Below are 55,691 nucleotides of genomic sequence, written 5' to 3'. Positions count from 1 at the left end.
GCCTTCAGGACGGTGTACGCGATCCAGGTGGTCTGCGCACCCGCGTCCTGCGGGTCGATGCGGTTGTCGTCGAACGCCTCTTCGCTGATGACCTTCTTCATGTCGTCCCAGCGGGCGTCATTGGCGACCGGGTACCAGCCGGTGATGTACGAGTCCTCGTACGGGCCCGACTTGCCGCCGTTCGCGTTGATCACGGTCTGGTCGACGCTGCCGAGCACGGTGGCGGTGCGCACGTCCGGGTAGTCCTCGCGGTCGCGCCGGAAGGAGTCCATGAAGGTGTTGGTGCGGTCCCCGAGCGCCGGCACCACACACCCCTCCTTCTCGTCCTCACTCTCGTCCTCCGTGTCCGTCGTACGTGTGAGGGCGAGCTTGGTCTGCGTTCCGTACTCGGTGGCGTCCTCGGCGGCCAGCTGGTCCAGCGACTGGGCGTGCCCGCCGGCCTTGAGACCGGAGTCGAGGAGCTGCGGCAGCTGGTCGCCGGCGATGGTGTCGGGGCGGATCAGCGCGACGGGACCGCAGACGGCGGCCAGTTCCTTGCCGAGGCCGGCCAGGAGGGCGGGCGAGCCGCCGTTGACCGGGTAGGACATCGGGTTGGTGAACTCGTCGTTGGTGACGCCGTAGCCACCTATGTACGGGATTCCGGCGGAGGCCAGCGGGCCCAGGAAGTCGTCGCCGAACTGGCTGTAGGAGCCGACGACCGCGACGACGTCCTCGTCGGCGGCCCGCCGGGCGCACTTCGCGGCGGCCACCCGGTCGTTGTGGTCGTTGCAGGTCAGGACCTTGAGCTTGCGCCCGTTCAGACCGCCGTTGGAGTTGATCCAGCGGGCGTACGCCTGCGCCATGGCCGGCATGCCGGGCTTGTTGGTCGCGTTGGTGTCCTCCGGCGCCCAGGTCATGACGGTGATGTCGCCGCTCCCGGAATCGTCCGAGGTGCCCGGGATTACCCCGCAGCCGGCCGCCAGGGCCGCGCACACGGCCAGCGCGCTCAATCTGGAGGGGGCGCGGAGAGTGGTACGGAAGGTGCTGCGGGGGCGTCGCCTGCCGGTCATAGGCACGCACGATTCCGCCACACAGCCAACCCAGGTGTGACCCTTGGTCAATATCCGGTGACGCCGAGGTGAATTACGGGGGTCGTTGTTCTCATTTTCACAGGGAACGTACGATCGGTGACCGTGCAAGGTTCGGAAGACTCTTCCCGTCGCGGCCGTCGCTCCTCCACCATGGGCGGCATGCCACTCAACGACATGCCGTGGTGGCGCTGGCGCAGCAATGTGCGCTCCGCGCTGCACATGCTCTCCGACCCGGTGTTCCAGCGAGACGTCTGGCTGGCCGGCGTCGACGGATACGGGGACGTCACCGACGCCGTGTACCGCCTGGTCGAGGACACCTGGCTGGACAGCTGGTCCGCCGAGAAATACGTCGGCACGATCTTCCGGGACTCCCAGGAGGCCGCCCTCGTCGACACCGCCGTGCTCCGCGTCCTGCGGATCATGCACCAGGTCGGCCCGGACGCCCCCGTCTCGGCCTACCTCGACCACGCCGGCTGGCCGGAGGCGGTCCGGGCGGCCCGGGACGCCCACGTACGCCTGGCGGCGAGCGACGGCGAGGAACCGGACACCCCGCCGCGCACGCTGGAGGTACTGCGGATACTGACGCGCTCGGCGTAGGGGGCGTTGGCTCCGACGGACGGTTCCGACGGACGGTCCTGTCGGGCTGTTCCGGGTGGCGGACGGGAGTCGGCCGGTCGGGACGGATATGGGACCCTGTCCGGCATGAACGAGCAGTCCAGCCAGGCCGCGGCCCCCGCCGAGAAGTACTCCGAGCAGTACGTCCTCACCCTCTCCTGCCCCGACAAGCAGGGCATCGTGCACGCCGTGTCGAGCTATCTCTTCATGACCGGCTGCAACATCGAGGACAGCCAGCAGTTCGGCGACCACGACACGGGACTGTTCTTCATGCGCGTCCACTTCTCGGCGGAGGCGCCGGTGACGGTGGAGAAACTGCGGGCGAGCTTCGCGGCGATCGGTGACGCCTTCCACATGGAGTGGCAGATCCACCGGGCCGAGGACCGTATGCGGGTCGTCCTGATGGTCAGCAAGTTCGGCCACTGCCTGAACGACCTCCTCTTCCGCGCCCGCATCGGCGCGCTGCCGGTGGACATCGCGGCGGTCGTCTCCAACCACACGGACTTCGCCGAACTGGTCGCCTCGTACGACGTCCCCTTCGTCCACATCCCGGTGACGAAGGACACGAAGGCGGAGGCGGAAGCGCGCCTGCTGGACCTCGTACGCACGGAGAACGTGGAGCTGGTGGTCCTGGCCCGCTACATGCAGGTCCTCTCGGACGACCTGTGCAAAAACCTGAACGGCCGGATCATCAACATCCACCACTCCTTCCTCCCGAGCTTCAAGGGCGCGAAGCCGTACCACCAGGCACACGCGCGAGGCGTGAAGCTGATCGGCGCCACGGCCCACTACGTCACCGCCGACCTGGACGAGGGCCCGATCATCGAGCAGGAGGTCGAGCGGGTCGCCCACGACGTCACGCCCGACCAGCTGGTGGCCATCGGCCGCGATGTGGAGTGCCAGGCGCTGGCACGGGCGGTGAAGTGGCATGCGGAGCGGCGAATCCTGCTCAACGGGCGGCGGACGGTGGTGTTCGCGTAAGCCGGTGCGGTGGTTGCGGCGATCGCAGTGGTCGCAGTGGCTGCGGCGGTTGCGGTGGGGCAAGGACGCCAAGGGCAGGTCGTCCTGGACACGCGGTCGGGTGCTGGCGTCGCTGGCGGTACTAACCGCTGCCCTGCTGGCATTCCACGGGGCCGTACCCAATGCCATCGGCAACTTGGGCAGCCTGCTGGAGGCGTTCCTCCCCTGGCTGGGCCTGACGGTCCCCGTGCTCCTGCTCCTGGCCCTGCTGCGCCGCTCGACCACGGCGCTGGTGGCGCTGCTGCTCCCGGCGGCCGTCTGGACGTACCTCTTCGGCGGGCCCCTCTTCCCTCGGGACGGTGAGGAGGCTGACATCACGGCGATCCAGCACAACGTCAGCGACGAGAACCCTGATCCGGCGGGCACGGCGAAAGCGCTGATGGAGGCCGGCCCGGCGCTGATCGCCCTGGAGGAACTGACCCCCTCAGCGCTGCCGCTCTACGAGAGAACCCTGGCCCCGGCGTACCCCCACCACGCGGTCGAAGGCACGGTCGGCCTGTGGTCGAAGTACCCGCTGACGGACGTACGGCTGCTGGACATCAGGCCGAAGGGGATCGGGGAGGGCTGGGACCGTGGACTGCGGGCGGGCGCACGCACGCCATGGGGCGAGATCGCCGTATACGTGGCTCACCTGCCCTCGGTCCGCATAGGGCCGACGGGCTTCGCGTCCGACTACCGGGACGAGAGCGCGGGACTGCTGGGCGAGGCGGTAGCCGCGGAGACGCTGGACGAGGTGATCCTGCTGGGTGACCTCAACGGAACGCTGGACGATCGCGGACTGGACCCGGTCACGTCGCGGATGAAGTCGTCGGAGCGACGCTTCGCGTTCAGCTGGCCCGAGGCGTTCCCCGTCTCCCGGATCGACCACGTGATGGCGCGTGCGGCGACGGTCACCGACGTACGCACCCTGCCGGCCACGGGAAGCGACCACCTTCCGATTGCCGCAGGCATCAGACTCGCCTGACGGCAGGCGATGAGTTTCACGGTGGGCGCCAGTCTGTATCTCCGACACGCGATCAAATCAATCCGCACGTGATGGAGAGCATCATGACCGCGACCTACACCTTCGACGTCTTCTCCAGCCTCGACGGCTTCGGCGCCGCCGGTGGCGACTGGACCGGCTACTGGGGCAAACAGGGCCCCGAACTGCTCGACCACCGCCTCGCCCTGTACGGCGAGGAGCAGCGGATGGTCTTCGGGGCCAACACGTACCGGGCGTTCGCGGGGATGCTGGCCGCGAGTACCGAGGATTCCGAAGTACGTGACCCATGGGTCACCCGGATGGTGAACCTCCCGGCGACGGTGGTGTCGACCACGCTGGAAGGCCCCCTCGACTGGCCGGACGCGACTGTCGCGAGCGGCGATGCCGTGGACGTCGTAGCCCGGCTCAAGAAGGAATCCGAGGTGCCGTTGCGCTCGCACGGCAGCCTGTCGATGAACCGGGCGCTGATGGCCGCGGGTCTGGTCGACCGCGTCCAGGTGACGCTGTTCCCCGTGATCACCGGTCGGACCGGGCTGGACCCGATCTTCCAGGGCGCGGCCGACTTCGACCTGGAACTGCTCGAGAGCCGGACGCTCGACGGTCGCATCCAGGAGCTGGTCTACCGGCCTGCCCTGCATCCGGCGCACTGAGGTTGTGCCGACGGCCACCGGCCGTACTGTCGAACCCAGCTACCGAGGAGGACTTCTGATGCGCAGAGTGACCTATTCGATGAGCATTTCCCTTGACGGCTACATCGTCGACCCGGATGGCGGCATCGACTGGACGGTGCCCGCCCCGGAGGTCTTCCGCTTCTGGATCGACGAGATCCGAGACGTCGACGTCCACCTGATGGGACGGCGGCTGTACGAGACGATGCTGTACTGGGAGACCGCCGACCAGGATCCCTCGCTCGGCGACGCGGAACGCGAGTGGGCCGCGCTCTGGAACCCGCTCCCGAAGGTGGTGTTCTCGACCACGCTGTCGGAGGTACAGGGAAACGCCCGCCTGCTCTCGGGCGGCCTCGCGGAGGAGATCGAGCGGTTGCGGGCCGAGCCGGGCGAGGGCGAGATCGCGATCGGCGGCGCGACTCTCGCCGCCGAGGCGTCCGCGGCAGGCCTGATCGACGAGTACCGGACCATGGTCTACCCGGTCCTGATCGGCGGCGGCATTCCGTACTTCCCCCGGAACGAGCGCCGGGTGGACCTCGAACTGGTCGAGACCCGCACCTATAACTCGAAGGTCGTGTATCTCCGCCACCGGGTGGTGCGTTTGTCCGGGGGCGGACGTTTCTGATCAGGGAGTTCGTTGCGCGGGTGTCCGCGTGCAGGGGTGGCCCGGACTGGCCCTTGGAGCGGTGGACAAGGGACCCGGATACCGACGCCCACACCGATACAGCTCTTGTCTGTCAAAGTTGGCATTCTCCCGGCGGCTGCCTTGCGCCGCGCGGGTAGCGCGTGGCGGCGGGCGGCGGTGATATCTGGGTAGAACGGGGCTCAGCTTGGGGGAGGTACAGCGTGGTGCCGTCCGGGGTGGGCAGGAACTGCATGTTGCCGGAACGCTCAAGCCACATCGGATACTTGATCCCGAAAGCCTGCACTGTGAAGTGGGCGCGATCGGGTGCCCAGGCAGTCCCGTTGAGGCACAGCCGGCACATTTACAGTCCACCCGAGAGTCGGTCCGAGACTGGCTCCGTCCGTCCGCACGTCGTCCGCGGAGGAGGGATGGAGCGGCCTGGTCGGCGTCCCAGGCCTCCGGGCAGGCAGCAGCGTTCCCCATACGCGCTCAGTGAGCTTCTTCAACGTTGCCGCTCCCGTGTGAGGATGGCTTTGGCGATTGACGTCATACGGTTTGGGCTGCATCGGGATCTGCGGAAGATGCGCCAGGACTTCAGGCGCGCGACGCCGCGTTCGACCGGTGCCCGCGCCGCGGCCAGGGCCCGGTTGGCGGTCTTCTCGGTGAGGCTGAGTTTGCAGGGGCCTGCGTTTGATGCCGGTACTCGCCCAGGGGCCGCCGCCCTGGTAGGCGAGGTCGGCCAGGATGGGGACGCCCTGGCGCTCGCAGATGCGGATGATCCGGTGAGTGCGGGCAGCGGTCAGGTCGTGAGCCCGGCCTGGCAATGCGGGCGAGAGTCACAGCAGCCAGCCGCCCGGATCGGTGACCACCTGCACGTTCACCCCGTGTCGGCGGTGCTTGTGGGAGTAGTCGGCCCGCCCGTCGCCGACTCGGTCGCACTCCGCGAGCGTGCCGTCCAACAGGACGAAGTCCGCATCGGCCTCGCGCAGGACCTTGAGCAGACCGGGCGCACGTTCGGCGAGCAGGTGGATTACCAACGAGGCCCCCGAGCAACGTGGTTGAGACGTCAGACATCTCGATCAACAGCTCGGGGGCATCGCTCGTTGCGCTTCGTGGACCGTCACCTGATCGGGGGCCAGCTCGAAGAAGCTCAGTGAGTTCGCCTCAGATTCGAAGTGTCAGTCCGGCCACCCCGACCGACGACTCGCGGCCACAAATATGGCTGACTGCCTGGGTCTAGCTGATCGAACACACCATGATGGTCCGGCAGCCTCCCACGCCGCCACGGCCTGGACCGAGTGGGCGCCTCCGTCCAGCTGAGGCTTGATTGAGGAAGCTCCACACCTGGGGCTATCGTCTGTGTACGCTAGGTGAGCATAGGAGTGTTGGGGGATTAATGGACTACAACTATGAATCGCTTCTGAACCAGCGGTTCCAAATGCTCTGCCAGTCCCTTCTGGTGACCGAGTACGAGAACGTCCAATGCTTTCCAATCGGAATGGCCGATGGAGGAAGGGATGCAACCTCGCGCACTGGCGGGCGACTTGAAACAGTCTTTCAGATCAAGTTCTCGCGTAATCCTTCCACGATCAATAACCCCGCCAGGTGGATTATTGATGCCATTAAAGGAGAAAAAGAGAAGATCGAGAAGCTGGTCGATCGAGGAGCAACTCGTTACATCCTGATCACCAATGCTTTCCCAACCGGGAGTCTTGACAGCGGCACTATTGACAAAGTTGATAAGTATCTAGAAAAAAATGTACCCATCGAAGCGTACTGCTGGTGGCGCGACGACCTCGACAGGAGACTTGATAACCAATTTGACCTGAAGTTGCGGTACCCCTCGCTACTTTCCGGTTCTGATATGATCCGATTCCTTTGGGAGAACCTGGGAACGCGCCAAGATTCAGAGCGCCGACAAATGGCTCTCACTGCATACTTTGCTCACCAAGCAAAAATCGAATCGACTATTCGTTTCAAGCAAGCTGAGCTTCTACCCAGTTCCCTGCTCAATCTTTACATCGACGTTCCGGCAGCGCTACCAAACACGTCAAGCAAGTCAGATTCAGGACAACTGGTCCTTGGCTATATCGAGCACCTGAAGCGTAGATTGACGGGTGCTCGGGACAGTGACGACATTAAAACCCAGAGACGCCTCCAACATCTTGCTGCAATCACACCTGCTTTTACCTATCCCGAAAGAGCACATCACGGCGAGGTAGTCTCTCTAATTCAACATACTAATTCCTTCAGTGGAGCGGCAGAGCTACTCTTGGACGAACAGTTCACGGACCACTGCCCAGATATCGTGTTGGAAGGCGCCCCGGGGCAGGGTAAATCAACCCTGTCGCAGTACTTGGCGCAACTTCACAGGCTGCGTATCCTCGGCCGGGAGGACGAACTGAGGCAGTTGCCACGGGGGCACGCCGAAAGCGCAATCCTCATTCCGTTCAAAATCGAATTGCGAGACCTGGCATCGTGGATGAAGGGACAGGACCCCTGGTCGGGTGCGGGCGGTACACAGCATGACAAGCCTAAGACCCTCGAAGGTGCCCTCGCCGGCCATATCGAGAGGTACTCTGGTGGTCATTCTTTCGACGTGTCCGACGTTGCATTTGTGACACGCGAGCGCCCAGTTCTACTGATCCTTGACGCTTTGGATGAAGTGGCCGACCTAGATGATCGATATCGGGTCATCGAAGAAGTAAACGCTGCCATCACTCGCCTACGACAAGCAAATTCAAGCTTGAAAATTTTGATTACGAGTCGCCCTACCGCAGTAACTGGAGCTCCTTCATTCCCACGCTCCAGGTTCCACTACCTGTCTTTGGCACAGATTCCGCAAGATCTGGCTCTGGAGTATGCGGATAAGTGGGGCACTGCCAGGAATCTCAACAAGTCAGACATCGTCGAAATCAGTCACGTACTGAAGCAGAAAATGTCGGCTCCACACATGGCTGAGCTGGCAAAGAACACAATGCAACTATCCATTTTGTTGAGTCTCATCTACCATCGCGGATCAAGCCTTCCAGATAAGCGGACCGAGCTATACGATGCCTATATCGCCTCCTTTTTCAATCGAGAGGTTGAGAAAAGCCAGGTAGTCCGCAAAAATCGGATGCTCCTGATCAGCTTGCATCAGCATCTCGCATATTACATGCACGCAAGAGCGGAGAGTAACCGAACAACGGGGCGGATCAATTTCGACGAGCTGAAGCGAGTAGTTACGGAATACTTGACAGCTCACAAAGAACCGCCAGACGTGCTGGATGACCTACTAACAGGCGTAGTTGAGCGAGTCGTCGCCCTTGTTTCTCGTGTAGAAGGTACGTACGAATTCGAAGTACAGCCGCTGCGCGAGTACTTCGCTGCGCGCTACCTATACGATACGGCGCCTTACGTGCCAGCAACTAGTGTTGGGCGCGGAACGAAACCCGAGCGCTTTGAGGGAATCGCACGTAATCCCTATTGGATGAATGTTACCCGGTTCTTTGCGGGATGCTTTACGGTCGGCGAGTTGCTTGACCTTGCAGAGAGGGTTTGCGCACTTTGCGATGCACCCGAGATGAAGGGATCGACATATCCACGGTCGTTGGCTCTTGCCCTCCTGCAAGACTGGGTTTTTTCTCAGTCTAAGGTTGCTACCGAAAAGGTGATCAATAAGGTTTTTGATGCCTATGGCATTCGCTCTGTATACCTAGCCAACAGTGAGCATCGGAGATCGCCCTGGAGCGTGTCGTCATCCATTGACCTGAGCCTCTCGCCGACAACTGGCTCCACATATCTGGTGACAGAACGAAGGGATGAATTCTTTAATCTTCCTCCTACCGAACACACACGTGCTGTCGCATACCTGCTTGGAAAGCAGTCAGACAAGGATAGGGAAGGGCTGCAACGTGAGTGGATGGAGCGTTACAAGGTCGGCGGTGAAACTGAGCGACTCGATCTTTTGTGTCTGGCGAAATGGGCCGACTTTGGTCCTCCATCACAACACTTGAGGTCATTCCATCAAGAAGGAAGCCCTCAAGTGTTGCTCCAGCTGTTCCAATCAGGTTGGCCCGATCAAAATACCATTCCTGCCTCGCGTCATCGAGATTTGGTCTTGGCGAAGCTGAATGGGGACGACCAATTCGATATGGGAACTGGGCCGGGCAAGCTTGGCCAAGCCTTGACTTGCACGTTTCCAGGAATGTGGTCCTATAGCGTGCATGAAAATGGCCGGTTGATTTTCGAGCACATTGGCTTTCCCGTGGAAGTCGATAACAGTTCTGAAGTAGTTGCTGTGCTGTCACGTATTGCGAACCCACTATTTGAGGGTGTTGAGTCGCTTGCAGGAGGTCTGGCAAGTTGGCGATATATTGTCAGGGAAGTTGACGAAGCGTTCGGCAGCAACTGGTCCACCTTTCTGATTTCCCTAATTTCCGCTTCAGTGTCTTCACCGAATGACCGAGGGACTGGCGCCGATGAACTCTTTTCAAATGAACACTCCCTCATTGATCGAGTCCGAAGTGCTAGGCGCCGAGGGAATAATATTGACTGGTGGAAGGCGCAATTGCAGGCAGCGAGTACCGACTCGGAGAAGGAGCGCTGGCTAGCTACAGCCTACTGCTGGGCCCATGCCGAGACACTGCGAGCGCTCTGGGGTGAAGTCGATTCATTGCTTAATTCCCTTCCGGAATCTTCCTTTAGGCGTCTCACTGACCTTGCGCACCATGCGTCACTTAAGGTGTCTAGGCGGGCAAGCGAAGATCTTCATGTAACGGCTAGCTGGATTAGAAAGATCGATGTCGGGTCGCGCATGTTGACCCTATTCTTCCATCGGCTTCCAGAAGGTCCGGCAAAAGATCGAGTGCTGGTCAAAAGGACCACAGTTGGTGCTCACCCGTTGCTGGCGCGATCGATCCTCACATACGCTTGGGAACGCCATCTCCAGGGAGCTTTCGGGGAGAAAGAATTCTTGTCAATCGTAGGGAAATTCTATCGCCCTGGGGTTTTCTTTGAAAGCGGTTTTTCGATTCCTTCTTCCGTCACGGAAAAGAGGGCCATTCGGGACATTTCCGAAAAAGTTCTGAAGAATGCCGATGGGATCCCAGATAGTCTTATCGTGGCGGCCGAACAGGTTCTTCGTTCTACATCTCGGAATCCAAAACCAGTACTTCGCACCGCCGAGAAAGATAAGTGGTTTTCTTAATTTGACTGGCGGCCCAAGCCTGTGGAGAACATGATCATTTATCGGCCTATGGTCGACTCGTTGCACGAGATCTTCGTAGGCCACGGCGCTAAAGAGGTCGGTTCACCAACGGACCTCGAAGAGGCGGGACACATCGAGTGGGTGCCGCTGGCCGATGTCCCCGGACTGATGGCGCGCGGTGAACTGATGGGTTCCGGCATCCTCGTTGCCCTGCTCCACATCCTGGTGAGCCGCAGCAAGCCGGGGCACAACCGCACACTGAGCAAGTCGACGCGGCGGCGCTGCCGTACCAAACCGGTGTGGCGTGCTAACAGCCGTGCCTGTCGCAGGCGGGTGTGCGCGCGTCGTCGTACTCGGCCCGTGCGAGGGGCGCTTGCGCAAGGTCGCTGTGGAGACCGGCCTGCGCTCGGACAAAGGTGGGGTCTACCGCGTTAAAGGCGTCGTACAGGCTCGTCATCGCGTGGCCGACGCCAAGCAGGGCAGGCACGTTGCCGTGCCACCGAGCGAGGTGGGCGCCATTGAGGAAGATGCTCAACATGTCCGGGTCGCGATCCTCGGAGCCAGCCGGGATGCTCGCCAGGGCCGCACCAAGAGCGCGTCGCCAGTCGTCGGGCATTCCCACGTGAGCGCACTCTCTGCTTCAGCTGCGTACAGCCATGCTCGGGGGGCGAGGCGACCTCGCTTGGCCAACGGTGCGTTGCGCGTCGCGCACCAGGTCGAAACGCAGGCACGGCCGGCCAGCCTCGCACAGTGTGTATGCCTGTTCCGCCATCGCGTGCGCGAGCTACATCTGAGCCTCAGCATCTCGTGCCGCCCGCTTCGCGAGCTCGTGGTGCCGCAAGGCCCGTGTTTGGCTGCTTCCGAGTCGATCGCCTGCCACGCAGCCAGGACGACGCCCCGCGAGAGTCACAGGTCGGCGTGCAGCGGTCCGAGTGTCTGGTCCGCTCATTCAGCCGTGGAGTGACGTCGACTCCGAGCGTAGGCTCGATTCCCTGCCGTGCAGAGTGCTCAAGTCGTGCTGTTGCCTCTACTCCCCGTTCCCCTCCATCCCGCCGCTCTTCGAGCCAGCAGGCAGCACATACGACCCCTTGCCCGGGACCGTATAGATCAGTCCCCGTTCCCGAAGCTCCCGCATCGTGCGGCGTGCGGTCATCTGTGCGATGCCGTACTCCTCGGCCAGCCGTGCCGGCGTGGGGATCATGCGGTCGGGTGCGTACTCACCGCTCGTGATTCTTGCTTCGAGTACGTCTGCGAGCTGTGCGTAGAGGGGGCGCCCGGATTCCGGATCAAGACTCATGACTCGACATTAGGCAGTCGTACATGTGTCCACATTATTAGCTCTAGCTACATCGGGATGCATCTAGGTACGTCACGCACTACTGTGGGAGCGCAACGAAACAGAGACCCCGGCGGTGCGCGAACACCCCGGGGCACGGCCACCAACCCTCTGGAGGTTGACGACGTGCGTAACCGTATCGCGGCCGCACTGCACCGGGCCTTGTGCCCAGTAGCGCTGCTGATTCTGTGTCTGGCCCTGCCTGCCACCGGTAGGCGGCGCAAGACGGCACTTGAACCACGCCGAACCGTCATGAGCAGCGGGATGAAGGAACAAGACCGCCTCGTCGCGCGCCTGGTTACCCCGCGTTCCCCGTACAGCACCGACCGCGCGCCCCTTGACGGAGCATCGTCGGCACTGTCGCGGCCGTACCTGCCCGAGCACATCTACGTGCGGTCCTCCGCAGTGCACCGTACAGCGAGCGTGCGGCCCCATTGGACGGCGCGCGAACGAGCCGTGCGGTTGCGGCGTCGTGCCGTCGCGGTGTTGGCCGCCGACTTCCGCATCAGCTTCGACACCCGCGACATTCACTCCGTGCTGGACGGGGTGAGGTCCCGATGACCGGCCTTACGGCCGCCGTCAGGTGCGGGAGGGTCCGAGCCTTGATGTTCTACCGGGCCACGACATTCGGCGAAGTCAGGGCATGCGTACGGGACGAGGGGCACAAGGGGCATCACCGGGACGCACGGGGCGGCATGTGGGATGCCCGCCCTCTCCGGTTCGAGTCGAACGCCGAGAACGGAGTGCCCGAATGAGCACTGCCCGTGGGGCTGCCCCGACGCCGGAGTCCCCGTACGTGTCCGGGCGCTGCACCATCGGCATCCACGATCAGTGCCGGGACGCCGAACCTCGTGACAGTGGCGTTCCCGGGCTGCGCTATCTGGTGTGCACCTGTCCATGTCATCGTCCGACGCCGGGCTTGGCGGCGGGAGTGCGTGTATGAACGCCAATGCCCCTGTGCAACAAGGGAGTCGGGGCAGGATGCGGCTGAAGTCCTACGGGCGGACACTCGCCCTCATGACCATGTCCGGGTCCGCCGTTCTGCTCGTCCTCGACGTCCTGGAGATCATCCAGTAGCGCCGGATCAGGCCCGCCCCCTCTGCGCAACACCTGTCGCAGAGGGGGCCTTACGCCTGCCCGTGCCCCCCGTGCCCCCGCGCCCACGATGCCGTCAAGGCAGGTTCAGTGCGCGCCGCGCTCGGCTGATGACGTTGTGGGTGTCCGCTCCGTACACCGCGGACTCCCGCAGCGTGTTCCAGACCCGCAGGTACGTCGCGACGGAGTCGGTGTCATCCAGCCACAGTTCCGCGTGCCAGTCCTCGGCGATCACGAGTCTGTCGTCCAGGATCCAGAAGCCGTTCGCCGTGGGGATCTTGAGGGAGGCGTTCAGCGGGATGATCCCCAGCTCGACGGTGTCCATGCCGATCAGGCCCGTGAGGCGGTCGAGCTGTGCGGCGAGGACGGGCGGAGGGCAGATCAGGGCGTGGAGAGCCGCTTCCCACACCAGGGCGTGGAGAGCCGCTTCCCACACCAGGGCGTGGAACCTGCGGCCGCCGCCCTCGTACAGCCACTCCTGGCGTTTCATCCGGGCGCGGACTGCCGCGTCGGTGTCCCGTGCCGAGCCCAGGAGGTCCGAGTACCGCAGGAACATGTGGCGTGCGTAGTCGGCCGTCTGGAGCAGGCCGGGGATGACGGCTTCCTCCCATGCGTGGATGGTCCTCGACCGCTCGACCTCGATGTTCCAGCTGTCCTGTACGGGACGGTGTCCGGCGGCCAGTTGGCGACGCCAGGAGCGGATGTGGGACTCGAAGCCCTTGAGGCGCGCGTCCAGTTCGGCGAAGGCGTCGGGTCGGCCCACCCCCTCGGCCCAGGCGCGCAGGTCTTTGGAGGTCGCGGTCTGTCGGCCGTTCTCCAGCTTGTAGATCTTGGAGTGCGGCCAGCCGAGCCGCTGAGCGAGGTCGGTGCCGGTGAGCCGACCTCCAGGTGCCGAGAGCCGTAGTTCCCGGAGGCGCACTCCGAGGGTTTCCCGGGCCTGCTGAAAGTCTGTGCTCACCGGCCTCGCTCGCTATCCGTTCGCGCCGAGCCGCGCCGCGAACTGGTCGTACGGTACGGCGTGATGCCTCGCGGCATCGCGGACCTGGCAGTACCGGAGCACCTCCGCAGGCTCCGTGATCACCTCCACGTCGTGGAGGACGTCATCGTCGTCGAAGTTGAGCAGGGCGACCAACCGGCTGTCGAAGATCCAGAAGTCTTCGGCGGGAAGCCGCCGCGCTTCGGCATCGCTGCGCCACAGGTACCGCATGTCCTCCCCGGCCGTTGCGTTGCGCGGTGCGTCGGCGAGCAGGAAGAGCTGGCCGGTGGTCGGCTGTTGGTCGACGATCCGTACGCGGCCGATGGTCTTGCCGGCCTCGGTCTGGGTCCGGATGTTGCGTGACCACTCGTCGTCGTAATCAAGGGTGATGCCGCCGGTCTCGACGAACTCGGCGTACGTGGGGTCCTCGCGGTCCGACGCGTAGCCCCGGCGGGTCTCCAGGCGCCAGGCCGTGTGCTCGAACGTCTCGAAGAGCCGCAGGAACTCGGCCAGGTCGATCAGCTTGGCCACTCGGTCGATCTCCTTGGGGCCGTGGTTGACGAGGAGTTCCCGCGGTACGACGACCGCCGCGTCCGTGGGGCCGAAGTGCTGGAGCTGGGTGAGGTCATCGGGGTCGGTGAGCGGCTCGCCCTGGACGATGATCTGCCCGGAGTCGAGATCCTCGTGAATGGCTGGGCATCCGCCGTTCTTGCTGTCCGTGCCGTTGAAGCGCAGTCGTCGTGCCATGGCCGCCTCCTCTTGGTGTGGATGCTGTCACCACCAGCTTCACCAGGTGTGCTGTGCCGATCTACAGAGTGCACTCCTTTGAGTGAGACCAGGTGAGAACATTCGGCCAGGCTCGGAGAACATTCGAGAACATCGCATGGTGTGTGTCAACTCCGCTTCCCTACCGTCCTGTTCATGGTGAAAGCACTCGGCTCGCAAGACATCGACCCCTTCACAGCCGTGGAGTCCCTGAGAGCGGCGCTCGACCAGGTCGGCATCGTGCTCCCGTCTCTCGGTGTCGACGCGGCCTCGCCCGCCCTCGGCCTTGTGGAACTCGGGCGTGTACGCGCTGACGTGGCCCTGCGGTTGGCGCACACGCTTCGGCACGGGGGTCCGGCGGTATGACGGTGAAGCGGTCGGTCGAAATCCTGGACGTCGAACAGACCACGGCGATGCGCGATATGGCGGTCCGGTTTCTCGGTGAACCGGCGTTGCCGCGGTACGAGACCGTGCAGCACTTCGGGCACGCCTTCCACCGCGACATGTGGCGGCTGATCCCTCGCATCGAGCAGCTCACCGGGTGCCTGCCCGGCGATGACGTGCCGGCGAAGGTGGCGCTGGCCGGTGTCGGTGAAGCCCGGCGACGACTCGACGAGATCGAACGCGCGGGCCTGGCCGGTGAGTTCGAGCGCGTCAAACGGCTCGCCCGTTCCGTCGTGGCCCTGTGCGATCACCACGACAACCTCACCCGGTCCGCATCCGGCTGAGGGACGCCGCAAACACCACGCCCCTGTCGCCCTCCTGTCCCGCTGCGGGCTTCCTTCGGGGGTACGTAGCCTGCCGCCAGTCGGCAGAACTCCACGCCGTCCAGGGCCACATGGGCCACTTGCCGTCACCTCGGCGGCAAGCTTCGCGAAGGGTGCTTCGACCTCGGCGACAGCGCCCAGCGCGTTACCTACTGGCTGGCACCCGACCGACGTGTCGTGCTGCTCACTGTGTTCCGCAAGACCAAGATGCGCGAGCAGTCTGAAGTGGACCGCGCGCACGCGCTCAACGGCTGTGCGAAGCCGAGCACCAGGCAGCCACCGAGCACGACCTCTACAGTCGCGACCTCAAGGAGAACCGATGAGTCACAGCGAATGGAGGACCCGCCGCCACCGTCAGCTGATCGGCGAACACCTCGATGCCGATCCTGAGTACGACCGTGTCTACGAAGAAGCCGGCCTGGCCATGACGCTGGGCAAGGCCGTCTACGACCGGCGCAAGCAACTGGGGCTGAGCGAGGCCGACCTGGCCGAGCGCCTGCACACCACCACCGATGAGATCGAAGGTATTGAGACCGCCACCGAACTGCCGCCCATCGCCGTCATCATGCGCCTGGCCCGAGCTCTGGACCTCACCGTCGACATGCACCTTGCCCCTGGAGACGAGCCCACCGTCACTATCGTCACCCCGGCCGCCTGAGCCTGGGGGGCCATCCGCGACGCCCGCCACAGCATTCGTCCGTGAGCTGGGTCGACTCGTCCACGACCGACGTACCGAACTCGGGCTGTCCCAGGCCGAGCTGGCTGAGCGGTGCGGGATGAAACAGCCACAGATCTCCCGCTTCGAAGCCGGCGGTCGGTTCCCACCCTGCCGCTGCCGCGACGCCTGGCCCGTGCCCCGGACGCCGACCTGACCATCGAACTCACCCCGCACCACGAAGCTGCCTGAGCCCGGATTCACCGGCGCGGTGCCTGCGGCGGCTTGGGGCGCTCGGCGACTCCGGTCAAGCGCCGCCACCCTGTCCGCCGCAGGGCTGCTGGGCGTGCCTACATCCGGCTCAGCGAAGCCGCCGCGAACAGCACATCCCTGATCGCCTCCCTGTCGCCGTCCTGGCCCGCCGCAGCTTCCTCCGGGGATACGTGGCCCGCCGCCAGCTGGCAGAACTCCACGCCGTCCAGGGCCACATGGGCGACCTCGTGGGCGGCTGAGGGGAGGGCGGCGGGGGAGTCCAGGGGGATGAGCCATTCGCCGCCGCCGGAGCCCTCGATCTCCAGGCGGAGGCTTCGGCCGGGTTCGCCCGCCGGTACCAGGTGGCGGGTCGATCGGTTCGGTGTGGCCAGGCCTGCCTGGCGGCGGGCCGCCAGGGCCTCCGGGAGCATGCGGGCCGCCAGGTCGATCATGCCGTGGAGGTGGCGGGGGGCCGGAGGGTCGTACGGGTAGTCCACCGCTTCCGCGATGTCGCCCGCGTGGACCCAGCACTCGAAGGCGCGGTCCAGCATCGCGTCGTGCAGCGGCAGTTCGAAGTCGCCGTACGGCACCGGCAGCTTGCCCGCGCCGCCGCCCGCGAAGGAGACCGTTCGTACGATGTTGTGGCTCTGCTCCCGCCATGGCATCCGTACCGAACGGGTCGGCGGGAAGTACGACGCCCTCCAGTACGCCTCCGTGCGGCCCGCCGGAGTCGGGGTGACCGGCCCGTCCTCCTTGCCCGTCACCGGGTCGTCCAGGCCCAGTGCCACCGCCACCAGGCCGTCCACGCTCAGCAGGTGCGCGATGACCCCGGCGACCGTCGTCCGGCGCGTCGTCTGCTCGTCGCCCTCGAACCAGCGCAGGCGTACGGGCGCGTGCCACTCCGCGTCGCCGAAGTCCTGGAGCAGGGCGTCCAGGCGGGCGGTCTCCGCGTCGTACGGAGTCGCCCACTCCGGGACCGGGATGCGCGGCGGGCGCCGGTCCAGGCAGCCCTCCAGGACTCGGGTGCGCAGGGTCGGGTCCAGGTCGAGGGGCTCGGGGCGTTGGAGCAGTTCGACCGCCTCGCGTAGACGCCTTGCCTCGTCCGCGCAGGCTCCGCACTCTCCGAGGTGGTCCTCCACCGCCAGCGTCTCCTCCGGTGCGCACGCCGCCAGCGCCCATGCCCCCAGCAGCGACCTCAGTACGTCGTGTTCCAGGACCAGGGGTACGGGGGGTACGGGGGGTCCTGGGGGGACGGCAGGCAGGGGGTGGCCTGTGTCCTCCACCGAGGAACGCGGCGTCGGTATACGGGGCGGGCCGGCGCCGGCGTCCGGTGCCTTGCCGTTCCCGTCCTCGCCGCCGGGGTCCTGGGGGCCCTGCCCCTCGTACCCCTCCCAGTCCCCGTCCTCGTGGCCCGCGCCGCTCACACCGCACCCCCGTATTCGGGGGGTGCCCCCGGTGTGCCGGTGTCGTGGGCCGTGGAGAGGAGTTGGAGGCCCAGGCGGAGGCGGCGGCGGGCCTCGGCCTCCGTGACGCCCAGGTCGACGGCGGTCTGGCGGTAGTCGCGGCGGTCGAAGTACGCGAGCTCCAGGGCGGCGCGCAGCGGGGCCGGCATGGACGTGACGATGTAGTCGGCGCGGGCGGCGACGGAGGCCCGGCGGACCCGGCGTTCCAGTTCCTCCAGGGAACTCGTCGAGCCGGTGGTGGCTGTTGCCTCCGGGGCCTCCGGGTCGGTCAGCGCTGCCGTCTCCGTCTGGCGCAGGCGCTGTACCGCGAGGCGGTGGGTCAGGGTGGCCACCCAGGAACGCAGGGGGCCCTGCTTGGGGTCGTACGCGTCGGGGTGCTGCCAGACGTGGGCGAAGACCTCGCGGGTGATGCAGTCGGCGGCCTGTTCGTCGGCCAGGACACGGTGGGCGAGGCCGTGCACGAGCGAGGCGAACCGGTCGTAGAGCTCACCGAGTGCGGCGGCCTCCCCGCGCGCGAGCCGCTGCTGCATCTTGCGGTCCCAGCGGGGCGGTGTGTCCCTCTTCGCCATGCGGTCCCCTCACCCCCTAGAAACTGTCCAGGTCCGGCGGTTGCCCACCCTCTCCTCGAATGTAGTCGGCCCCTCCGACAGCCCACTTCGCTTTGCGGCATTGTGCGCCCTCCGAGGAGCTCTGGATGGTAGAGAACCGACGGAGATCGACCGACGCTGACGTAATAAGCGTCTCTTTCGATCGAACAGGATCGTGCGTGACCGAAACAAGCCCCTTGCAAACCGCTTGCAAGTCTCTTGCGATCTTGGCCGAGTAGATGTGCGGTGTTTGGTGGCACTGCTGCTGGGCAGCCGCGTCGACAGGAAGCGTAGGAAAGGCTTCCGTTTCTGTCACACGAAGTCGCACGAAGTCGGACGAGTTGAACGAGAGGCGTGATGGTGGCGTTCAAAGTGACCGACGGCGAGCGCGGCGGCTGGACCGTGCTTCAGGTGTCCGGAGAGATGGACCTGGTCACCTCGCCGGAGCTGCGCCAGCGGGTGCACGCGGCGGTGGCCGACGGCCGGCGCCGTATCGTCCTCGACCTCTCCGAGGTCGTCTTCTGCGACTCCAGCGGGGTCGGTGTTCTCATCGCCACCCGTCGGCTGCTGCGGTCCTGCCAGGGGCGGCTGCGTCTGATCCTGCCCGCGCAGGGCATCGCGGACAGCGCCCACGCCCACCACGTCAACCGGGTCCTCGGCGCCCTGGGCGTCCGCCGCCTCTTCGACGTCTACGCGGACCTCACCACGGCCGCCGACGAGACGGCGGCCCCGCTCACCGCGCCCACCCACGTGTGACCCTCCTCATGCGCCCCGCGCGCGTGGCCTGCCTCCATGCGCCCCACGCGCGCGTGACGCCGTTGTCGCGGAATTCCCCCAGTCTTGGCACAGGCGTCGTTTTCGTGTCCCGGATGTCACCTGCGCGTCGTACGCTCCGTGCGGGAAAAACTCTCGACGCGACTGCAGGACGCAGCCGCAGAACGCAGACGTAAGGCAGGCCCGACAGACATGGTCAGCTCCGAGTACGGGCGGAAGATCGCAGCCCGGTTCGCCACCTTCGACCAGGACGGCAACGGCTACATCGACCGCGAGGACTTCAGCGTGGCGGCCAAGGCGCTGCTCGCCGAGTTCGGCACTCCCGCCCGGTCCGACAAGGGCCAGGCCCTCTACGGCGGTGCCGAGGCCTTCTGGCAGGGCATGGCGGGGATAGCGGACCGGGACGGCGACCAGCGGATCACCCGCGACGAGTTCGTGAACGGCGCCGTGAAGCGGCTGCGCGACAACCCCGGCCGGTTCGCCGAGATCGCCCGCCCCTTCCTGCACGCGGCCCTGGCAGTCGCGGACCTGGACGGCGACGGCGCTGCCACCGTCGGGGACACCGTGCGCGTCCTCAGGGCGCTCGGCGTGCCCGAGGACATCGCCGCCATGGCCGCCGCGACCCTCGACACCGACGCGGACGGCCGGATCGCCGAGACGGAGATCGTCGACGCGTTCGCCCGCTACTTCACCGTCCCCGACTCGGACACGGGCGCCGACGAGGGCTCCGCGTAGCGTTCACGCAGCTTGTACTTGAGCACCTTCCGCAGGGTCTCGTTGCGCGGAAGGGCGTCCACCACCTCCAGCCGCTCCGGCAGCTTGTGCACGGACAGCCCTTCCGACCGCAGGTACGAGGTCAGCGCGGCCAGCGTCAACTCCCCAGCCCCCGCCGCCCGTTCCGCCTGTTCGACGACCGCACACACCAACTCCCCGCGCTCGGCGTCCGGCAGCCCGATCACCGCCACGTCACCCACCCCCGGATGCGTGTGCAGCAGATCCTCGATCTCCTTCGCCGAGATGTTCTCGCCCTTGCGGATGATGACGTCCTTGAGCCGCCCGGTGAGCACCAAGTGCCCGCTCCCGGTGAGGAATCCGAGGTCGCCGGTGCGCAGAAAGCCGTCCGCGTCGAACGCCTCGGCGGTCTGCACGGGGTCCAGGTACCCCTGGCACACGGCCTCCCCGCGCAGCCGCACCTCGCCGTCCACCACCCGGATCTCCATCCCCTCCGGCGGACGCCCCTCCGTCGTCGCCAGGTTCTCGACCGTGTCGTCCGGCGCCCCCATGGTGATCATCGGCACCTCGGTCATCCCGTACCCGTGCGTGAGCTGCACGCCCATCTCGCGTACGACGGAGTGGTAGACCTCCGGCGGCTTCGGCGCCCCGCCGCCCGCGAGCAGCCGCAGGGACGGGATCACCGGAACCCCGGGCTGCTTGCGCTGCTCGGCCAGGAACATGGAGTAGAACGCCGTGGACCCGCCGGCCACCGTCACCCCGTGCTTGCGGTACCCCTCCAGCGCGTCCGGCAGCGCGAACTGCTCGAACATCACCGCCGGGAACCCGTACAGCAGCAGCATCACCGTGTAGTCGGGGCCCGCGATATGGGCGTACGGGAAGGCCATCGAGCCGACGTCGGACTCGCTGAGCCGCAGCGCGTGCGCGAGGCAGGAGCCGCCCGCGATGAGTGAACGGTCCGTGTGGAGCACGCCCTTGGGGTCGGAGGTCGTTCCCGAGGTCCAGTAGATCCAGCGGACGGAGGTGCCGTCGGCGGGCGGGGGCGGCAGCAACGCCGGGTCCCCGTCCGGCAGTTCGTCACTCTCGTACGCCTTGAAGACGCCCTTCGCGCCGAGCCGCCGCGCCATCTCCGTGTGGTCGAAGCCGCGCCACACACCCGGTACCGCGAAGAACTCCGCCTTCGACTCCCGTAGCGCGAAGCCGACTTCGCGGTCCCGGTAGAAGGGGATGACCGGCGACTGGACGGCGCCGATGCGGGCGAGTGCGAAGGAGAGCAGGGCGGTCTCGATACGGGTGGGCAGCTGCCAGGCGACGACCGTGCCGGGGCGTACGCCCATGCCGTACAGGCCCGCCGCCACCCGCTCGGAGCGGGCGCGGAGTTCGCCGAAGGTGAGGGAGCGGTCGTCCTGGAGCAGGACGGGCCGGTCGGGGGTGAGTTCGGCGCGGCGGGCCACCAGTTCCCAGAGGGTACGGGCCGAACCCAGGGCGTGTGCGGTGTCGACGACGTTCACGTTGCCCCCTGTAGCTGACGAGCAGTCAGATTGTGCGGGGAGCGTAGGGCTTCACGCCTTGTCGGTCCATAGGTGCGGGACTAACCTTCTAGGAGTGCCTAGAACTGACGGTCCGTCAGATAATCAAGACGGTATCCGAGGCAGCCACCCATCGGCCAGGCGGAGGGGACCCATGACCGAACTGCCCCGCATCATCAGCGTCGACGACCACGTGATCGAACCCGCGCACCTCTTCGAGACCTGGCTGCCGGCCAAGTACCGAGACAAGGGGCCGAAGCCCTTCACCGCCGGAATCGGTGAACTCGCCTACGTGGGCGGCAAGTACAGGTTCACGACCGACCCCGAGGGGCAGATCACCGACTGGTGGGAGTACGAGGGGCTGCTCTTCCCGTACAAGCGGATCATCGCGGCCGTCGGCTTCTCCCGGGACGAGATGACCCTCGACGGCATCACGCGCGAGCAGATGCGACGCGGCTGCTGGGACCCGAAGGCCCGCCTCGCGGACATGGACCTCAACCACGTCGAGGGCTCCCTCTGCTTCCCCACCTTCCCCCGCTTCTGCGGGCAGACCTTCGCCGAGGCCGAGGACAAGGAGGTCGCGCTGGCCTGCGTGCGCGCCTACAACGACTGGATGGTGGAGGAGTGGTGCGGCGACAGCGGCGGCCGGCTCATCCCGCTGTGCCTGATCCCGCTGTGGGACGTCGAGTTGGCGGTCGCGGAGATCCGGCGCAACGCCGAACGCGGGGTACGGGCCGTGACGTTCTCCGAGATCCCGACCTACCTCGGGCTGCCGTCGATCCACTCCGGCTACTGGGACCCCTTCTTCGCGGCCTGCGAGGAGACCGGGACAGTCGTCAACATGCACATCGGCAGCAGCAGCCAGATGCCCGCCGCCTCCCCGGACGCCCCGCCGGCCGTACAGGCCTCGCTGAGCTTCAACAACGCGATGGCGTCGATGATGGACTTCCTCTTCTCCGGCGTGCTGGTGAAGTTCCCAGCGCTCAAACTCGCGTACAGCGAAGGGCAGATGGGCTGGATCCCGTACGCCCTGGAACGCGCCGACGACGTGTGGGAGGAGCACCGCGCCTGGGGCGGGGTCCGGGATCTGATCCCGGAGCCGCCCTCGACGTACTACTACCGGCAGATGTTCTGCTGCTTCTTCCGCGACAAGCACGGCGTCGCCTCGATCGACGTCGTCGGCCGGGACAACGCCACCTTCGAGACCGACTACCCGCACGTCGACTCGACCTTCCCGCACACCAAGGAAGTCGCCCTCGACCATGTGAAGGGCCTCGACGACGAGACCGTCTACAAGCTGATGCGCGGCAACGCGATCCGGATGCTCGGCCTCGACCTGGACAAGTAGTGGACCTCTCCGACACTCCCCAAGAGGCGGAATTCCGGGCGAGGTTGAGGGAGTGGCTGGCGAAGGCGCTCCCCTCCCTCCCCGCGAAGCCCTCACCCGACGACTGGCCCGGGCGGCGCGCGTACGACCTCGGCTGGCAGCGGACGCTGTACGACGCCGGGTACGGCGAGGTCCACTGGGGCGCCGACCCCGCCGTACGGATGATCTTCCTGGAGGAGACCGAGAAGGCCGGCGCGCCTTACGTGGGCGCCAACTTCGTCGGGCTGCTGCACGCCGGGCCGACCGTCGCCGCCGAGGGGAGCGAGGAGCAGAAGGCGCGTTGGCTGCCGGCCGTGCTGCGCGGCGAGGAGGTCTGGTGCCAGGGGTTCAGCGAGCCGGACGCCGGTTCGGACCTCGCGGCGCTGCGCACGCGTGCGTGGCGCGACGGCGACGAGTACGTGGTGAGCGGCGCCAAGATCTGGACCTCGCACGCCGAAGTCGCCGACTGGTGCGAGCTGTTGGTGCGGACCGACCCCGACGCGCCGAAGCACCGCGGGATCACCTGGCTCGCCATGCCCATGGACGCGCCGGGCATCACCGTACGGCCGCTGCGCACGCTCGCCGGGTCGAACGAGTTCGCCGAGGTCTTCCTCGACGAGGTCCGGGTGCCCGTCGCCAACCGGGTCGGCGAGGAGAACGACGGCTGGCGCGTGACCATGGTGACGCTGTCCTTCGAGCGCGGTACGGCGTTCGTGGGGGAAGTGGTCGCCTGTCGCCGCGTGCTGGGTGAACTCGCCCTGGCCGCACGGGAGAACGGGCGCTGGGAGGATCCCGTACTGCGGCGGCGACTCGGTCGGCTGAACGCCGAGTTCCGGGCGCTGTGGCGGCTGACGCAATGGAACGTCAGCGAGGCGAGCGAGGGAGTGCCCGGGGTCGGCGGGTCGGTGTTCAAGCTGCGGTACTCGCACGCCCGGCAGGAGTTGTATGAGGCGGCGGCGGAGGTCCTGGGGGACTGGGCGGCGCTGGATCTCGAACGGCCCTGGGTGCTGGACCGGTTGTCCTCTCTCTCGTACACCATCGCCGCAGGCACCTCCCAGATCCAGCACAACATCCTTGCCGAACGCGTTCTCGGGCTGCCGAAAGGGCGGTGACCTCGCACATGCGGTTCCAACTCACCGAAGACCAGCGGGCGTTGCGGGAGGGCGTACGGGGGCTGCTGGCGGGGCGCTTCGGGCGCGAGCGGCTCAGGGCGGCCATGGAGGGCGCACCTGACCTCGACCGGGAGCTGTGGCGGGAGTTGGGGGCCGCCGGGTTCTTCTCGCTGCGGCTGCCCGAGGCGGCGGGCGGGGTCGGACTCGGGCTGCCCGAGGCGGTGTTGGCGTTCGAGGAGGCGGGGCGCGTACTGCTGCCCGGACCGCTCATCGCCACCCATCTCGCGGCGGGCGTCGTGCCGGGCGCGGCGACGGGGGAGACGGTGGTCACCGTCGTCGACGGGGGCGGGGTGATGGAGTGGCTGGCGGCGGCCGATGCCGTACAAGGGGATGCCGGAGGGGCGGTCCCCGTGCGGTCGGTGGATCCGCTCACGCCCCTGCACCGGGTCGCCGCCGATCCGGACTCCCCGTCGGACGGTGGCGGTACGGACGTACTCCTGGCCTCTCTCCTCACCGCCGCCGAGCAGCTCGGCACCGCCGCCCGGGTGTGCGAGCTGGCCGTGCAACATGCTCGGACCCGTGAGCAGTTCGGGCGGCCGATCGGGGCCTTCCAGGCGGTGCAGCATCTGTGTGCCGGGATGCTGGTGCGGGTCGAGGTGGCGCGGGCGGCGGTGTACGCGGCGGCCGTCACCGTCGACCCGGCGGACGTCGCGGCGGCCCGGCTGCTCGCCGACGAGGCCGCCGTACGCGGGGCCCGCGACTGCCTCCAGGTACACGGAGGGATGGGCTTCACCTGGGAATCGGACGTCCATCTGTATCTGAAACGGGCCTGGGTACGGGCCCGGCGCCCCGGTTCGGTGACGGAGTGTGAGGAGTTGCTCGCTGCTGAGTTACTGGCCGGGGTGTCGTGACGGGGCCAGGAACCCGGGCCGGAGCTGGGGTCGGTCGACGGTGGCCGGATTCATGTCATGGATCGTGGCGTAATGGAAGTGTGATGAAAGTGTGCGGTAGTTACTGAGCGTCGATACCGGGTTGTGTCCTTCGCGGGACTCGTCACGGCCCGGAGTCGTGTGTTCGCTCCGGTACCTTCTGTGGGATGCGAGCGGTTCCGAGGTCGAGCCATCCCGGTGTTGCCCCTGAGGCGGCCCCGGATCCGGCAGTGCGCGCCGCTCGCGGGGCGGGTCGGAGTTCCGCGCCCGCTTGTTCGACTTCCCGTGACGAGCGTCGCACAGTATGCCGCAGGCGTACTCCTTCGCGTTGGAATATGCCCGAAGCGCTTGTTGGGGTGACTGTACGTCAACCATGCTTTCTCGTAAGGGACTCACGTTCCGTGATCCCTGATCTGGCCGTTGGCCCAACCGTTGTTCTGGGCATGCAGAAAATGGCTACGATCGTGGCCCTCGTGCGGCGCGGGGCGATGTGTCCGCCGGTTCGGATGGTGTGAGCGGTGCAGGTGCTTCAAGTGCAGCTGGAGATCCGGCCCGACCCCACGGAGGTGGGGCGGGCCCGGAGATGGGCGCGGTCACGGCTTGCCGGGTCCGGGGTCGCGGACGACGAGCCGCTGGCCGAGACGCTGATCCTCCTTGTCTCCGAGCTGGTCACCAACGCGGTGGTGCACACCGGGTGTCCGGCGGTGCTGCGGCTGTCCTTCCAGGGCGCGCCGGGTGTCTCCGGTGCGCAGGGGATGCAGGGGGCGGTGGCCGGCGGGTTCGTCCGGCTGGAGGTCGCCGACCTGAGCCCCTGTCCGCCCGCGCCCCGGCATGCCGACGGTGACGAGACCAATGGACGCGGCCTGGAACTGGTCGACGGGCTCGCCGACCGCTGGGGGTGGAGCCCCGAGAGCGTCGGCAAGCGCATCTGGTGCGAGCTGGACCGATGTCCGGCCCCTCAGGCGCCGTACGGAGGCGGGAGTGGGAGCACGGCGGCGGCCACGGCATCGGCTACGGCTTCCGCCACGGCCACGGTCGCGACCAGGGCTTCGGCTTCGACTTCGGTCACCGCTTCCGCGTACGGGGGCATGGCGGCGTACGAAGCCGTGTGACGTCTGCGTCCGTGGCCTGTTGACGCGGCGCTCGGCGGGGCACCGGTGCAGAAATGCCCGGTTTTCCGGCCGGGCGTGGTGCGGTGCGCCGGGGTGTGCCCCTGTGCGCGGTTGTCGCAAAAAGGGCGTAAGCGATAAATCCCCGAACGGGTGTTGACGTGACGTGACCACTTGAACACGCTTGTGTTCAGCGCGATTCGCCGTGAGGGGACGGCGAGGGTTTCGGTGACGGGGGCCCTCGGCGAGTGCGGATCGCGATTCGGCGTCGGCCCCCTCAGGGGCAAGGGGGCGGGGTGGGAACGCCGAAGGCGGGTGGCGGCGCGCGATGCCGTACTTGGGGTGGGCAGTGGCGCGCCGCCGGCCGGCCAGCGGGGGCTAGAGGATCGCCACGGGTGCGACGGGGCTGCCCGTGGCGCCCGTGAACGGTTCCGGGGTCGCCGACAGCAGGAACTCATAGCGGTTCTCTTGTCCACAGGCTGTGGACAACTTTTCGAGATTCCAGTTCTGGCCCTGTGGCATCCCCATCTCCACCAGGTCGAGCGCGTGTACGGGCATCCAGAGATCCTCCGACTCCGGCGGAAATATCTCAAAGGTGAGTGTGTCGTTCGCGACCGCCGCGACGTCCCGCGCGTGGAACCACTCCGGCGTACGGAGCGACAGCCCGGGCGAGGGGTACGTGTACCCGTGCTTGTCCCCGGCCAGGTACACCTGCATCTGCCCGGTCCTTACGAGCACGATGTCACCGGCTCGTACGCGCGTTCCGGCGAGTTCCTCCGCCGCGTCCAGGTCCTCCGGGGTGACCGCGTGCCCCCCGTCCAGCCGGTCGACACCCCGCGCGCGGGCCACGTCCAGCAGCACCCCGCGCGAGACGACGTGCCGAGCCTTGTCGACGCCGGCGAACTCGGCGCCGGAATGGGCCGTGATGCTGCTCGCCGGGCGGCCGTTGTAGAGCTTCCCGGAGTGGGAGGCGTGGGCGAGGGCGTCCCAGTGGGTGCCCGCCTGGAGCCCCAGGGTCACGATGTCGTCGCTGGTCGCGACGGTTCCGCCGCCCGGCGGCCCGAACAGCTCCTGGTTGATCTGGATCATCGCGTGTACGGGGTTCAGCCGGCCCGGAATCGCGCCGGTCTGGACGCCGTCCTGCTGGAGGGGGAGGGCGAGCGGGACGCGTTGGCCCGTGCGGACGGTGGCGGCGGCCTCGCGGACGACCTGGTCGGTGATGAGGTTGAGGGTGCCGATCTCGTCGGCGTCCCCCCAACGCCCCCAGTTGTTCACGCGTTTGGCGATGGCGTGGAACTCGGCCGGCAATGACATGAGTCCGGTTCCTTCCTGGAGTCCGGTCGCTCCCGGGGCTTGCCTCCGGATGTCTGACGGGCCATAAAATCTAACGGTCCGTCAGAAACCGCGGGAAGGGGCCGGCATGGGGAACTTCTTGGCAGGCAAGGTGATCGCCGTGACCGGCGCGGGGCGGGGGATCGGCCGGGCTGTGGCGCTGGGTGCGGCGGCGGAGGGGGCGCGGGTCGTCGTCAACGACTACGGCGTCTCGATGGACGGTGCGTCCCCGACCAGCGAGGTCGCCGAGGGCGTCGTCAAGGAGATCGAGGCGGCGGGCGGGGACGCGGTCGCGGTGGCCGACGACGTCTCGACGATGGCTGGGGGCCAGCGAGTTGTCGACGTGGCGGTCTCTTCGTACGGGCGACTGGACGGTGTCGTCTGCGTCGCCGGGATCCTGCGCGAGCGGATGCTGTTCAACATGTCCGAGGAGGAGTGGGATCCGGTCGTCGCCACGCATCTGAAGGGCACGTTCACGGTGTTCCGGGCCGCGTCGGCGGTGATGCGGCAGCAGCGGGCGGGGACGCTGATCGGGTTCACCAGCGGCAACCATCAGGGGTCGGTGTCGCAGGCCAACTACAGCGCGGCCAAGGGCGGGATCATCTCGCTGGTGCGGAGCGCTGCGCTTGGCTTGCACAAGTACGGGGTGAGTGCGAACGCGGTTGCGCCTGTTGCTCGTACGCGGATGTCGGCCAACGTTCCTGTGGAGTTGGCGGAGATCGGGGAGCCGGAGGATGTGGCGGCTCTGGTGGTGTATTTGCTGTCCGATCGTGCGGCGGAGCAGGGGATTACTGGGCAGGTGTACACGGTTGCGGGGCCGAAGATCGCGGTTTGGGCGCAGCCGAAGGAGTTGCGGGCGGCGTATGCGTCTGACTCCGGGGGGTGGACGCCGGAGCGGATTGCGGAGTTTCTGCCGGGATCTGTGGGGGTGGATCCGATGCCGATGCTTTTGCAGTTGGAGCGGATGGAGAAGGCGGCGCGGGACGGATCGCGGCCGAACGCCTAGTAGCTCGGGTGCGTGTGTTGTTTGGCGGGTGCGGGTGCGTTGTGGCTGGTCGCGCAGTTCCCCGCGCCCCTAGGAAAGACATCGCGACCTGCGTTGAGAGGTGAGGTCTGTGGACTTTGGGTTCAGCGCCGTTGATGAGGAGTTTCGCGCGGAAGCTCGGGGGTGGCTTTGTGCGCATGTTGATGGGGCCGGTGATCGGCGGGCCTGGGAACGGGTGTTGGGGAAAGCCGGGTGGATCGGGCTCTCCTGGGGGGAAGAGGGGTACGGGAATCGCAGGCTCTGTCTGACTCAGCAGGTTGTCTGGGCCGAGGAGTATGCGCGGTCTGGGGCGCCTGTGCGGTCCGGGCATATTGGGGAGAATCTGCTCGCGCCTACGTTGCTCGCGCATGGGAGCGAGGAGCAGCGGGCGCGGTTTCTGCCGCCGGTTGCCGCCGGTGAGGAGTTGTGGTGTCAGGGGTACAGCGAGCCTGGCGCGGGGTCTGACCTTGCCGGGGTGAGTACGAAGGCCGAGCGTGCGTCCGACGGGACGTATCGGATCACCGGGCAGAAGATCTGGACCTCCCTTGCCCATGAGGCCGATTGGTGCTTCGTGCTCGCTCGTACGGAGGCGGGGTCGAGTCGGCATCACGGGCTTTCGTTTCTGCTCGTACCCATGGATCAGCCTGGGCGGATCGAGGTCCGGCCCATCCGGCAGATGACCGGGACCAGTGAGTTCAACGAGGTCTTCTTCGACGGGGCGCATGCGCGGGCGGAGCATGTTGTCGGGGGTGAGGGCGGCGGCTGGGGCGTCGCGATGAGTCTGCTCGGGTTCGAGCGGGGGGTGTCGACGCTGGCCCAACAGATCGGGTTCGCCGGGGAGTTGGGGCGCGTGGTGCGGGCGGCCGTCGACAGTGGCGCAGTGGCGGATCCCGTCGTACGGGAGCGACTCGTGCGGCAGTGGGCCGAGTTGCGGGTCATGCGGTGGAACGCCCTGCGGACGTTGGGGGGTTCGGCGGATGTCGGCGGCGCGGCGAGCGTGGCCAAGCTGCTGTGGGGCGGGTGGCATCAGCGGCTGGGGGAGCTGGCGATGCTGGTGCGGGGGGCGGCTGCGGGGGTGGGGCCGGTGGACTGGTCGGCCGAGGCACCGTACGAACTCGACGCCGCGCAGCACCTGTTCATGTTCTCCCGGGCCGACACGATCTACGGCGGCTCCGATCAGATCCAGCGCACGATCATCGCCGAGCGCGTGCTCGGTCTGCCCAGGGAATCCAGGGAATCCAAGGGAATCAAGGGGGTTGGCTGATGCGCGGGGTGCTGTTCGACGGGAAGCAGGTCCAGGTCGTCGACGATCTGGAGGTGCGGGATCCGGGGGCCGGGGAGGTGCTGGTCGCGATTGAGGCTGCCGGGTTGTGTCACAGCGATCTGTCCGTCGTCGACGGGACCATTCCCTTTCCCGTTCCTGTCGTGCTCGGGCACGAGGGGGCGGGGGTGGTGGAGGCCGTCGGGGACGGTGTCACGCATGTCGTGCCCGGGGATCACGTGGCCCTGTCGACGCTCGCCAACTGCGGTGCGTGCGCGGAGTGCGACCGGGGGCGGCCGACCATGTGCCGGCAGGCGATCGGGCGGCCCGGGCGGCCGTTCACCCGGGGTGGGCGGCCGGTGTTCCAGTTCGCGTCCAACTCCGCCTTCGTGGAACGGACGGTGGTGAAGGCCGTGCAGGCGGTGCGGATCCCGAAGGACATCCCCATGACCTCCGCCGCGCTCATCGGGTGCGGGGTGCTGACCGGGGTGGGTGCCGTGCTCAACCGGGCCCGGGTCGATCGTGGGGACACGGTCGTGGTGATCGGTACGGGTGGGGTCGGGCTGAACGTTCTGCAGGGGGCGCGGATCGCGGGGGCCCTGCGGATCGTCGCCGTGGACGCGAATCCGGCGAAGGAGGAAGTGGCTCGGCGGTTCGGCGCGACCCACTTCCTGACGTCCACGGAGGGGGTACGGGAGGTTCTGCCGCCGGGTGCCGACCATGTGTTCGAGTGCGTGGGGCGCGTGGAACTCGTACGGCAGGCCATCGATCTGCTCGACCGGCACGGCCAGGCGGTGCTGCTCGGCGTACCGCCCGCCACCGCCGAGGCGTCCTTCCTCGTCTCGTCGATGTACCTGGACAAGTCGATCCTGGGCTGCCGGTACGGGTCCTCGCGGCCCCAGCGGGACATCGCGCTGTACGCCGAGCTGTACCGCGAAGGGCGGCTGCTGCTCGACGAGTTGGTGACCGAGACGTATCCGGTCGAGGACTTCGAGAAGGCGGTGGGGGACGCGGAGGCGGGGCGGGTGGCTCGGGGGGTGCTGACGTTCTGACTCGGAGGTTGGATGGTTCTGAGTGGGGCATGCCAGGAGTTGTCCACAGGCGCCGGAAATCCCCTGGGGTGTTGTCGGTCCCGACCTTTACCTTCGGCCCATGAGCTATCGCGACGTCGCCTCGAAGCAGATCCTGATCTGGGCCTGCACCTCCGTCGGCGCGCGTGTGCCGGTGGCCATGGCTCCGCTGGCCCTGGTCTTCCTGGTGCGCGAACGCCCGGGCGGCTATGCCCTGGGCGCGGCACTCGCCGCCGCGTTCGTGATCGGGGAGATGATCGGCGCCCCGGTCGTCGGCCTGCGGCTGCGTCCTGACCGGGCCCGGCCTCAGCTTGCCGTGGCGCTCGCGGCCGGGACCGCCGGATTCGTGGGGCTCGGGGTGTTGCCGGGGGCGCATCCCGTGGTCCTCGCCGCGTTCGCGTTCCTGGCCGGTGGCGCTCCGGCGGCGGTCGCCGGCGGGCTGCGCGCGATGCTCACGACCCTGGTCCCGGCGCGTGCCGTGACGCAGGCGCTGTCCACCGAGTCGATGCTGAACTCGGGCATATGGGCCGTCTCCCCGGCCGCCGTCACCGGCCTCGCACTGGGCGTGGCACCGCGCGTCCCGCTGCTCCTCGCCGCCGCGCTGATGGCGTCGTCGATCGTGGGCCTGTGGCTGCTTCCGGCGGGTTGGGCGGCGCCCGACGAACACCGGACGGAGGGCAAGGGGAAGGGGCGGGGGAGGGGGCCTTCGCTGCTGGGGCTGCTGGTCGCCGCCTGGCCGGTGTACGTCACGGGTGCGGCCGGGCTCACCCTGCTCGGCCTGGCCGAACTCGTCCTGCCCGCGCTTCTCGAACAGCGCGGCATCGGGGTGGGCTGGTCCGGCCCGATACTGACGGGACTGGCGGTCGGCGCGGGGCTCGGTGCCTTCCTCTACGGCGTCCGGGCCTGGCCGGGGCGGCTGCGCACCCGCAGCGCGGTGCTGATCGGCGGTATGTCGGTCTGTGTGACCGCCGCCGCGCTGATACCGCACACGGCCGGGATCGCCGCCGCGCTGGCCCTGGGCGGCATGCTCCAGTCGGGCGCGCTGGTCACCCGCAACCTGTCCCTGCGCGAGGCGCTTCCGGCGAATGCCCTGGCCGCGGGCTACTCGGTCATGTACGCGGCTGCCAGCGCGGGTTACGCGGCGGCGGGCTCGCTCGCGGGCGCCCTCCTCCAGGTGACGGCACCGTCCACGGCCGTCCTGGCGGGCGTGGCCCTGACGCTGGTGCTGACGGCCGTCGGATGGTGGGGCGAGATCCGCTCCGGTGAGAGTTCGGCGCGGGTCTCAGCGCAGGGCGTCGACAGCGTCGGGGCCGCCGACACTGCTGGACCGGCCGGCGATCCGGTCGCTCGCGGACGTCCTGACGCCTCCGGACCGGAAGGTACGGCGATACGCGGTCGGTGTGACGCCGAGGATCGCCTGTAGATGCTGCCGCATCGACTGGGCCGTGCCGAAGCCCGCGTCCCGGGCCACCTGGTCGACGGACAGGTCGGTGGACTCCAGGAGATGCCTGGCCCGTTCCACCCGCTGCTGGGTGAGCCACTGGCCGGGGCTGACGCCCACCTCCTCACGGAACCGGCGCGTGAACGTCCGTACCGACATCGATTCCTGCTCGGCCATGTCGCGCAGCTGGAGCGGTTCGTGGAGGCGGCCAAGGGCCCAGGCGCGGGCGGCGGTCGTGGTGGCCAACTGGGGTGCCGGTACCGGGCGTTGGATGTACTGGGCCTGCCCGCCGTCGCGGTGCGGCGGTACGACCGTACGGCGGGCCACCTCGTTGGCGACGGCGGCGCCGTGGTCGCGGCGGACCATGTGCAGGCACAGGTCGAGCCCGGCCGCGACGCCGGCCGAGGTCAGCACGTCGCCGTCGTCGATGAACAGGACGTCCGCGTCGACCTCGATCTGCGGGAAGGTCCGCTGGAAGTGCTCGGCGTCGGCCCAGTGCGTGGTGGCCGGGCGGCCGTCGAGGTGACCGGCGGCGGCGAGGACGTACACGCCGGTGCAGATGGAGGCGAGCCGGGTGCCGGGCCGGATGTGGGCGAGGGCGGCGGCCAGTTCGTCGGTCAGCACGCCCTCCTCGAAGACCGGGCCGAGTTCGTACGACGCCGGGACGATCACCGTGTCGGCGGTGGCAAGGGCCTCCGGGCCGTGGGCGACCTGGATGGCGAAGTCGGCGTCGGTCTCGACGAGGCCCGGCGGACGGATCGAGCAGGTCACGACCTCGTACAGGTGCCGGCCGCTGGCGTCCTTGGGGCGGCCGAAGATGCGGTGCGGGATGCCCAGCTCGAAGGGGAGCAGACCGTCGAGGGCGAGGACGACGACGCGGTGGGGCCGGAAGTCCGCGTTCTCTTGCGGACGGGGGGAGGCGATGGAGGTGCTGGCCATGGCCCGATCCTAGCGAATGCTGTCTCTCCGGCCACTCGTTCGGGGAGTTCGCAGGTCGGAAGCTTGACGGCGTGACGACGACAGAGACATCCGACGCCGCCGGTACAGCTGATTCCGCCAGTGATCTCCGAAAGCCCGGCCGAGCGCCGCGTCTCCGCATCCACAGGGCGTGGTTCGTCGCCGCCGTCGCCTTCGTGACGATCATCGGCGCCGCCGCCTTCCGCTCCCTGCCCGGCCTGCTCATCGACCCGCTGCACCAGGAGTTCGACTGGTCGCGCGGCACGATCGGCGCCGCCGTCTCCATCAACCTGGCGCTGTACGGGCTGACGGCGCCGTTCGCCGCCGCGCTGATGGACAGGTTCGGCATCCGGCGGGTCGTCGCGGTGGCCCTCGCGGTCATCGCGCTGGGCTCGGGCCTGACCGTGTGGATGACGGCGGCCTGGCAACTGATGCTGTGCTGGGGCCTGTTGGTGGGCCTGGGCAGCGGTTCGATGGCGCTGGCCTTCGCGGCGACGGTCACCAACCGCTGGTTCACCGAGCGCCGGGGCCTGGTGACGGGCATCCTCACGGCCGCCTCGGCGTCCGGCCAGCTGATCTTCCTGCCACTGCTGTCGTGGATCATCGAGACGTACGACTGGCGCCCAGCGGCGGTCACGGTGTCCCTGGCGGCCCTGACGGTAGTCCCCTTCGTCTGGCTGCTCCTGCGCGACCACCCGGCGGACGTGGGCCTGAAGCCGTACGGGGCGCGGGAGTTCGTACCGAAGCCGGCCCCGGTGCAGGGCGCGGCGCGCCGCACGGTGAAGGTCCTCCTCTCGGCGATGCGCACGGGCCCGTTCTGGTTGTTGGCAGGCACGTTCGCGATCTGCGGAGCCTCCACCAACGGCCTGATCCAGACCCACTTCGTCCCCGCGGCCCACGACCACGGCATGCCGATAACGGCAGCCGCCTCCCTGCTGGCGGTGATCGGGGTCTTCGACGTGGTCGGCACGATAGCCTCCGGCTGGTTCACCGACCGCTACGAACCGCGCCGCCTCCTGGCGGTGTACTACGCGCTGCGCGGGGTCTCGCTCCTCTTCCTCCCGATGCTGCTGGCACCCTCGATCCACCCACCGATGATCTTCTTCATCGTCTTCTACGGCCTCGACTGGGTCGCCACGGTCCCACCCACCATCGCCCTGTGCCGCGAGCACTACGGCGACGACAGCGCGATCGTCTTCGGCTGGGTCCTGGCTTCGCATCAGGTGGGCGCGGCACTGGTGGCGTTCCTCGGGGGGATGGCACGGGATGTCTTCGGGTCGTACGACGTTGTTTGGTATGCGTCGGGGGCGTTGTGTGCGGCGGCGGCGTTGATGGCGTTGGTTATACGGAGGCGTGGGCCGGCCGGGGTGGCAGGAGCCCTGACCTGAGGGGTTCCGGCGGGGACCGCGACACCCCGTCAACGTCCGGGAGCAGCGGCAACCGGTTCAACGATGCCGTGCCAGGTCCGGCGGTAGCCCTCTCGAAGAGGCCCGCCGACCAGGTCGAGGATCTCCATGGCTGCGTCGATCAGGCGCTCGGGGTCTCCCGACTCGCACAGGTGCAGGTGCCCTTCCAGCAGGGTGGCCCCACGCTCCGCGTCCGCCTCCAGAAGGCGTCGCGGCAACCACTTCCCGCGACCGATCCAGGCGTGCTGGTGGTCGCAGAGCAGGTCGGCCGCTGTGTCGAGAACGAACCCGGCCACTGCCAGCCGCTCCAGGCGGTCGCCCGCGTCAGCGAGATCGTCCAGCGCGTCCGTCAGCCCGTACCTCTTCGTCTCGACCGTCTCCGGTTCCAGCGCCGGCGGCCCCTTTCGGAGTTCCGCTCCGGCCAGGGCACGCGCCCGCCCGGCCTCGCCGTTCGTGTCGACCAGGACGATCCCGGCGACATACATGCTGATCAGGACCGCACGACGTGCAGCGACGTCCGCCGCGAAGAGCTCTGCGAGACCGGCACGGGTGTGGACGAAGAGCTCCACGACACGTCCCTCGAACCGAATCGTCTCCCGGCACGTCTCGCCACCGTCTTCGACGAGGACCACAATGTCCAAGTCACTACGGGGAGTGGCCCGCCCGGCAGCCGTCGACCCGGCAAGGATCACGGCGAGCGCATCGGGGAAAAGGCCTTGGGCGAGACGTCGCGCTTGGTCGACGGGATCCGTGTTCATGACGAAATGGTTCCAGGATCCTTGACCAACAGCGACCGGGTTTTCCCTGCCCACGGAATGGTCGACCGGATCGGCACACGACCGTCTCATCCCCGGGTGAGGAACCGCTCCGGCCCCCTCCACGCGGCCCGTGCCGCGGAAGTCACGTCGCTGTGGAGGCTGGCGGCTGCCTGAGGGCGTCCTGGTCGTCATGGTCGTCATGGTCGTCCTCGAGTCGGGTGAACCGTCCGCGATGGAACAGCAGTGGGGGGTCCCCATCGTCGCCCGTCCCCAGTGCCTCCACCCGCCCCACGACGATCAAGTGATCGCCCCCCGTGTGCACCGCCTGGATCGTGCAGTCGATCCAGGCGGCGGCGCCCGCGAGGCGAGGGGAGCCTGAGACGGGCGTCGGCTCGTGGTCGACGCCCGCGAACTTGTCCGTGCCGCTCCTCGCGAAACCGCGGCACAACTCGCCCTGGTCGGCGCCCAGTACGTTGACGCAGAAGACGCCCGCGCGGGCGATGAGCGGCCATGTCCTCGACGTACGGCCGACCATGAAGACGACCAGGGGCGGGTCGAGGGAGAGGGCGGCGAAGGACTGGCAGGCGAAGCCGGCCGGGGTGGTCTCGCCTTCGGCGGGCGGGGCGGTGATGACCGTGACGCCGGTCGCGAAGTTGCCCAGTACGCGCCGGAATTCGGCCGGCGGGACCGGCGCTCGCTCGTCGTCACCGACCGCCCGTAAGTCCGGCCGGGGCAGCGCCTCGACGGGGGCCGCGGCCATGGGCGCCGCCGTGGGCGCGCCGACCGATCTGAGATAACGGACGGCAGCCGCCGCCATTCCCGCTTGTCCCAACATACGTTCCATTGGAACTGACGGATCGTCAGAAGTGAAGCCCTGTAAGGCAGTCGGCTCCCGGCGTAGTGCGGGCGGGAACGGGCGTGGGGCCGATGCCGCTGGCAATGTGTACGACGCGAAGAAGTTGGCACTGGTGATCAGGATTTGATCGGAGCCGCATGGACCACCACAACGACAACAACTGGAACCAGGAGGAGGGCGGAACCGCCGGCGTCCACGCGTTCCTCGCGGAGGTCGAAGCCTGCCACGACGAACTCAACCTGCTCACCGCGGAGATCCTGATGGACCTGGAATCCAACGGGGAGGTCGAGTTGCTGAGCCAGATACTCGTGACACGACAGAGGGATCGGTACGAACTGCTCTCCCAGCACCGATTCCACCGCAGCCTCGATTCATCGGAAGGCGGCGTCGGCGTGGCGGACATCTACGTGGCCCTCGTGATCGGCCCGGAGGACTGTGCCGTGGAGGCGGGTGTCGAGGTCGATCTGGACCAGGACCTGGGCACGATCCGCGCCGGAACCCGGACCCCGTACCACTGGCAGCGCGAGGGGATCCCGCTTGATCAGGCCTTCACCGTCTTCCGTGAGCAGAAACGAGCGCTCACGAAGCTGAAGGACCCCTTCACCACCGCTCCCTGAGAGACAGTCAACTCCCGCCGTAGCGCGGACTCCGCCGCTCCACGAAGCTCGCCACCCCTTCCCGTGCGTCCGCCGTCCCCATGTTGATCTCCTGGGCGGTGGCCTCGGCGGCGAAGGCCGACGCGCGGTCGCTGTCCAGGGAGGCGTTGATCAGCTGCTTCGTGAGGGCGAGGGTGCGGGTCGGGCCGGTGGCCAGGCGTTCCGCCCATTCTCGGGCCGTCTTGTGGAGGTCCTCGGCCGGCACGACCCGGTTGACCAGGCCCAGGCGTTCCGCGTCCGGGGCGGTCAGTGCGTCGCCGAAGAACATCAGCTCCTTCGCGCGCTGCGGGCCGATCAGGCGGGGGAGGAGGTATGCACCGCCGCCGTCGGGGACCAGGGCCCGGCGTACGAACACCTCTATGAAACGGGCCTGTTCGGCCGCCAGGACCAGGTCGCAGGCGAGCGCCAAGTGGGCGCCCAGGCCCGCCGCCGTGCCGTTCACCGCCGCTATCACCGGCTTCTCGCAGTCCAGGACCGATGCGATCAGGCGTTGAGCGCCCTGGCGGATGACCCGGGCCACGTCACCTGCGATCCGTTCGCCGGTCGGCTGTCCGCCTCCTCCCCGTAGGTCCGCGCCCGTGCAGAAGCCCCTGCCCGTGCCGGTGAGGACTACGGCTCGTACGGCGGGGTCGGCGGAGGCGTCCGAGAAGAGTTGGATCAGGTGTTCTCGCTGGTCAGGGGTGATGGCGTTGAGGGTTTCGGGGCGGTTGAGGGTGATCCACGAGACCTGGTTGTCAGTGGTGTGCAGTATCAATGACTCAATGGATTCTTCGGGGGAGGAAGTCATGGGTGTGCTGCTCCATTTCCTACGATGGCTAGGGCAGTGGCTGGTCGGCGTCCGGGTCCGGTCCCGGGCCGCACACCGCCAGCGCGTCCAGCGCCACCGCTCCCTGCCCCCTGGGCAGCACCATCAGCGGGTTGATGTCCAGCTCCGCCAGCTCGTCCCCGAGTTCCAGCGCCATGCGCTGCACCCGCATGACGACCTCGACGAGCGCGTCCAGGTCGGCCGGGGGGCGTCCCCGGACCCCGTCCAGCAGGGCCCGCCCGCGCAGCTCGGTCAGCATGTCCCGTGCCTGGTCGTCGCCGAAGGGCGGCACGCGTACGGCGGTGTCCCGCAGGACCTCGACCAGCACGCCGCCGAGTCCTACCGTCACCGTCGGCCCGAACAGGTCGTCGTGCGTGACGCCGACGACCATCTCGACGCCCCGCTCGACCATCTGGCACACGAGTACGCCGTCCAGGTCCACGCCCTCGTAGCGGGCGATGTCGGTCAGCTCGCGGTAGGCGTCGCGGACCTGGCTTGCCGAGGTCAGCCCGATCTTCACCAGGCCGAGCTCCGTCTTGTGGGCGATCTGGCCGCCCGACGCCTTCATCACCACCGGGTAGCCCACCAGCCCCGCCGCCCGGACGGCCGCCGCCGCGCTGGTCACCAACTGCTCGCGCGGCACCCGGATTCCGTACGCGCGCAGCAGCAGCTTGGCCGCGTGCTCGCTCAGCGCCTGACCAGGCCGCATCAGCGCCCGCGCCTTGCGGAAACTGGGCGACGGGGTGCGCGGGGCCTCGTCGAAGGGGGAGCGGTAGGAAGCGGTGAAGCGGGCGTGGTCGAGGTGGGCCCGGACCGCCGTCACGCAGTTCGCGAAGGTACGGAAGGTGGCCACGCGGGAGGAGCCGAGCAGGGTCTCGCGGTACGCCGCCTCCGTGCCGACCGGCGACCCCCAGATCACGCACACCAGCTTGTCCGTCTGCTCGGCCGCCTCCACGAGGTCCCGCGCGAGCTTGTCGCTCATCGGGGGGAAGGGGCCGGTGATCGGACAGACCAGGACGCCCACCTCGGGGTCGGCGAGGATCGCGTCGATGATCTTCCGGCCGCGCCAGTCGCCGACCGGATGCCCGCCGCTGTCGACGGGGTTGGCCACGTTGAGGTAGCCGGGTATCCACTCGTGCAGCTCGGCCTGCTTGGCGGTGGAGAGCGTCGGCAGGTGCAGGCCGGCTTCCGTCGCCAGGTCCGCGAAGTGCGCGCCCGTGCCGCCCGAGATCGAATAGACGGCGACCCCGTCGGCGAGCGGGGGGCGGGCGCGGGCCAACAGGGCTGAGGTGTCCTGGAGTTGGTCGAGTCCGTCGACGCGGATCACCCCGTACTGCCGCATCGCCGCGTCCACCACCGTGTCGGCGCCGGTCAGTTTGCCGGTGTGGGAGGCGGCGGTGCGGGCGCCTGTCTCGGTGCGGCCCACCTTGACGGCGACGACCGGGACTCCGCGCCGGGCGGCCCGGTCGGCGGCCAGGAGAAAGGAGCGGCCGTCCTTCAGGCCCTCGACGTAGCAGGCGATGGCACCCACCTCGGGCTGCTCGGAGAAGTACGAGATGAAATCGGCGGTCTCCAGATCGGCCTCGTTGCCGGTGGGGGCCCAGTGGGAGAGGCGGATGCCGAGTTCCTGGAGGGCGAAGACGGGCCGGCCCTGGTGGCCGGACTGGGTGATCAGGGCGATCGCCGGGCCGTCGAGGTCCTCGCGGAAGTGCTCGAAGGCGTTGAGGTTGGTGTTCGGGCCGAGGAGACGGAGACCGGAGCGGCGTACGGCGGCCGTCAGTCGGGCCTGTGCCTCCGCGCCCGCCTCGCCCGCCTCCGCGAACCCCGAGGCGAACGCGACGGCGAACTTCACCTTGGCCTCGGCGAGTTGCTCCACCACGGGAAGGGGATCGGCGACCAGGAGTACGGCGAGATCGACCTGCTCGGGCAGGTCCGCGACGGAAGGGAAGCAGGGTATGCCGAAGACGGCCTCGCGGGTCGGGTGCACCGGGTGCAGCCGGGCACCGACCCGCTCGGCCCACGCCAGCAACTGGCGGGTGATACCGGTGTTCGGCCGCCCCTCGGCGTCCGAGGCACCGACGACCGCCAGGGACTCGGGCCGGAAGAAGCGGTCGAGATCGGGCACGCCGGCGTACAGCGGCCGGCCGCCGACGTCGAGATCGTCGACGTCGGCGGGCCTGCCGTGCACGACCGGCGAGGGCTGCTCGCCGCAGGCGATGACCCGGGCCCGGCGGGAGTCGGTGGTGAGGGTGCCGTGGGTTGATCCAAGCATCGGTCCGCCCGCTCCTGTGTGACAGCCAATTAACTGACGCAGTGTCAGGTTACTGAACTGACACTGTGTCAGGAACCGCTGTGCACGCAGAAGCTGAGGAAGGGCCCCGGCGGCGCGCCGGCCGGCCGCCTCCGTCAGACGTCCTCCGTCAGCCGCACTCGGTCGGCCGGGCTCGGTCAGTGGCGTACGGCCGTCTGCCGCGCCACCGCCTTCGCGATGCGTGCCGCGTCGATCGCCATTTCCCGGAACATGCCGCTGATGGGGTTGGTGTAACCGGTGAAGTAGAGCCCTGGCGCGTTCTTCGGGGAGTGCGGGCCGTGCACGACCGGCTTGCCTCGCGAGTCGAGTACGTCGAGGTGGCCGACGAGGCCCTCCAGGCCGCGGAGGTAGCCCGTGGCCGCGATGATCGCGTCCGGTTCGAGGCGCTCGCCGTCGGCGAGGACAACCTTGCCGTCCTCGAAGCCCTCCACCGCGGCCACGATCTGGACCCGCCCCTTGCGGACCGCGTCGATGAGGCCGACGTCCTGGACCGGGATCGAGCCCGCGTTGACGCGCGAGTACAGGCCGGTGTCCGGGCGGGGCAGCCCGTGGGCGGACAGGTCGGGCACGCTCACCTTGGCCATCGGCCCGGCGAGCTTGTCGACGAGCCGCACCGGCAGCCGTCGTACGAGGATGCCCGTGAACTGGGCCGCCCAGCCGGCCGTGGACCGCCGCACGATGTGCGGAGCCGTACGGACCGACAGTCGCACGCGCGAGGCCCCGCCCTCCACCAGGTCGACGGCGATCTCGGCGCCGGTGTTGCCGATGCCGACGACGAGGACGTCACGGCCGGCGTAGGGCGCGGCGTTGCGGTACTGGGCGGCGTGCAGCAGCTCGCCGCGGTAGGCGTCGCGCCCGGACCACTCGGGGATCCGGGGGGTGTGGTTGGTCCCGGTGGCGATGACGACCGCGCTGCCGGTCAGCTCGCGCCCACCGGTGGCGTGCAGCAGCCAGCCGGTGCCGTCGGCGGTCCGCTCGACGCGGGACACCTCGACGCCGGTGACGACCTCCAGCTCGTGGTACTCGGCGTACTTGTCGAGGTAGCGCACGACGTCGTCCCGCGACACCCACCGGCCGAAGGAGCGCGGCATCGGCAGGCCCGGCAGCGAGGACAGTCGCCGGGTGGTGTGCAGATGCAGCCGGTCGTAGTGCCGACGCCAGGACGTCCCGACCCGCTCCCCCCGCTCCAGCACCACGGCCCGCACCCCCTGGGCCCGCAGCGCGTACGCGACGGCGAGACCACCGGGCCCGCCGCCGATGACGTACACGGGAGCCGTAGAAGTCGAGGTCGAAGGTGCTGTCGAGGCGTCGGTCATGTGCCTGAGCGTATTCACCTGATCACTTGTTGGGTCTCGGTCAAGCTCGGAATTGGTTGCGGATTGATCACGACTGCGGGAGGAGTGGGTGGGTCGAGTGGCGTAGGGGGCCTGGTTGTGTCCGTTCGGTGAGGTCATACTCGACTGACGTACCGTCAGATTCGGGTAGGGCTGAGGGGGCCGCAGTGGGCATGGGCATGGGCACGGATCGGTACGACATCCCCGACGTCGACGCCTTCACGCGCGTCTACTGGGACGCGGCGGCCGACGGGCGGCTGCTCGTGCGGCGGTGTGGTGGGTGTGGGCGGGCGCATCACTATCCCCGGGAGTTCTGCCCGTTCTGCTGGAGCGAGGACGTGGCGTGGGAGGGTGCGAGCGGGCTGGCCACGCTCTACACCTGGTCCGTCGTCCATCGCAATGATCTGCCGCCCTTCGGGGAGCGGACGCCGTACGTCGCCACCGTCGTCGATCTCGACGAGGGGCCGCGGATGATGACCGAGGTGGTGGACGCCACCGAAGGTGAGTTGTGGGTCGGGATGGGGCTGGAGGTCGCTTTTCGGGACGGTGTGCCCGTGTTCCGTCCCCGGGGTGGGAGTCGTACAGCCGTACGGCTTCAATAGGGTGATGGCCCATATCCATGAGCGGTCCCTCACCCGCCCGATCCCCGAGTTTCCCGAGCTGCTCGGTCACGGACTGCGGCTGCGGCAGTGGCGCGCGGACTCCGACACCGACGTCGACGCGTGGCTGCGCGGGCTGACCGACCCGGACTTCCGGCGCTGGAACACCCCCATGAAGCCGGTCACCGACCTCGACAGCGCCCGGGACTCCCTCGGCACCCGTTCCGGGACCGCGGTCGACGGCACCCGGGTGTCCTTCTGCGTCACGGACGCCGTCAGCGGCGCGATACTCGGCCACCTCGGCGTCAACGACATCGACCCCTTCATCCGCCTCGCCCGCGTCGGCTACTGGGTCCTCCCCGAGGCCCGCGGCAAGCGCGTCGCCACCCGCGCCCTCGCCCTCGGCGCCCGCTGGGCCTTCGACACCCTCGGCCTCAACCGCCTGGAACTCGGCCACGCCCTAGGCCACGACGCCTCCTGCCGCGTCGCCGAACACTGCGGATTCCGCTACGAGGGGACACTGCGGGGCGCGATGTTCGAGGAGGGGCGGCAGGACGTGTTCCGGGACGTCCATCTGCACGGGCGCATCGCCCAGGACCCGGAAGCCGCCCCGCCTACGGCCACAACAGCTCCCTGAGCCAACCCTCCTCCGTACGGCGGTACTTGAGCCGTACGTGCCGTCGCTGGGCCTCGCCCTGGAAGAACTCGGCCTCGTCCGGGCGCAGTCGGTACAGGGTCCAGGTCGGGGAGGGGGCGTCGGGCTCGCGCTGCGCCCGTTCCCAGGCCGCCTGCGACACGCTCGCCAACTCGTCCAGCGAGCCCAGCACTTCGCTCTGGCGGCCGGTCAGCGCGGCGGCCAGTGCTCCCGTCGAGCGGGCGTGCAGGTCGGCCTGCGCTTCGGAGGAGGGGGCCGACTCCACCGGGCCCCGCAGCCGGATCTGGCGGCCCAGCGTCGGCCAGTAGAAGTGGAGCGCCGCGTACGGGCGTGCCGCCAGCTGTCGGCCCTTGCTGCTCCCCGAGTGCGAGGCGAAGGACCAGCCGTCGGTGTCCGCGCCGTGCAGCATCACGGTCCGTACGTCGGGCAGGCCGTCCGTGTCCGATGTCGCCAGGGACATGGTGTGCGGCTCGGGCTGCCCCGCCGCCACCGCCTCCGCGAACCAGGTGGTGAAGAGGGGGAGCGGTTCGGTGGGGGCTGCGTCCGGGTCGAAGGCCGGCAGCGTGGTGACCTCGGGGGACCACACCCGTAGGGTCTTGAGCAGCTCGTGCAGTGACATGGGGACGAGTATCGACGAAAACGTCCGGGCCGACCCGTGAGGGCCGACCCGGACGTCATCGTTCAATAAACCAGCGGATCAGACGAGGTCGAAGCGGTCCGCGTTCGACACCTTGACCCACGCCTTGACGAAGTCCTTGACGAACTTCTCCTTGGCGTCGTCGCTGCCGTAGACCTCCGCGACCGCGCGCAGCTCCGAGTTGGAGCCGAAGACCAGGTCGGCACGGGTGCCGGTCCACTTGACCTGACCGGACTCGTCGCGGCCCTCGAAGGTGTTCTGGTCCTCGGACGTCGCCGTCCACTCCGTACCCAGCTCCAGCAGGTTGACGAAGAAGTCGTTCGTCAGCTTGCCGGGGGTGTCGGTGAAGACGCCGTGCGAGGAGCCCTGGTAGTTCGCGCCGAGGACGCGCAGACCGCCGACGAGGACGGTCAGCTCGGGGGCGCTCAGGTTGAGCAGGTTCGCCTTGTCCAGCAGCAGGTACTCGGCGGGAAGGCGGTTGCCCTTGCCGAGGTAGTTGCGGAACCCGTCGGCGGTCGGCTCGAGAGCGGCGAAGGACTCGACGTCCGTCTGCTCCTGCGTCGCGTCCGCGCGGCCCGGCGTGAACGGGACCTCGATGTCGTAGCCCGCGTCCTTGGCCGCCTTCTCGACGCCCGCGGCACCCGCGAGGACGATCACGTCGGCGATCGAGATCTGCTTGCCGCCGGACTGGCCGGCGTTGAAGGCCTCCTGGACGCCTTCCAGGGTGCGCAGCACCGTGGCCAGCTCGTCCGGGTTGTTGACCTCCCAGCTCGCCTGCGGCTGGAGGCGGATGCGGGCACCGTTGGCGCCGCCGCGCTTGTCGCTGCCGCGGAAGGAGGACGCCGCGGCCCAGGTGGTGGAGACCAGCTGGGAGACCGTGAGGCCCGTGGCGAGGATCTGCGCCTTGAGGGCGGAGACGTCGGCGGCGTCGACCAGCTCGTGCGTGACCGCGGGGAGCGGGTCCTGCCAGAGCAGCGTCTCGGACGGGACCTCGGGGCCGAGGTAGCGGACGACCGGGCCCAGGTCACGGTGGGTCAGCTTGAACCAGGCGCGGGCGAACGCGTCCGCGAACTGGTCCGGGTTCTCGTAGAAGCGACGGGAGATCTCCGCGTACGCCGGGTCGAACCGGAGCGAGAGGTCGGTCGTCAGCATCATCGGGAGCTTCGACTTCGACGCGTCGTGCGCGTCGGGGATGATCGCCTCGGCGTTCTTCGCCACCCACTGGTTGGCGCCGGCCGGGCTCTGCGTCAGCTCGTACTCGTACTCGAAGAGGTTCTTGAAGAACCCGTTGCTCCACTGGGCCGGCGTGGCGGTCCAGGTGACCTCCAGGCCACTGGTGATCGCGTCGCCGCCCTTGCCGGTGCCGTACGAGCTCTTCCAGCCGAAGCCCTGCTGCTCGATCGGCGCGGCCTCGGGGTCGTCGCCGACGGCGTCCGCCGGGCCCGCGCCGTGGGTCTTGCCGAAGGTGTGGCCACCGGCGATGAGGGCGACGGTCTCCTCGTCGTTCATCGCCATACGGCGGAACGTCTCGCGGATGTCGCGGGCCGCGGCGAGCGGGTCCGGGTTGCCGTTGGGGCCCTCGGGGTTGACGTAGATCAGACCCATCTGGACGGCGCCGAGGGGCTCCTCCAGCTCACGGTCGCCGGTGTAGCGCTCGTCGTCGAGCCAGACCTTCTCGGGACCCCAGTACACGTCCTCGTCGGGCTCCCAGACGTCCGCGCGGCCGCCGCCGAAGCCGAAGGTCTCGAAGCCCATCGACTCCAGGGCCACGTTGCCCGCGAGGATCATGAGGTCGGCCCAGGAGAGGTTCTGGCCGTACTTCTTCTTGACCGGCCACAGCAGACGGCGGGCCTTGTCGAGGTTGCCGTTGTCCGGCCAGCTGTTCAGGGGGGCGAAGCGCTGCTGACCGGCGCCGCCGCCACCGCGGCCGTCGCTGATGCGGTACGTGCCCGCGCTGTGCCAGGCCATACGGATCATGAACGGGCCGTAGTGCCCGAAGTCGGCCGGCCACCAGTCCTTGGAGTCCGTCAGCACCGCCGCGATGTCCTGCTTCACGGCGGGGAGGTCGAGGGTCTGGAACGCCGCCGCGTAGTCGAACTCCTCGCCCAGCGGGTTGGAGACCGCGGGGTTCTTCGCGAGGATCTTCAGGTTCAGCTGCTCGGGCCACCACTGGCGGTTGCCGCCGCCCTGGGTCGGGTGCGGGGCACGCGTGTGCGCGACCGGGCAGCCACCCGTGCCCTCGGTTTTCGCGTCGGTGACGATCGCGTCATGGTTCTCAGACATGGGAATCCTTCCGGACGGGGCAGATCTCGGTGGTGCTGACGAACTGCGTGCTCAGGAACTGGGGGGTGGGGGGACGGTCGGGCACGTGGAGGAGGTCACACACGCCGTCACGTCGCTGCTGTCTCCTGCCGTACTGGAGGCTCTTCCTGTCCCTTGGCCATCGCCGTAAGCGATCCTACAATGGACAAGGTCCAAGTCAAGAAGTGTGACAAATCCATATCCTATCGGAACCCGGACGTCCACTGGTAAAATCCGTGTATTCCACCGAACCTGAATAGGTGAACGATATGAGCGACCTGCTGGAGCGACTGCGTGGACGCGGCTGGCGGATGACTTCCCAGCGGCGTGTCGTTGCGGAGGTCCTCGACGGCGAGCACGTCCATCTGACGGCTGACGAGGTGCACGCGCGTGCGGCTCAGCGGTTGCCCGAGATCTCTCGGGCGACCGTCTACAACACCCTGGGTGAGCTGGTGTCCCTGGGGGAGGTCATAGAGGTGGCCACGGATGGGCGGGCGAAGCGGTACGACCCGAACGCGCACCATCCTCACCAGCACCTGATCTGCTCCAACTGCGGGACGATCCGGGACGTCCACCCGACCGGTAACCCCCTGGCGGACCTTCCGGCGGAGGAGCGCTTCGGCTTCACGGTGTCCCAGGTCGAGGTGACGTATCGGGGGCTGTGCGGGGCCTGTTCGTAGGTCTTCTTGTTTGAGGCCGGCTGCGGCGCCGTTGTGGCTGGTCGCGCAGTTCCCCGCGCCCCTATGGGGGCCTGCGGCCCCCATAGGGCGCTGGTGAACGTCGCCAGACCCCCTTTACGCCCCCGCCCGTAGCCCATCGCACAGGACCGCCAGTGCCAACCGCGGATCCGCGCCCGCGTTCGCCCTGTGGCGTAGGGCCAGCAGGATGCCCGAGATGAGGGCCATCAGGTCTGCGATGGTGATGTCGGTGCGGATCGTGCCGGCGGACTGGGCTCGGGTCAGTAGGTGGCCGAGGGTGCGGTGGAGGTCGGCGGAGGTCGCGTCGACCGTTGCCTGGACCTCGGCGCCCGCGTGGGCGATGGCGTCGATCAGATCCGCTTTCGTCACCGCGTCCGTCACCAGCCGGTCCAGGACCGTGAGCAGCGCCGCGCCCGGGTCGTCCGCGTCGCGCAGGGCGTGAGCCTCGGTGAGGAGCGGGTCGAGCCGCTCGTGGACCACCGCCTCGAACAGGCCCTCCTTGGTCGGGAAATGGCGGTACAGCGTGCCCGGCCCCACGCCGGCCCGGCGCGCGATCTCGTCGAGTGACACCGAGAGCCCCTCCGCCGCGAACGCCTCCCTCGCCACCTCTAGCAGCCGGTCCCGGTTGCGGCGGGCGTCGGCGCGCAGGGGCCGGTTCTCTGGCGGCATCTACGGGTCTCCCTTGTCGCAAATCCTTTAAACGGGGCGGTGTCTCCGGTACGGTTCGGATAACCGGGGCGCACTCTCCGATTTTAGCCCCGTTTGCCTGCAAGAAGGAGAATCCCATGGCCACCCCCACCACTCCCCCCACCGGCACCGCGTTCCTCGCCCTCGACTACGTCACGTACATCGTCGACAACTTCAGTCACGACCCCTCCGTCGCGGAGCGCGCCGCACACGCCCTCGCCGCCGCCCGTACGGCCGGACTGCCCGTCTTCTACGTCGTCCCGCAGGGCATGCAGGAGCAGATCCACCCGCTCCTGACCCCCGCCGAGGGCGACACCGTGCTGACCAAGACCAGCTTCAGCGCCTTCGCCAGCACCGATCTCCGGGATCGGCTGGAGGCCGCCGGGATCGGCCGGATCGTCGTCGCGGGTGTCGCCACCTCCGGGACCGTGCTGTCCACGACCAGGTGGGCGGTCGACACCGGCCTCAAGGTCACCGTCGTCGCCGACGCCTGCGACGACCCCGACCCGCAGGTCAACGCCCTGCTGCTCGACGAGTCGGTCGCCCCGAAGAGCTGGGTCGGGCTGTGGCGCGTCGCCGATGTCCTGCCGGCTGCCGAGATCCCCGAACTGCGTCCGTGACCGTGACCGTCGTAGCGTGAGTGGTGTGACTGGCCGGAACGTCGCTTGCCGTTGGGCCGCGCGTCATCAGGTGTCCCTACCGTGCGGGCCATGAGAAGACTTCTGATCATGCTCAGCGCCGCCGCGCTGACCGCGGGGCTCGCGGCGCCCGCCTCCGCCGAGGGCGAGAGAACGCCCGCGACGTACGGCCAGGCCACCCTCACCGGCTTCGCCTCCCTCCCCGCCGAGACCTTCGTGCCGGGCAGCGAGCCGTCCGGGTCCGCCATCGGCGCGGGCCCGTTCAACGGCATCGCCGCCCCCTTCGCCGGCCAGCCCGTCCAGGGCTTCAGCGGCATCGTCAACCGGCACGACGGCACGTACGACGTGCTGTCCGACAACGGCTACGGCGGAAAGGCGAACAGCGCCGACTTCCTGCTGCGCGTCCACCACGTCAAGCCGGACACCCGCACCGGGAAGGTCACGGTCCTCGGCGGCTTCAACCTGAGCGACCCGTACCACCGCGTCCCGTTCGCCCTCACCCGCGCCGACCGGATCCTCACCGGCGCCGACTTCGACGTCGAGTCGATCGTGAAGGCGTACGACGGCACGTACTGGCTGGGCGACGAGTTCGGGCCGTTCCTGCTGCACTTCGACAAGAAGGGGCGGCTGCTCGACGCGCCCGTCTCGCTGACGGGCGTCAAGGCCCCCGAGAACCCCTACCTGAACGGCGAGACGCCCACCCTCGGCGGCAGCAAGGGCTTCGAGGGCATGGTCCGGTCCGTCGACGGACGGCACCTCTACCCGCTGCTCGAAGGCACCGTCACCGGCGACACCCCCGGTGACCTGCGCCTCAACGAGTTCGATCTGCGGAAGCGGAAGTACACCGGCACGCACTGGACCTACCGCCTCGAGTCGACCGCCAACGCGATCGGCGACGCCATCGCCGTCGACAAGCACCGCTTCCTGATCATCGAGCGGGACGGCGGCCAGGGCGCCACCGCCAAGTTCAAGCGGATCTACCTCGCCGACAACCGGGACCGGAACGGCGACGGCCTGATGGACAAGACGCTCGTCGCCGACCTGATGAACATCGCGAACCCGAAGAAGCTCGGCGGCTTCGACGAGACCTTCACCTTCCCGTTCCAGACGATCGAGGACGTCGTCCTGCTCGACGACCGCACCCTCGCCGTCCTGAACGACAACAACTTCCCCTTCTCGTCCGGCCGTACGGCGGGCAAGGCGGACAACAACGAGTTCATCACCATCCGCCTCTCGGACCGACTCCACGCGGACTGGCGCGCGTTCGTCTGACAGACGGCCACTGATCAGTCGGTCTAATCGGTTCCCAGCACGACCGTCCCCGACGAGCAGAACCATCCGCCCGTCCCGGACGCCACCGCGAGGCGCGGCAGTCGCCCGTCCCCGGCACGTACCTGCCGCGCCTCGTTCAGCTCTCCCGCCTCCCCGCGCAACTGCCGTACGGCTTCCACCAGCAGGAACAGCCCCCGCATTCCCGGGTGTTGGGCCGACAGCCCGCCCCCGTCCGTGTTGACCGGCAGCTCACCGCCCGCCACCTTCAGCCGTCCCTTCGCGGCCTCCACGAAGGGGCCGCCCTCGCCCTTCCCGCAGAACCCGAGATCCTCCAGCGTCACCAGCGTCATATAGGTGAACGCGTCGTAGATCTCCGCGAAGTCCATCTCCTCCGGCCGAACTCCCGCCCGCTCGAAGGCGATCCGCCCGCTCACCGCCGCCGGGGACACCGTGAAGTCGTCCCACTCCGACATGCTGACGTGCGAGACGTGCTCGCCCGTCCCGAGGACCCACACGGGCCGCGTACGGCAGTCCTGCACATACTCCTCCGCCGCCAGCAGCACCGCCGCGCCCCCGTCGGAGCGCAGACAGCAGTGGAGCTTGGTGAAGGGGTCCGCGATCATCGGGCCGTCGAGCACCTCGTCGACGGTGATCGGCGTCCGGAACATCGCCTCCGGGTTGAGCGCCGCGTTGGCCCTCGCCTGGACCGCGACCGACGCCAACTGCTCGATGGTCGTGCCGTATTGGTGCATATGGCGACGGGCGGCCATCGCGTACTTGGCGATGAGCGTGTGGCCGTACGGGACCTCGAACTGCAAGGGCCCGCGCGCACCGAAGGAAAGATTGCCGGTCCTCCGTCCCGCCTTGACGTCCGCGCGGGCCGTGGAGCCGTAGACGAGGAGTACGGCGTTGGCGTGGCCGGCGGCGATCGCGTCCGCCGCGTGCGCCGCCATGACCTCCCAGGTCGAGCCGCCGACGGAGGTGGAATCCACCCAAGTGGGGCGCAGGCCAAGGTATTCGGCGACCTCGGCGGGCGCCAGCGTGCCGAGTCCGGCGGACGCGAAACCGTCCACCACCTCCCGGCCGAGCCCCGAGTCCGCCAGCGCCCGCCGGGCGGCCTGCGCGTGCAGTGCGTAAGGGGTTACGTCGTCCACCCGGCCGCAGTCCGACAGGGCCACCCCGACGATCGCGACCTTCCGGCTCACCATCGAGTCACCATGAATCTGACGGTATATCAGCTCTGGCTCTGTGCGGCAGAGGGTGTCCGCCCTAATATGACGGACCGTCAGACAATAGGAAGCAAGCGGGAGAACGAACCAGGGGGACTGGTCATGGACGCCCGTTTCACCCCCGAGCAGGACCACATCCGCCGTACCCTCCGCGAGCTGCTCCACAAGCGCTGCTCACCCGGTGACGTACGGGCCGCCGTCGACACCCCGGCCGGCCACGACCCCACCCTCTGGACCGCTCTGGCCGAGGACTTGGGCCTGCCCGCTCTCGGGCTCCCCGAGAGGTACGGCGGCATCGACGGCAGTACGACGACGGAACTCGCCCTCGCGGCAGAGGAATTGGGCCGCTGCCTGGCCCCCTCCCCCCTCCTGGCGACCGCCGTACTGTCAGCCCCCCTCATCACAGCCCTGGGCACCGAGGCCCAACGCGCCGACCTCCTCCCACGCATAGCCTCCGGCGCCCTCAGCGCGACTCTCGCCGTCCCCGGTACGGCCCTCGCCACCGTCCTCTCCCTCACCGGCGAGCCTCGCCGGGACTGGGCGGGCGGAGGACGCGCAGGGGGCGTGCAGGCGACCCAACGGGCGGACGGCTGGCGCCTGTTCGGCCAGGTGAGCCAGGTCCTGGACGCCCACAGCGCCCAACTCCTCCTGGTACCGGCCCACACAGGCGGTTACGCCCGCTCCGGCACCCTCCTCTTCCTGGTCCCGGGTGACACCCCCGGCCTCACGCGCACCCGCCAAACAACCCTGGACCCAACCCGCCCCCAAGGCCGCCTGGAGCTACGGAACGTACAGGCAGAGCTGCTGGGAGACGCGCCCCTTCAGGGGCGCGGGGAACTGCGCGACCAGCCCCCACCGCCCCGCGGACAGGCAACTACCCCCCCAGCACAGCACTTGCACCGAGTCGGAGACATCGCCGCCACCGTCCTGGCCGCCGAGGCAGCCGGCGCAGCCACCCGCATTCTGGAACTGACCGTCCAACACGCCCTGACCCGCGAACAGTTCGGACGCCCGATCGGCTCCTTCCAAGCCCTCAAACACCGCCTCGCCGACGTCTACGTCCAGGTCCAGGCGGCCCGCTCCGCCGCCTACTACGCGGCCTGGGCATCAGCCCAGAACACTGACCGAGTCGGCGGACTCGCCTTCGCCCAAGCCCTCGAATCCCTCCGCACCGCCGCCGCCGAAGGCATCCAACTCCACGGCGGCATCGGCTTCACCTGGGAACACGAAGCCCAGCTGTACTTCAAGCGCGCCGCAGGCGACGAGCTGCTGTTCGGACCGGTGCACCGGCTCCGCGCACACGCGGCCGAGGCGGCTCGGCTCTTCGACGAGTCCGACGCGGGAGAGGTGACCGTCTGATGCCAGTGACAGCCGCGAGGGTCGTGAAGGCGGTCCAGAGGGTCTCCTCGGCCCCCGCCTTCGCCCGGATCGCCCCACACGTCGTCCCCGCCCTGGACCGAGCCGTCCACCGCCTCACCCGGGGCAAGGTGCTGCTCAGCGCCCAGCTGCTGCCCGGGGTGGTGCTCACCGTGCGTGGGGCGAAGAGCGGGCAGCTGAGGCGCACCCCGCTCGCCTGCATGCCGGAAGGGGGCGGAGGCGACAGCTGGCTGCTCATCGGCTCCAACTTCGGCCGCACAGGCCACCCCGCCTGGACCGCCAACCTCCTCGCCCACCCCGACGCCGAGGTCAGCTGGAAAGGGGAGGACATCCCGGTCAGGGCCCAACTGCTGGCCGGAGAGGAACGGGCCGCCGCCTGGAAGGCGCTGCTCGCGTTCTGGCCGCCGTACGCGACCTATCAGGCGCGGGTCGAGCGGGAGATCCGGATCTTCAGGATCGTACGGAGATGAAGCCGATACAGGCGCTGAACACCCATATCCGACAAGGCGGATGCGCGACAGGCGGTGGCCCACCGGTCGGAACCGGAGTGAACCACCGCCTGCGTGACAGGACTTGGGCCCGGCAGGGCCTGCGGAACCTGGAGTAAGGGGGCGCGTCGGCTATTTCGTCGGCTTCTTGCCGGTCACGCCCAGGTGGACCAACAGGGCCAGGTTCGGCTTCAGTTCGGCCTGTTTCACACCCCAGGTCTGGAAGCCTCTCTGGTGCGAGGCCACCGCCGCGAGCATCGCGACGAGGGAGCCGGCCATCGCGGCGGGGTTGACGTCCTTGTCGACCTTGCCCTTGGCCTGTAGCTCGGTGACCGTGTCCGTAAGGGAGTTGTTCACGGAGTTGAGGATCTTCATGCGGATCTTGTAGAACCGCTTGTCGCCCTCGGCGGCGCCCAGATCGACGACCCTGAGGATCGCGTCGTTCCTGCGCCAGAACTCCAGGAACCCGTCGACGAGTTCCTGGGCGGTCTGCCAGCCGGCCTTGCCGACCCATGACCGCCCGGCGAGCAGCTCGGTCAACCCGGCGCCCTCCGTGGCCATTTGCTCGGCGATCTCCAGGACGGCGCCTTCGACGTCCGGGAAGTACTGGTAGAAGGTCGCGGGTGAAGTCCCCGCCTTCCGGGCGACATCGATGACTTTGACGTCCCGGTAAGGGGAGGAGCTGAGCATCTCGCTGAGGCAGTCGAGCAGCTTCTGCCGGGTCGCCTGCCCACGCCGACCCGCCACACGGCCGTCGACGGTACGCACTTGTCCTGTCATGCCGTCAGCTTACCGAGGGGTGATCGGAGCGCGATTCGGCCGACTGCAAATGGGGTGCAATGGTGATCTGTGAGCGGTGAGAGGGTGGTGGGAGGGCTGGTGAGAGGCGGCTGTGCCTGGTCCGGCGCCTGATCCTTTGCCGCTGCCGTGCTGCTCCTGTGCTGCCCTGCGGGATGCGTGAAGGACCGTTAACTTGACGGTATGGCCGAAAACAGGGCATCCGCCCGCACAGAGGGCGTCCCCTGCTGGGTGGACGCCCAGCTGCCCGACGTCGAGGCGGGCAAGCGTTTCTACAGTGAGCTTTTCGGGTGGACCTTCGAGGAGAAGGACGGTCTGGTGCAGGCCCTGTGCGACGGCGAGCCCGTCGCCGCCCTCGCCCACAAGACGGACGGGCGGATGCCCACCGTCTGGACGGTGTACTTCGCCACCCCGGACGCCCATGCCCTCGTCGCCCGGATCCGCGCGGCCGGCGGACAGGTGATCACCGCGCCGGTTCCCGTGGGGGACCTGGGCACGACGGCGCTGGCCACCGACCCCGACGGCGCCGTCTTCGGCCTCTGGCAGGCCGGTACGCACCCCGGATTCGGCCGTAGCCACGAGCCCCGCACCTTCGCCTGGGCCGAGCTGTACGCCCGGGACACGGACGTCGTGAACACCTTCTACGGCAACCTCTTCCACGAGGCGCTCTTCGGCCCGGACGCGGCCCCCGACTTCGGCCGGGCCGCCGTGTCCGAAGTGTTCCCGGCCGAGATGCCGCCGCATTTCCTGGTCCATTTCGCCGTCGAGGACATGGAAGAGGCCCTCGGGACGGTGAACCGGCTCGGCGGTCGCGTCCAGTCGACGCCCTTCGACACTTCGTACGGGAATGTGGCGGTCGTCACGGACAATCAGGGAGCGTCGTTCGCACTGCTCCGGAAATAGGCCGCTGGGAGCGGGTACGGGAGGGCGTGGGCCGGTTCGGGAGCGCCCCCGCTAGGACCCGTTTTGCACCAGATTAAGTTGAGACACCCCGTTTCGGACCCGAGTTCGCAACCTGTGCCCCGGCCAGGAAGAATCGGGGTGCGTGCCGCCAAGGCGGTGGCGGTGGTGAGACGCTGCACGGGGTCGCGTACATATGTAGGTGACGCGGCTCGTACGGGGAGGTGGCAGGCAAGTGGTGGATCAGCTGACGCAGCACGATCCGCGGCGGATCGGGCCGTTCGAGGTGCTGGGACGGCTGGGTGCCGGCGGCATGGGGCTGGTCTATCTCGCGCGCTCGGCCTCCGGGCGGCGCGTGGCGATCAAGACGGTCCGTACGGAACTGGCCGAGGACCAGCTGTTCCGGGTCCGCTTCACGCGTGAGGTGGAGGCGGCGCGGGCCGTCTCCGGCTTCTACACGGCCGCCGTCGTCGACGCCGATCCGCGGGCCGCCGTACCGTGGCTGGCCACCGCGTACGTCCCCGCGCCCTCCCTCGAAGAGATAGTGAACGAGTGCGGGCCGATGCCGGCCCAGGCGGTGCGCTGGCTCGCGGCAGGAGTCGCGGAGGCGCTGCAGTCCATCCACGGCGCGGGGCTCGTCCACCGCGACCTCAAGCCATCCAACGTGCTGGTGGTGGAGGACGGACCCCGGGTCATCGACTTCGGTATCGCGTCCGGTGTGTCGAACACACGTCTGACGATGACGAACGTGGCCGTGGGCACCCCCGCCTACATGTCCCCCGAGCAGGCGAAGGACTCGCGGAGCGTGACCGGCGCGAGCGACGTGTTCTCGCTCGGCTCGATGCTGGTCTTCGCGGCCACCGGACACGCCCCCTTCCACGGCGCCAACCCGGTCGAGACGGTCTTCATGCTGCTCCGGGAGGGCCCGGACCTCGAAGGCCTGCCGGAGGAACTGCGGCCCCTCATCGAGTCCTGTATGCAGATGGAGGCGACGGGCCGCCCCAACCCGGCCGACCTCCAGGCCCAGCTGGCCCCCCATCTCTTCGGCTCCGGCTCCGACGACAGCGGTACGGCGTCCGCGTGGCTGCCCGAGCGGGCGGTGACCCTCATCGAGACGCGCCGCGGCGGACGCCCGGCCGCGAAGCCGCAGGCGTCCGGTGGCCGCAGCGGCGGCAGACTGGCGATCCCGCCGCCGCCGTCGCACGACCCGCCGCCCTTCGACCCCCGCCCCGGCCCGGGCCTCGTACCCGGCCCGATGCCGGCCCCCGTACCCACCGGAGCGCCGGACACCGGCCCCGTACGCCTCGCAGGCGCCCCCGTGCCCATCGGCCCCGGTCCGCGCGTCTCCGACGTGCGCGCCGCCGCCGTACAGGCGCCGCCGCCGGAGGCCGGTCTGGTCGCCTCCTGGTCGCGCCCGCGTCCCGGGGTCAACGGCGCCGACCCGAACCCCGTGCCGGCCACGCCGCCGCTGCCCCCGGAGTCCCCGGCGGGCTGGCGCCCCTGGCGGTTCCGTATGTCGAACGACGTCTGGGGCACCCCGGCCGTAGCGGGCGACCTCGTCTACGTCACCTCCTTCGAGGTGCACGCCCTGGACGTGATGACGGGCCGCCGCCGCTTCAAGACGCGGGACGTCGCCTGGTCGATGGCGGTCGCGGACGGCCGTATCCACGCCTCCGACGGACCGACCCTGTTCGCTCTCGACGCCCGCGAGGGCATGGACCTGTGGCGGCTGTCCACGGACGCCTGGGTGTACTCGCTCAAGGCCGACCGGGGCACGGTCGTCACCGGTACGCGCGGTGGCGGTGTCCAGGGCTGGGACGCGGCGACCGGCCAGAAGCTGTGGGAGCACACCGGCGCCCAGACGGACTTCGAGTCCCCGGAGGCCGGACCCCAGGTCCACGAGGGCACGGTGTTCGTGTGGAAGGAAGGCCGGCTGCGCGCCCTGGAGGCCCGTACGGGTGACGAGCGCTGGTCCTACCCGATCGGCGACGCCACCTCCTGCGGCGGAGTCCCGGTACGGCTGACCCCGGGCCCCGACGGCCAGGTGTACGTCTCCGCGGGCACCCGGGTCCTCGCGATCGATGTCTCCGGCGGCCATGTCCGCTGGCACTTCGAGGCCCCGGCGGTGTTCCTCTCCCCGCCGACCTTCGCCCCGGGCCCGGCGGTCACGGGCGGCGGCGTGTACCTCGCCGACTACCTCGGCACGGTGTACGCCCTCGACGCGACGGACGGGCGGGACAGGTGGCGGATCGCGACGGAGTCGCGGGCGTCGATCGAGCCGGTGCTGGTGGCTGCGGGCCACGTCCACGTAGGCAGTGGCAAGGGCCTGTACACGCTGGACGCGGTCACAGGCACCCCCAAGTGGCGCTTCCAGGCGGGCGGCGACATCGTAGGCGCCCCGGCGGTCGCGGAGGGCCGCATCCACTTCGGCTCGACGGACCATCTCCTGTACACCCTGAAGGCGGACGACGGCCGGTTGAGGTGGAAGCTGCTCGTCGACGCCGACGACCCGCTCACCCTGCCGTACTTCAGCGACACCGACCTGCCCGTGGGCGGCACCCGCCACTACCGGGTACGCACTGT

49 protein-coding genes and 6 pseudogenes (1 of these 55 running past the window's edge) are annotated in these 55,691 nt (G+C 68.5%); 33 read left to right on the top strand and 22 right to left on the bottom strand.

The genetic code is table 11. The annotated features are described in order from the left end of the window. A protein-coding gene (locus ACWCRB_RS07765) for an ABC transporter substrate-binding protein (protein WP_450995173.1) crosses the window boundary here: on the bottom strand, nucleotides 1–1,049 show its 5' portion. 256 nt of this gene lie to the left of the window's left edge; only the first 1,049 of its 1,305 coding nucleotides appear in the window; its start codon is at nucleotides 1,047–1,049; its stop codon lies beyond the left edge, outside the window. Between the two features lie 117 nt (nucleotides 1,050–1,166). On the opposite strand from ACWCRB_RS07765, the gene ACWCRB_RS07760 reads away from it, so the two are divergent. From ACWCRB_RS07760 to ACWCRB_RS07740, 5 genes are all read left to right on the top strand, one after another. Then, on the top strand, nucleotides 1,167–1,667 hold the full coding sequence (locus tag ACWCRB_RS07760) for an SCO4402 family protein (protein ID WP_369033027.1): 501 nt from the start codon (nucleotides 1,167–1,169) through the stop codon (nucleotides 1,665–1,667). 105 nt (nucleotides 1,668–1,772) lie between these two features. Continuing rightward, nucleotides 1,773–2,666, top strand: a complete 894-nt coding sequence (gene purU / locus ACWCRB_RS07755; RefSeq protein WP_450995172.1) for a formyltetrahydrofolate deformylase — start codon at nucleotides 1,773–1,775, stop codon at nucleotides 2,664–2,666. A 100-nt stretch (nucleotides 2,667–2,766) separates the two neighbouring features. Next, the gene (locus tag ACWCRB_RS07750; RefSeq protein ID WP_450995222.1) at nucleotides 2,767–3,669 is read left to right on the top strand and encodes an endonuclease/exonuclease/phosphatase family protein; all 903 of its coding nucleotides are present in this window, start codon (nucleotides 2,767–2,769) and stop codon (nucleotides 3,667–3,669) included. 83 nt (nucleotides 3,670–3,752) lie between these two features. Then, nucleotides 3,753–4,337 carry a dihydrofolate reductase family protein gene (locus ACWCRB_RS07745; RefSeq protein ID WP_450995171.1) on the top strand — a complete coding sequence of 195 codons (585 nt, stop codon included), beginning with the start codon at nucleotides 3,753–3,755 and terminating at the stop codon, nucleotides 4,335–4,337. Nucleotides 4,338–4,395: 58 nt separating this feature from the next. Then, nucleotides 4,396–4,980, top strand: coding sequence for a dihydrofolate reductase family protein (locus tag ACWCRB_RS07740; protein WP_450995170.1), 585 nt, complete (start codon nucleotides 4,396–4,398; stop codon nucleotides 4,978–4,980). Between the two features lie 502 nt (nucleotides 4,981–5,482). On the opposite strand, the pseudogene ACWCRB_RS07735 reads toward ACWCRB_RS07740, so the two are convergent. Further along, a pseudogene (locus tag ACWCRB_RS07735) lies at nucleotides 5,483–6,020 on the bottom strand (transposase family protein); the annotation flags it as partial. 356 nt (nucleotides 6,021–6,376) lie between these two features. Here ACWCRB_RS07735 and ACWCRB_RS07730 point away from each other — a divergent pair. Continuing rightward, complete coding sequence (locus ACWCRB_RS07730; protein WP_450995169.1) at nucleotides 6,377–10,171, top strand: NACHT domain-containing protein; 3,795 nt, start codon at nucleotides 6,377–6,379, stop codon at nucleotides 10,169–10,171. A 6-nt stretch (nucleotides 10,172–10,177) separates the two neighbouring features. Continuing rightward, a pseudogene (locus ACWCRB_RS07725) lies at nucleotides 10,178–10,417 on the top strand (ADP-ribose pyrophosphatase); the annotation flags it as partial. 2 nt (nucleotides 10,418–10,419) lie between these two features. Here the strand turns inward: ACWCRB_RS07725 and ACWCRB_RS07720 are convergent. Continuing rightward, nucleotides 10,420–11,096: pseudogene (locus ACWCRB_RS07720) on the bottom strand (XRE family transcriptional regulator); the annotation flags it as partial. Nucleotides 11,097–11,198: 102 nt separating this feature from the next. Beyond that, a complete protein-coding gene (locus tag ACWCRB_RS07715) occupies nucleotides 11,199–11,468 on the bottom strand; it encodes a GntR family transcriptional regulator (RefSeq protein ID WP_450995168.1) in 270 nt (89 codons plus the stop codon). A 303-nt stretch (nucleotides 11,469–11,771) separates the two neighbouring features. Between ACWCRB_RS07715 and ACWCRB_RS07710 the strand changes: the two genes are divergently transcribed. Beyond that, nucleotides 11,772–12,068 (top strand): hypothetical protein, encoded by a 297-nt coding sequence (locus ACWCRB_RS07710; RefSeq protein ID WP_450995167.1) that lies wholly within the window; start codon nucleotides 11,772–11,774, stop codon nucleotides 12,066–12,068. A 610-nt stretch (nucleotides 12,069–12,678) separates the two neighbouring features. Here the strand turns inward: ACWCRB_RS07710 and ACWCRB_RS07705 are convergent. Together ACWCRB_RS07705 and ACWCRB_RS07700 are read right to left on the bottom strand one after the other, a co-directional pair. Next, the gene (locus ACWCRB_RS07705; protein ID WP_450995166.1) at nucleotides 12,679–13,560 is read right to left on the bottom strand and encodes a helix-turn-helix domain-containing protein; all 882 of its coding nucleotides are present in this window, start codon (nucleotides 13,558–13,560) and stop codon (nucleotides 12,679–12,681) included. A gap of 12 nt (nucleotides 13,561–13,572) precedes the next feature. Further along, on the bottom strand, nucleotides 13,573–14,325 hold the full coding sequence (locus ACWCRB_RS07700; RefSeq protein ID WP_450995165.1) for a DUF6879 family protein: 753 nt from the start codon (nucleotides 14,323–14,325) through the stop codon (nucleotides 13,573–13,575). Between the two features lie 174 nt (nucleotides 14,326–14,499). Between ACWCRB_RS07700 and ACWCRB_RS07695 the strand changes: the two genes are divergently transcribed. Both ACWCRB_RS07695 and ACWCRB_RS07690 read left to right on the top strand, forming a co-directional pair. Further along, a complete protein-coding gene (locus ACWCRB_RS07695; RefSeq protein WP_450995164.1) occupies nucleotides 14,500–14,709 on the top strand; it encodes a hypothetical protein in 210 nt (69 codons plus the stop codon). Then, entirely contained in the window at nucleotides 14,706–15,071 is a 366-nt protein-coding gene (locus tag ACWCRB_RS07690) for a DUF6415 family natural product biosynthesis protein (RefSeq protein WP_450995163.1), read from the top strand. The genes ACWCRB_RS07695 and ACWCRB_RS07690 overlap by 4 nt, the downstream gene beginning before the upstream one ends. Here the strand turns inward: ACWCRB_RS07690 and ACWCRB_RS07685 are convergent. Continuing rightward, nucleotides 15,049–15,193: pseudogene (locus ACWCRB_RS07685) on the bottom strand (MDMPI N domain containing protein); the annotation flags it as partial. The gene ACWCRB_RS07690 and the pseudogene ACWCRB_RS07685 overlap by 23 nt on opposite strands. Nucleotide 15,194: 1 nt before the next feature. On the opposite strand from ACWCRB_RS07685, the pseudogene ACWCRB_RS07680 reads away from it, so the two are divergent. The 3 genes and pseudogenes from ACWCRB_RS07680 to ACWCRB_RS07670 all read left to right on the top strand — a co-directional run. Further along, nucleotides 15,195–15,433: pseudogene (locus ACWCRB_RS07680) on the top strand (type II toxin-antitoxin system RelE/ParE family toxin); the annotation flags it as partial. Then, nucleotides 15,430–15,768, top strand: a complete 339-nt coding sequence (locus tag ACWCRB_RS07675; RefSeq protein WP_450995162.1) for a helix-turn-helix domain-containing protein — start codon at nucleotides 15,430–15,432, stop codon at nucleotides 15,766–15,768. The pseudogene ACWCRB_RS07680 and the gene ACWCRB_RS07675, both read left to right, overlap by 4 nt. Continuing rightward, nucleotides 15,725–16,017: pseudogene (locus ACWCRB_RS07670) on the top strand (helix-turn-helix domain-containing protein). Before ACWCRB_RS07675 ends, ACWCRB_RS07670 begins: the two are co-directional and overlap by 44 nt. A 98-nt stretch (nucleotides 16,018–16,115) precedes the next feature. Here ACWCRB_RS07670 and ACWCRB_RS07665 read toward each other — a convergent pair. After that, complete coding sequence (locus ACWCRB_RS07665) at nucleotides 16,116–17,441, bottom strand: MDMPI N domain containing protein (protein WP_450995161.1); 1,326 nt, start codon at nucleotides 17,439–17,441, stop codon at nucleotides 16,116–16,118. Continuing rightward, nucleotides 17,438–18,049, bottom strand: coding sequence for a sigma-70 family RNA polymerase sigma factor (locus tag ACWCRB_RS07660; RefSeq protein WP_450995160.1), 612 nt, complete (start codon nucleotides 18,047–18,049; stop codon nucleotides 17,438–17,440). The genes ACWCRB_RS07665 and ACWCRB_RS07660 overlap by 4 nt, the downstream gene beginning before the upstream one ends. Nucleotides 18,050–18,421: 372 nt before the next feature. On the opposite strand from ACWCRB_RS07660, the gene ACWCRB_RS07655 reads away from it, so the two are divergent. Then, a complete protein-coding gene (locus tag ACWCRB_RS07655; protein WP_235477494.1) occupies nucleotides 18,422–18,823 on the top strand; it encodes an STAS domain-containing protein in 402 nt (133 codons plus the stop codon). A 210-nt stretch (nucleotides 18,824–19,033) separates the two neighbouring features. Further along, nucleotides 19,034–19,576 (top strand): EF-hand domain-containing protein, encoded by a 543-nt coding sequence (locus ACWCRB_RS07650; RefSeq protein ID WP_450995159.1) that lies wholly within the window; start codon nucleotides 19,034–19,036, stop codon nucleotides 19,574–19,576. Here the strand turns inward: ACWCRB_RS07650 and ACWCRB_RS07645 are convergent. Further along, nucleotides 19,525–21,084: a class I adenylate-forming enzyme family protein gene (locus tag ACWCRB_RS07645; RefSeq protein ID WP_450995158.1), complete on the bottom strand. Its 1,560-nt coding sequence runs from the start codon at nucleotides 21,082–21,084 to the stop codon at nucleotides 19,525–19,527. The two genes, ACWCRB_RS07650 and ACWCRB_RS07645, sit on opposite strands and share 52 nt — an antisense overlap. Nucleotides 21,085–21,256: 172 nt before the next feature. Between ACWCRB_RS07645 and ACWCRB_RS07640 the strand changes: the two genes are divergently transcribed. From ACWCRB_RS07640 to ACWCRB_RS07625, 4 genes are all read left to right on the top strand, one after another. Then, the gene (locus ACWCRB_RS07640) at nucleotides 21,257–22,450 is read left to right on the top strand and encodes an amidohydrolase family protein (protein ID WP_450995157.1); all 1,194 of its coding nucleotides are present in this window, start codon (nucleotides 21,257–21,259) and stop codon (nucleotides 22,448–22,450) included. Then, a complete protein-coding gene (locus ACWCRB_RS07635) occupies nucleotides 22,450–23,580 on the top strand; it encodes an acyl-CoA dehydrogenase family protein (protein ID WP_450995156.1) in 1,131 nt (376 codons plus the stop codon). The genes ACWCRB_RS07640 and ACWCRB_RS07635 overlap by 1 nt, the downstream gene beginning before the upstream one ends. Nucleotides 23,581–23,588: 8 nt before the next feature. Further along, a complete protein-coding gene (locus ACWCRB_RS07630; RefSeq protein WP_450995155.1) occupies nucleotides 23,589–24,491 on the top strand; it encodes an acyl-CoA dehydrogenase family protein in 903 nt (300 codons plus the stop codon). A 536-nt stretch (nucleotides 24,492–25,027) separates the two neighbouring features. Then, a complete protein-coding gene (locus ACWCRB_RS07625; protein WP_450995154.1) occupies nucleotides 25,028–25,621 on the top strand; it encodes an ATP-binding protein in 594 nt (197 codons plus the stop codon). A gap of 375 nt (nucleotides 25,622–25,996) precedes the next feature. Here the strand turns inward: ACWCRB_RS07625 and ACWCRB_RS07620 are convergent, their stop codons facing one another. After that, complete coding sequence (locus ACWCRB_RS07620; protein WP_450995153.1) at nucleotides 25,997–26,932, bottom strand: cyclase family protein; 936 nt, start codon at nucleotides 26,930–26,932, stop codon at nucleotides 25,997–25,999. 106 nt (nucleotides 26,933–27,038) lie between these two features. On the opposite strand from ACWCRB_RS07620, the gene ACWCRB_RS07615 reads away from it, so the two are divergent. From ACWCRB_RS07615 to ACWCRB_RS07605, 3 genes are all read left to right on the top strand, one after another. Next, nucleotides 27,039–27,956, top strand: coding sequence for an SDR family NAD(P)-dependent oxidoreductase (locus ACWCRB_RS07615; RefSeq protein WP_450995152.1), 918 nt, complete (start codon nucleotides 27,039–27,041; stop codon nucleotides 27,954–27,956). Between the two features lie 109 nt (nucleotides 27,957–28,065). Then, nucleotides 28,066–29,238: an acyl-CoA dehydrogenase family protein gene (locus tag ACWCRB_RS07610; protein WP_450995151.1), complete on the top strand. Its 1,173-nt coding sequence runs from the start codon at nucleotides 28,066–28,068 to the stop codon at nucleotides 29,236–29,238. Then, the gene (locus ACWCRB_RS07605) at nucleotides 29,238–30,287 is read left to right on the top strand and encodes a Zn-dependent alcohol dehydrogenase (protein WP_450995150.1); all 1,050 of its coding nucleotides are present in this window, start codon (nucleotides 29,238–29,240) and stop codon (nucleotides 30,285–30,287) included. Before ACWCRB_RS07610 ends, ACWCRB_RS07605 begins: the two co-directional genes overlap by 1 nt. A 1,300-nt stretch (nucleotides 30,288–31,587) precedes the next feature. Here the strand turns inward: ACWCRB_RS07605 and ACWCRB_RS07600 are convergent. Beyond that, complete coding sequence (locus ACWCRB_RS07600; protein WP_450995149.1) at nucleotides 31,588–32,685, bottom strand: GlxA family transcriptional regulator; 1,098 nt, start codon at nucleotides 32,683–32,685, stop codon at nucleotides 31,588–31,590. 71 nt (nucleotides 32,686–32,756) lie between these two features. On the opposite strand from ACWCRB_RS07600, the gene ACWCRB_RS07595 reads away from it, so the two are divergent. Beyond that, nucleotides 32,757–34,091 carry an MFS transporter gene (locus ACWCRB_RS07595; protein ID WP_450995148.1) on the top strand — a complete coding sequence of 445 codons (1,335 nt, stop codon included), beginning with the start codon at nucleotides 32,757–32,759 and terminating at the stop codon, nucleotides 34,089–34,091. Between the two features lie 29 nt (nucleotides 34,092–34,120). Here the strand turns inward: ACWCRB_RS07595 and ACWCRB_RS07590 are convergent, their stop codons facing one another. Next, nucleotides 34,121–34,867 (bottom strand): nucleotidyltransferase domain-containing protein, encoded by a 747-nt coding sequence (locus ACWCRB_RS07590; protein ID WP_450995147.1) that lies wholly within the window; start codon nucleotides 34,865–34,867, stop codon nucleotides 34,121–34,123. A 142-nt stretch (nucleotides 34,868–35,009) separates the two neighbouring features. Beyond that, nucleotides 35,010–35,702: a flavin reductase family protein gene (locus ACWCRB_RS07585; protein ID WP_450995146.1), complete on the bottom strand. Its 693-nt coding sequence runs from the start codon at nucleotides 35,700–35,702 to the stop codon at nucleotides 35,010–35,012. Between the two features lie 158 nt (nucleotides 35,703–35,860). Here ACWCRB_RS07585 and ACWCRB_RS07580 point away from each other — a divergent pair, with 158 nt between their 5' ends. Beyond that, entirely contained in the window at nucleotides 35,861–36,340 is a 480-nt protein-coding gene (locus ACWCRB_RS07580; protein ID WP_450995145.1) for a hypothetical protein, read from the top strand. A gap of 7 nt (nucleotides 36,341–36,347) precedes the next feature. Here the strand turns inward: ACWCRB_RS07580 and ACWCRB_RS07575 are convergent, their stop codons facing one another. The 3 genes from ACWCRB_RS07575 to ACWCRB_RS07565 form a co-directional block, all read right to left on the bottom strand. Next, nucleotides 36,348–37,166, bottom strand: a complete 819-nt coding sequence (locus ACWCRB_RS07575) for an enoyl-CoA hydratase/isomerase family protein (RefSeq protein WP_450995144.1) — start codon at nucleotides 37,164–37,166, stop codon at nucleotides 36,348–36,350. A gap of 28 nt (nucleotides 37,167–37,194) precedes the next feature. Then, entirely contained in the window at nucleotides 37,195–39,456 is a 2,262-nt protein-coding gene (locus tag ACWCRB_RS07570) for an acetate--CoA ligase family protein (protein WP_450995143.1), read from the bottom strand. A gap of 176 nt (nucleotides 39,457–39,632) precedes the next feature. Next, entirely contained in the window at nucleotides 39,633–40,811 is a 1,179-nt protein-coding gene (locus ACWCRB_RS07565; RefSeq protein ID WP_450995142.1) for a flavin-containing monooxygenase, read from the bottom strand. Nucleotides 40,812–41,002: 191 nt separating this feature from the next. Between ACWCRB_RS07565 and ACWCRB_RS07560 the strand changes: the two genes are divergently transcribed. After that, nucleotides 41,003–41,431, top strand: coding sequence for a Zn-ribbon domain-containing OB-fold protein (locus tag ACWCRB_RS07560; RefSeq protein WP_450995141.1), 429 nt, complete (start codon nucleotides 41,003–41,005; stop codon nucleotides 41,429–41,431). A gap of 4 nt (nucleotides 41,432–41,435) precedes the next feature. Continuing rightward, complete coding sequence (locus ACWCRB_RS07555) at nucleotides 41,436–42,065, top strand: GNAT family N-acetyltransferase (protein ID WP_450995140.1); 630 nt, start codon at nucleotides 41,436–41,438, stop codon at nucleotides 42,063–42,065. On the opposite strand, the gene ACWCRB_RS07550 is transcribed toward ACWCRB_RS07555, so the two are convergent. After that, nucleotides 42,043–42,702, bottom strand: a complete 660-nt coding sequence (locus ACWCRB_RS07550) for a pyridoxine/pyridoxamine 5'-phosphate oxidase (RefSeq protein WP_450995139.1) — start codon at nucleotides 42,700–42,702, stop codon at nucleotides 42,043–42,045. The two genes, ACWCRB_RS07555 and ACWCRB_RS07550, sit on opposite strands and share 23 nt — an antisense overlap. A 78-nt stretch (nucleotides 42,703–42,780) precedes the next feature. Continuing rightward, nucleotides 42,781–45,003: a catalase/peroxidase HPI gene (gene katG / locus ACWCRB_RS07545; protein ID WP_450995138.1), complete on the bottom strand. Its 2,223-nt coding sequence runs from the start codon at nucleotides 45,001–45,003 to the stop codon at nucleotides 42,781–42,783. A 287-nt stretch (nucleotides 45,004–45,290) separates the two neighbouring features. On the opposite strand from katG, the gene ACWCRB_RS07540 reads away from it, so the two are divergent. Continuing rightward, nucleotides 45,291–45,701 carry a Fur family transcriptional regulator gene (locus ACWCRB_RS07540; protein WP_450995221.1) on the top strand — a complete coding sequence of 137 codons (411 nt, stop codon included), beginning with the start codon at nucleotides 45,291–45,293 and terminating at the stop codon, nucleotides 45,699–45,701. A 114-nt stretch (nucleotides 45,702–45,815) separates the two neighbouring features. Here ACWCRB_RS07540 and ACWCRB_RS07535 read toward each other — a convergent pair whose 3' ends face one another. Then, nucleotides 45,816–46,388: a TetR/AcrR family transcriptional regulator gene (locus ACWCRB_RS07535; protein ID WP_450995137.1), complete on the bottom strand. Its 573-nt coding sequence runs from the start codon at nucleotides 46,386–46,388 to the stop codon at nucleotides 45,816–45,818. 116 nt (nucleotides 46,389–46,504) lie between these two features. Here ACWCRB_RS07535 and ACWCRB_RS07530 point away from each other — a divergent pair, with 116 nt between their 5' ends. Next, nucleotides 46,505–47,026 (top strand): isochorismatase family cysteine hydrolase, encoded by a 522-nt coding sequence (locus tag ACWCRB_RS07530; RefSeq protein WP_450995136.1) that lies wholly within the window; start codon nucleotides 46,505–46,507, stop codon nucleotides 47,024–47,026. Between the two features lie 90 nt (nucleotides 47,027–47,116). Further along, a complete protein-coding gene (locus ACWCRB_RS07525) occupies nucleotides 47,117–48,316 on the top strand; it encodes an esterase-like activity of phytase family protein (RefSeq protein WP_450995135.1) in 1,200 nt (399 codons plus the stop codon). A gap of 23 nt (nucleotides 48,317–48,339) precedes the next feature. Here ACWCRB_RS07525 and ACWCRB_RS07520 read toward each other — a convergent pair whose 3' ends face one another. Next, entirely contained in the window at nucleotides 48,340–49,524 is a 1,185-nt protein-coding gene (locus ACWCRB_RS07520; RefSeq protein WP_450995134.1) for a thiolase C-terminal domain-containing protein, read from the bottom strand. Nucleotides 49,525–49,647: 123 nt separating this feature from the next. On the opposite strand from ACWCRB_RS07520, the gene ACWCRB_RS07515 reads away from it, so the two are divergent. Both ACWCRB_RS07515 and ACWCRB_RS07510 read left to right on the top strand, forming a co-directional pair. Continuing rightward, nucleotides 49,648–50,904 (top strand): acyl-CoA dehydrogenase family protein, encoded by a 1,257-nt coding sequence (locus ACWCRB_RS07515; protein ID WP_450995133.1) that lies wholly within the window; start codon nucleotides 49,648–49,650, stop codon nucleotides 50,902–50,904. Continuing rightward, complete coding sequence (locus ACWCRB_RS07510) at nucleotides 50,904–51,392, top strand: nitroreductase family deazaflavin-dependent oxidoreductase (RefSeq protein ID WP_450995132.1); 489 nt, start codon at nucleotides 50,904–50,906, stop codon at nucleotides 51,390–51,392. Before ACWCRB_RS07515 ends, ACWCRB_RS07510 begins: the two co-directional genes overlap by 1 nt. Before the next feature lie 150 nt (nucleotides 51,393–51,542). Here the strand turns inward: ACWCRB_RS07510 and ACWCRB_RS07505 are convergent, their stop codons facing one another. Continuing rightward, nucleotides 51,543–52,190 carry a TetR family transcriptional regulator gene (locus ACWCRB_RS07505; protein ID WP_105972865.1) on the bottom strand — a complete coding sequence of 216 codons (648 nt, stop codon included), beginning with the start codon at nucleotides 52,188–52,190 and terminating at the stop codon, nucleotides 51,543–51,545. Nucleotides 52,191–52,391: 201 nt separating this feature from the next. Between ACWCRB_RS07505 and ACWCRB_RS07500 the strand changes: the two genes are divergently transcribed. Then, nucleotides 52,392–53,111 carry a VOC family protein gene (locus tag ACWCRB_RS07500; protein ID WP_405536759.1) on the top strand — a complete coding sequence of 240 codons (720 nt, stop codon included), beginning with the start codon at nucleotides 52,392–52,394 and terminating at the stop codon, nucleotides 53,109–53,111. Between the two features lie 232 nt (nucleotides 53,112–53,343). Further along, a partial coding sequence (locus ACWCRB_RS07495) for an outer membrane protein assembly factor BamB family protein (RefSeq protein ID WP_450995131.1) occupies nucleotides 53,344–55,691 on the top strand: 2,348 nt, incomplete at its 3' end.

It is taken from the genome of Streptomyces sp. NPDC002156 (assembly GCF_053593675.1).
Note: the sequence above shows the minus strand (reverse complement) of the source record. Positions and strands in the feature narration are given on the sequence as shown.

Coding starts and splice junctions, on each gene's coding strand:
- ACWCRB_RS07530 (WP_450995136.1), top strand. CDS start 46,505: ATGGCCACCCCCACCACTCCCCCCACCGGCACCGCGTTCCTCGCCCTC.
- ACWCRB_RS07500 (WP_405536759.1), top strand. CDS start 52,392: ATGGCCGAAAACAGGGCATCCGCCCGCACAGAGGGCGTCCCCTGCTGG.
- ACWCRB_RS07715 (WP_450995168.1), bottom strand. CDS start 11,468: ATGAGTCTTGATCCGGAATCCGGGCGCCCCCTCTACGCACAGCTCGCA.
- katG (WP_450995138.1), bottom strand. CDS start 45,003: ATGTCTGAGAACCATGACGCGATCGTCACCGACGCGAAAACCGAGGGC.
- ACWCRB_RS07510 (WP_450995132.1), top strand. CDS start 50,904: ATGCCAGTGACAGCCGCGAGGGTCGTGAAGGCGGTCCAGAGGGTCTCC.
- ACWCRB_RS07515 (WP_450995133.1), top strand. CDS start 49,648: ATGGACGCCCGTTTCACCCCCGAGCAGGACCACATCCGCCGTACCCTC.
- purU (WP_450995172.1), top strand. CDS start 1,773: ATGAACGAGCAGTCCAGCCAGGCCGCGGCCCCCGCCGAGAAGTACTCC.
- ACWCRB_RS07600 (WP_450995149.1), bottom strand. CDS start 32,685: ATGGCCAGCACCTCCATCGCCTCCCCCCGTCCGCAAGAGAACGCGGAC.
- ACWCRB_RS07560 (WP_450995141.1), top strand. CDS start 41,003: ATGGGCATGGGCACGGATCGGTACGACATCCCCGACGTCGACGCCTTC.
- ACWCRB_RS07540 (WP_450995221.1), top strand. CDS start 45,291: ATGAGCGACCTGCTGGAGCGACTGCGTGGACGCGGCTGGCGGATGACT.
- ACWCRB_RS07525 (WP_450995135.1), top strand. CDS start 47,117: ATGAGAAGACTTCTGATCATGCTCAGCGCCGCCGCGCTGACCGCGGGG.
- ACWCRB_RS07675 (WP_450995162.1), top strand. CDS start 15,430: ATGAGTCACAGCGAATGGAGGACCCGCCGCCACCGTCAGCTGATCGGC.
- ACWCRB_RS07690 (WP_450995163.1), top strand. CDS start 14,706: ATGACGGTGAAGCGGTCGGTCGAAATCCTGGACGTCGAACAGACCACG.
- ACWCRB_RS07590 (WP_450995147.1), bottom strand. CDS start 34,867: ATGAACACGGATCCCGTCGACCAAGCGCGACGTCTCGCCCAAGGCCTT.
- ACWCRB_RS07605 (WP_450995150.1), top strand. CDS start 29,238: ATGCGCGGGGTGCTGTTCGACGGGAAGCAGGTCCAGGTCGTCGACGAT.
- ACWCRB_RS07740 (WP_450995170.1), top strand. CDS start 4,396: ATGCGCAGAGTGACCTATTCGATGAGCATTTCCCTTGACGGCTACATC.
- ACWCRB_RS07565 (WP_450995142.1), bottom strand. CDS start 40,811: ATGACCGACGCCTCGACAGCACCTTCGACCTCGACTTCTACGGCTCCC.
- ACWCRB_RS07620 (WP_450995153.1), bottom strand. CDS start 26,932: ATGTCATTGCCGGCCGAGTTCCACGCCATCGCCAAACGCGTGAACAAC.
- ACWCRB_RS07615 (WP_450995152.1), top strand. CDS start 27,039: ATGGGGAACTTCTTGGCAGGCAAGGTGATCGCCGTGACCGGCGCGGGG.
- ACWCRB_RS07660 (WP_450995160.1), bottom strand. CDS start 18,049: ATGGCGAAGAGGGACACACCGCCCCGCTGGGACCGCAAGATGCAGCAG.
- ACWCRB_RS07550 (WP_450995139.1), bottom strand. CDS start 42,702: ATGTCACTGCACGAGCTGCTCAAGACCCTACGGGTGTGGTCCCCCGAG.
- ACWCRB_RS07575 (WP_450995144.1), bottom strand. CDS start 37,166: ATGACTTCCTCCCCCGAAGAATCCATTGAGTCATTGATACTGCACACC.
- ACWCRB_RS07640 (WP_450995157.1), top strand. CDS start 21,257: ATGACCGAACTGCCCCGCATCATCAGCGTCGACGACCACGTGATCGAA.
- ACWCRB_RS07570 (WP_450995143.1), bottom strand. CDS start 39,456: ATGCTTGGATCAACCCACGGCACCCTCACCACCGACTCCCGCCGGGCC.
- ACWCRB_RS07505 (WP_105972865.1), bottom strand. CDS start 52,190: ATGACAGGACAAGTGCGTACCGTCGACGGCCGTGTGGCGGGTCGGCGT.
- ACWCRB_RS07630 (WP_450995155.1), top strand. CDS start 23,589: ATGCGGTTCCAACTCACCGAAGACCAGCGGGCGTTGCGGGAGGGCGTA.
- ACWCRB_RS07520 (WP_450995134.1), bottom strand. CDS start 49,524: ATGGTGAGCCGGAAGGTCGCGATCGTCGGGGTGGCCCTGTCGGACTGC.
- ACWCRB_RS07585 (WP_450995146.1), bottom strand. CDS start 35,702: ATGTTGGGACAAGCGGGAATGGCGGCGGCTGCCGTCCGTTATCTCAGA.
- ACWCRB_RS07745 (WP_450995171.1), top strand. CDS start 3,753: ATGACCGCGACCTACACCTTCGACGTCTTCTCCAGCCTCGACGGCTTC.
- ACWCRB_RS07700 (WP_450995165.1), bottom strand. CDS start 14,325: ATGGCACGACGACTGCGCTTCAACGGCACGGACAGCAAGAACGGCGGA.
- ACWCRB_RS07555 (WP_450995140.1), top strand. CDS start 41,436: ATGGCCCATATCCATGAGCGGTCCCTCACCCGCCCGATCCCCGAGTTT.
- ACWCRB_RS07710 (WP_450995167.1), top strand. CDS start 11,772: ATGAAGGAACAAGACCGCCTCGTCGCGCGCCTGGTTACCCCGCGTTCC.
- ACWCRB_RS07580 (WP_450995145.1), top strand. CDS start 35,861: ATGGACCACCACAACGACAACAACTGGAACCAGGAGGAGGGCGGAACC.
- ACWCRB_RS07650 (WP_450995159.1), top strand. CDS start 19,034: ATGGTCAGCTCCGAGTACGGGCGGAAGATCGCAGCCCGGTTCGCCACC.
- ACWCRB_RS07730 (WP_450995169.1), top strand. CDS start 6,377: ATGGACTACAACTATGAATCGCTTCTGAACCAGCGGTTCCAAATGCTC.
- ACWCRB_RS07535 (WP_450995137.1), bottom strand. CDS start 46,388: ATGCCGCCAGAGAACCGGCCCCTGCGCGCCGACGCCCGCCGCAACCGG.
- ACWCRB_RS07695 (WP_450995164.1), top strand. CDS start 14,500: ATGGTGAAAGCACTCGGCTCGCAAGACATCGACCCCTTCACAGCCGTG.